Consider the following 57,671-nt stretch of genomic DNA (forward strand, 5'->3'; position numbering starts at 1 on the left):
GTGTGGTTCAAAATAATCGGTATGTGCCTTAAACTCCTGTCCCACCTGATAACGCTGCGCTTGAATGCCTTCTGAAAACGAAGGATTGATGCCGATAGCCTTGGCAAGTTTTTCGTCGATTTCTTTAATAAAGGGGTCATCAAGAAAAGATAAGTCGCACGTTGAACTGGTTCGAAAAGCATCATCGCCATTAAATTGGGTGACTGTCGACGGCCGCAGATTATCACCGATAATCGCTAGCATTTTTTCGCATTCTTGTGCTGATAAAAAATCGTCCCAGACGAACAATTGGATCAAGTCGTTTTTAAATGGCGTGATCTGCGGATGTTCTTGGACAACAATGGGTAAATTCGCTAGCGCATTATAGTCAGCGCCATCATAACGGTCGGCGAGCTCTTGCTTGGGAATATCTTTTTTCTTGTAAGGATTTAAAAAGTGTTGCGGCGCTATGGCTTTATCCACTTGCTCTTGACTAAAGCCTTCTTTAAATAAAATGTCCCGTAATTCACTTTTATCACATCCACGCGCTAGGTTATCGGCCACCCACACATGCCATGCTGCATCAAATACTTTTGTCATTATTATCTCTTCCACAAACTATCGGAAAACAATAACAATTTTTATTTATAAATTGTATAAAAAATTCAATAGACTCAAAGAAAATGAAACGTTAATGACTAAATTTCAAAAGCTGCTTAAGCGTTAACGGCGGCGGACCGATAGAAGCGACTTGCGCCAATAACAACTGCGCTGTAGTTAGCGCATCGCCCAGCGCATTATGAGCATCACCGCTTGGAAAGCCATAACGCTCGGCGCTGTTATTTAAACGCAATAACTGCTTATCAAAGTGCTCCCCTTGGCGCGATAAACGCGCAGCTTCGATATGCAAGGTATCAATTACACTAAAAGGCAGTGTGTGCTGATAGATATGGGTGGCTGCTTGGCGCAGAAAGGCAACATCTAAACTGACGTGATGGCCAACCATGACCCGCCCTTTTAACGCATGTAACAATTCTTCTAACGCTTGCTTCAGCGTTAAGGCGTCAGTGAGATCGCGATCGTGAATGCCATGGATAGTCGCACTATCCCCGACGCTTTTACTTGGGGTAATTAGCAAATTTCTCGCTTGTGCGAGCTTAATTTCACCATTAATAATGGGCACCCACCCCATGCTAATAATTTCGTGTTGTTTGGCGTTAAGACCTGTCATTTCTAAATCTACCGCCAACAGCTCAGTTTGATCAAACGGCAAAGATAAGTCCGGTTTAGCGCGAATAAAATCAATCGCCGTTTGCTCACGTGCCTTGCGCGCTAATCTTTTGCGAGTAACGCTATCGACAATGTCTTTTAAGCTCAAAACATACCTCGAGTAAATTTAGACTGCAGGCCTTTTTGAGCTCCATGTACCACTTCAAAGGCTTCTTTGAGTTGATGCTGCAATAAACGCGACACCGCTTTAGGCTTTAGATAATTAGTCGTTGGTTTGTTGGCTTGATATTGTTGACCTTGATTTTTAAGGCGTAAATCGGCGATAAATTCCAATGCATCCTTGAGACTTTTTACGTCGCTCCTATTTAGGATTTTACGCCCTAATAATTGATTTAAGCGCTGCTGAGTATTAGCTTCAGACAACCCCTCATGCAACGCGTAAACCCGCACAACATCGTTGATTAACGCCACACCACGATGCTTTAAATCTAACACTTTGTTTTCTTCGCCATCGCGCTCTAACACAAACTTCCCGAAAAAGCCTAATGGCGGCGTACTCGACACAGCTAAACCAGCCATTGAAGCAATAAAGATTTGATTGCCCTTGGTCGCGCTATTTACAAAAGTTTGTAGTTCATCAAATAACGCTTTATCGCCTGCCAGTAATCGCATATCAAAGAAGATTGAAGCATTGAGCAACGCTTCAGGTGATGGCGTATTAACCCACTGATTAAAATAACTTTTCCACGCAGCCACATCGACACGCCATTTATCGGTTTGCGCCATAATTTCACCGGGACAATAGACATAACCACAAGCATCTAATGCACCACATACATATTCGGTCAGCGCTTTAAAATAGCTGGCTTCTTGCTCATTTGGCGTGCGCGCTAAGATCATGCCGTTATCTTGGTCACTTCCCGCCGTTTGGTCCATCCGCCCCTGAGAGCCAAAGACAATCCAACTGTACGCAATTGGCGCAGCGCCGAATTTTTCTTCGCCAAGCACTAGCAATCGACGCGTCAATGAATCAGACACCAAAGTCAGTACACGACCAATCTCTTCCGCGCGAGCGTCTGAAGCAATCATACTTTGCAATAATTCAGGAATTTTCTTACTAACCGCCACCAAACCATCAACGTCTTTCACGCGATTAATTTCTCCGATTAAGAAGATCGGCTGATTATTTTGGCTACGAATTATGTCGGTCGTGGTTATCATCCCAGCAACCTTGCCATTCTCCAGTACGGGTAAATGGTGAATGTTGTGGGTAGACATCAGTAATGACGCTTCAAATGCCATCGCATTAATATCAATGCAAAATGGCGAGCGCGTCATAACATCATTAATCAGCGCACTACCATCGAGGCCCTGCGCCAAAACGCGCGAACGTAAATCCCTGTCGGTTAATACCCCTGTTAACTCATCATTATCTATGATCAGCAACGACGAAATGCGGTGGTCGCTCATCAAGACGGCCGCTTGGGCTACCGTGTTATCTGAGGTCATAGAAATAACATTGTGATGCACCAAGTGTTTAATAGTAAGGTTTACTGGCGATTGCTCACCTGTTGACGTCGGCGCATTAGTTAAGCGTTTAGCATGGGCGCGATTGAAAAATCGTTCAAACTCGACACTATCATTACACAAGTCACTAAAGAGTTGCTGCTCAATTTGATAGACCAAACCGTCTTGCAAAATAGGCACTTGATTATCGACACTTTGTCCTGTCAATAATGACTGGAACCCAAAATAGTCTCCCTCTCCTAAGCGGTCAACCAGCTCCTGGCGACTATTGCGGATCTCAAATGCGCCAGTACGCACAATATAAAGTTTTGGATTGGTGTAATCGATTTCAACATGTTTCGACTGACTGCTGAAATATTTGATAGTTAACCCGGTTGCAGCTTTACTCAACGCCGCTGGCGATAAGCTGTCAAACGGGATATGTGCTTGCAAAAAGCGCTTTATTTCTTTGATTTCGATATCTTCAGTCATAGTGTTTCCATGCCACGTTAGTCGTAGTTCATCCACGATCAAATTACGATATAGTCGGAAATATCTCCGTAATCAATGAAGACACGTGTTTCCAATGACGACGGCTATAGGACGAGTTAGTTCTCGATAATTATTTTTATAAACCTATTTTAAAACCTTGAGAGTTCTATTTTATGATGACATTTTTCGGCTACTTAGAGCCTGCCGCATTCACCACAGGACTAGTATTAGTACTTATCGCATTATTCAAATACACCCAACGCACCAAAGACTATGGCAGTGTATGGCGGGTGATGATCAACAAGTTGAAAGACGGCTTTACCCTTGATGAATTCAAATTTTACCGACTAGGTATTGTCATCTTAGTTTTCGGATTGATCATTCGACTAGTCAACCAAATTTTCTTTCCATCTTACTGGTAAACCATCAACTTAATAGTCCGACATTAGTCTACCCCTAAGCGCTACATACTGGCTGTTGCAAATATCGCTCATTGCGATAAGTTAAGGATTAGGAAAGGTGTACGAGAGGTTAAGAAATGAATCGGACTATTGTTACTTTAGTTTGCAGTTTATTGTGCGCTTCGCCGCTTTTCGCTAAACAACTTCCGAAAGTGTTGGTGATGACAGAAATGAACCCTGTCACCCAAAGTCAACATCCGATGTTTAAAAATGGTTTAGACATCATCAAGCAGACTGGATTAGATTATCAAGTAAGTTCGATGCCGTGGAATCGCGCCTATATCACAGCAAAAGCCACTCCTAATGCCGTTCTTTTCCCAATTTATAAAATGCCAAATCGCTTTAAGTCATTTTATTGGGTATGCCCTATTGCAGCGGCGCGTAATATGTATTTGTTTCGCTTAACTAAACGCAAAGATCTTCATTTAAAAAAACTTGAAGAAACCAAAGGCAAAGTCATTGGTGTCGTTAAAGACAGCATGCTTCATCAATACATTGTCAAAAATTATCAAGGCAATAACTTCAGCTTAGATTCAACGGTGTACGACTCTACCAACATTGACAAACTGCTCAATGGCCGTCTCGATTACGTAGCGCAATCGGAAGAGCAACTAACTGAGCACTTTGCTCGCAATAATTTACCCTTTGATTTAGTGACTAAGGAGCTACTCATCTACGACCATACCCAGTATCCAATGTGTTTAGCCATTGCCAAGGGGACAGACAAACGACTACTCTCAAAAATAAAACACGCCTATCAGCAGTTATTTTCAACAACGGATTTTTCACCTGTTCCCTTAGAACAAGGTGTTAAAGATTGTCATTGATGTATTCAAGCGCTTGAAGGCGAGTTACAAAAACATGCTCGTTTGAAATCTTATCCATCAATTTAAGCTTGTTAAAATCCTTTCTAACACGCTCACAAACACCACTAATCAATACTTTTTGCCCGAGTTGCGCCGAGTCAGTGATGATTTCTTCAATGGCAATGGTACTGGTGATGCCAACAAAACGCGCTGAACTCAGGTTGATTAGTAGTACTTGATGCTCGCTATCTGAAACACATTGCTTTAAGCCACGGGCGACACCAAAGCCAATTGGGCCTGAGATGTCTAACACTGTCGCCTTATCAGCAATATTGGTCATTAACGTTTGTTCTGGCGCAGATAAGCTATCATCGTTAGTGCTGAGCAAATTTAAGTTGTCTAACTGAATTTCAGACAGACGGCGAATGGTAACTAGATTAGCGACGAACACACCAATAAGCACAGCGGTTACCAAGTCAAACACCACCGACATCACCATGGTTGAAACCATTAAACCCGCGCTAAATAATGGCACTTGATGCAAGCGTTTCAAAAAGCGCCAATCGATAATATTAAGGCCGACATTCATCAAAATTGCTGCCAACACCGCCGATGGAATAAACGCTGTATATTCGCCGCCCCAGTTTACGATAAGTAAAATAAAAATCGCATGCAGCATCCCAGATAACGGCGTAGTACCGCCAGCGCGAAGGTTACTGACCGTTCTCATGGTGGCTCCACCACCTGGCAGCGCGCCGAAAAGACCTGCGATAGTATTGCCGATCCCTTGGCCGACTAGCTCTTGATCAGAGTCGTGAAAATCTTTAGTAATGCTGTCTACGGTTAGCGATGTCATTAATGAATCAAGGGTTGATAATGTGGCGATAAGCAGCGCTGATTTAATCATCTCACTGGCTAATTCATTGTCCCACACTGGCATCGAAAAACTCGGTAGCCCGGTTGAAATAGCGCCAACAACCGGAATATCGGCATTGCTCGCCACAAAATAGACTGTGGCAACAATTAACGCGGCAATGCTGCCGGGCACATATTTACTGAGTGATGCTGGCCAAAAATAGACTAGCGCTAAACAGAGCAGTCCTAAGACGATATTAGTTTGATTAAGCTGCGCCGCCTGTGACCAGATATCGCTTAGCGGAACGCCAAACAGCGGCTCGATTTGTGACAACAAAATCAAGATGCCAATACCGGAGGTAAAACCAGAAATCACCGGATAAGACACTAGGGTAAAATATTTGCCTAATTTAAGCAGACCAAAGGCCATTTGAAATAGGCCTGCTAGACTGACTACGGTAAAGGCCGCCATCAATCCATTATCAGGTGACTGGGCCACAAAACTCGTTAGAATTGCCGCCATGGCGACTGTAAGTCCAGTGTTTGGTCCCGATACTTGAACATTAGTACCGCCAAATAGTGACGCAAAAAAGCCAGTAATAATGGCACAATAAATGCCTGCACTAGCACCAGCGCCAGAAGTGATACCAAAAGCTAGCGCAAACGGCAGTGCAACAACCGTAGAAGTGAGCGCGCCAAAGATATCGCCTTTAATGGTTTGCTTATTAAAATGAGATAAACGAAGCATTGTTGCCTTACAAAAAATAGACAGGGAAAATTTCTTGGCACTTATGATAATAAATTATCAGTGACATTGCCTTAGCAATCGTTAAAACTAGGAATTGCCTCGCATAAAATTTAGGATCATTTAACAAAAATGAATCGCGTTTTAGACAATAATTCAAAACTAGTGCTTACCCTATTAGCTATCATCGCCTTACCGAAGCATGTCGCAGCCAGTGATGAAGTCTATAAATATCGCCGCGCCGATGGCAGCGTGGTATTTAGCGATATCAAACCTAAAGTCAATAATTTTCAAACCCTAAAGTTCGATTGTTATGCCTGTAATACTAGCTCGTTAGTCAACTGGCAAAAAATACCGCTATCGCAAAAATACCAGATGCAAGTCAAAAACGCCGCGAAGAAATACGGCGTAGATTCGGCGTTAATTCGCGCAGTAATCCATGCCGAATCAGCCTTTAAACCCAATGCTATTTCCAAAGTTGGCGCGCAAGGATTGATGCAGCTGATGCCGGAAACGGCAAGTTACTTAGGGGTTAAAAATCCATTCGATGTGACCCAAAACATCAATGGCGGTGCTCACTATCTACAGAAGATGCTCAAACAATTTAAAGGAGATATTAGCCTTGCCACAGCCGCCTATAATGCAGGGCCGACTGCGGTAAAAAAATATAAAGGCATTCCACCCTACAAAGAAACCAAGGCCTATGTTGAGCGAGTGGCGATTTTGTATAAGCGTTATCAGACAGGAATATAAAATTAAGCCTCCCGGCTCTATTTCAGTCAGTTAAGCGAAAACTTCTATATTGAGGCATGATTTGGTGTGCTGGTGAAAGTAGGATTGATTAATTGAATTAATCGCTAGCACACCAGTTACTTTTCTTTGCGTCGCCAAAGAAAAGTAACCAAAAGAAAGGCGACCCGTGATTTAGCGTCTATTCTTAAATGATAAATTGCCTTTTCAATACCGTATTTGATCCGCATCCCTGCGGCAAATACTCAAAAATCATCCCTGATTTTTGCATTGGTCAATTTCTAATTTAAGACGCTAAATGGCGGGAGCAGACCGCGCAATAAGCCTATAAAAATCCTCAACTAATCAGTATTAGTCCTGCGGCTCCCTTTAGTAAATTACGATTTAGAAAGTACCCCAAATCGATAATTTGTACTCAGGCTCGCGGCGGCGGTTTGATACTTCATAGCCGGTGTATTCACCGCTGCGGTCACCGTCATAAAACTCGCGAGTTCGGGTGTACTTAGCCACGTTCACGCTGTTAACTTCTAACTGGATTTTGTAGTTATCAAAATAAGTCGTTTCAACGAATACCAATCCGCGGTTATTACCTTCAAAACGGGCGATTTCATTAACGCGGAACGCCGTATCTTCAAACTCACTCCAGTATCTAAAGCCCCACGCAAATTTGTGCTCGACTAAATCCTGACGGAACTTCACATTTACCTCATGTGGCACATCACCACTGGTGTTGCGATAGCGTTTGATGATTTTATCGTGAAACTCTGAGTCTTCGTGCTCGTAAGAAATTTCTAGTAAACCGTTGTCTAAGAAGCCATCCGTTGGAATGTTTAGCGAGACATCAACACCCCATACTTTTGATTCACCAGCGTTTCCTAAACCAGAACCACCATCTGCTAAAATAATTTCTTCTAGCTCATCGTCGCGCCATGTATGAGAAGCTTTAACCTTAAAGCTGCCCTTTTCACTGAAATTCCAGTCATATGAGAAAGATAGCGCCGTATTTTGTTCTGGCTTAAGCTTCGAATTACCCGATGTATTGCGATCATCTTCCGCTGAATTACTCGCTGCAAAGTCATTAAAGTTAAGTTGACCAACCGAATGTTCAGCGGTAACCACTAGATTCATATCGTCATTAAGCTTGTAGTTAGCCGACAAACGCGGTTTCATGAAATCAAAATCTTGTTTGTTTTCATTACCACCGGTAACTTCGATTTGCGAGAACTCTGCGGTTAAGCCACCGTCGATAGTTAGCTTATCGCTGTAAGAGTAAACAAAACTAGCAAAAATTTCGGCACGATTTTCCGTCACTTGAATAGTGGCATTTGATAATTCCACCGCTTCGCCATTTTCAGTATAGGTTTGATCGGTATCTAAATAGTTACGCGCCACTTCAATACCAAATTCTGGCTTAAACTTATTGCTACCGCTATAACCATAGGTGTTGCGAATAATGTATTCGCTTTCATAGCGATCACTTTCATAAACGCTCGAATAGGTCTCACTACCATCTTCTTTTTCACTAGCAGCACTGTGATTGTCTCGTTGCTCAACTTTACCTATCGCTAAGCTATGCCACTTCCAATCATCAAATTTCTGTACCCAATCAACACCAAACTCAGCAGTCTGGAACCGATTGAGTTGATCTAAAAACCATTGTTTATCAGGTGCGCTACCGTCATAGGCTCGACCATCGTAAATATCGCGAAACTGATCGTTGGTCCATTTGTCGCTACCAAGACGTCCATTAAGGGTTAATTTACCCGCATCGAATGCTCGAGAAAGTTGACCATTGGTAAATGAAAAACGACCTAAATTTTCACGCTCTTCATACGCTGAGTCCACCAGCTTATCATCAGCGTCATATTCGTTGATCACAGCCTTTCGAAAACCAGGGCCAAAACCAATGTCAATATCGGCTACTGCTTCCCACTCACCTAAATTAGTATTAACAGCCGCTTCAATATTTGGCTTAGGATCGCCATAAGGCGCACGGCGGAATTTTAACGCCCAAGTGCCAGAGGTAATATCCTTGCGTTTGATAACATTGGCCACTATTGATTGGCCTGCAGCATCACCTGCGCCAACACCGCCACGAATGATTTCGATGCGTTCTACCTGTTCAGCAGGAATACGTTTAAGTGCCCCAACAAGACCGCCAGATTTAGACGTTGGGCGCACGCCATCGATTAATACATTTCCCGCATTACCACCAAAACCACGTGCATTATCACCGCGATCGAAGCTAAACCCTGGCAAGCGTTCAATCATGTTAAACGCATTTTGTGGCTGATATTGTTTAAAGAATGATGCAGGGTAATTAGAATGGTCTTGAGATACTTGAGTCGTTACCTTGGCAACTTCAGAGGCTAGCGTGGTCATTGGAAAGGCTAGCGGAAGAACACTCAAACACCCTACAACAAGTAACTTGTTGCTTGAGAATACGGAAGAATTTGTCATTGTTATAATATTGCGAATTCATGGGAAAATGTGAACTCATTGTAACGTAAAGCACAGTAAATGCAGGGAAGAAACTGTGACTAAATATTTCTACTCCGCAAAGATTTAACTTAATTTTTACTCATCTGACCAGGGACGCCAATCGACTTACAAGGCAACACTTGATAGTGATAGCCATATTGCGCATCTTGGCTCGGAGTTACAGTCAGCATTTCATAGTCATTGAGTTCGACCACTCTAGTTGGATCATTAAAGTGACAGCGAGAAAAATTATCAGCTTCGAGTGCGTATATAAATTTATTTAATCCAAGCAACACTATATTGCGATAAGAGTAATAAATAGAACGCTGTTTCTCTTTATCATCTGTATTAAAACGAATGCCAAATGCTTGAGTTTCAAAATCATCTTCATCATTTTTATTATTATTGTTAACGACAGGCTCTTCTTGCTGCACTTTAAGCGCAGCCAATTCATCTGGTTTAAGCTCCGCCTCACGCTCTTTAACCACATTTTCAATCGCTTGATTCAATTCGTCACTCATCTCTATAACATTCTTTTCATTAAGCGCCATTAATTGCACTAAGAGAACAAGGGACAAAATCATTCGCACTATAGTGGTTAATACGGGAAAACGAGACTGACTTAGTATTTTTACGGCGCGAATTCCAAACGGTCGCAGAAGTATGATGGCCAAAATATAGATTGGCGAGAGGACTTGTAAGATTAACAAGCCAAGCAATGTAAAGCCGATTATCCACACCGGAAGATACATTAAAATGACAAAATTATGCGTATAAGGCAGATGATCCGCTGCTACACCTGACACTTCATTAACAATCGAAGCAGCACTCGCTAGCGCAAAGTTGGCAATGATGGCGTAAAAAAATAGTAAAAAGGATTTGCCGAGTAATGAATGCCATATTTTGGTAAAACGCGGCCAAAACTCAAGCCCCAACGCTGTGGACGTGAACAGACATACCAACACCCAATTAGTATCAGGAATAGTCAAAAGCGCCAGCGCAATGATGTAGAGTTTTTGCGCGGTATTTAGCGTATTAATATGACGCCAAAACCCTCGGTGAATGGCTTTCACCACATCAATGACAGAACGTGCGTGTGACCTTGGTTGTTTTAAAAGATTAGTTAGGCGTTGCACGTACTGATTTCCCTATCAATTGAATAAGTTATTTGTGGCAATGTTCGTCAAAGGTTTTCCCGTGACGACGATAGATTTGGCGAATGGTACTGTTTTTAGTCAGCTTTTCCAGCGATAGATTCAGTTTATCAGTTAACTGAGCCTCTTGAGCCAATACACTATTTTTTGAGACAAGAATATACATTGCCAAGCTATTGGCAGACGGCAGCGGTAATCCAACGATTTGGTGTTGTAAGTCAAGTTTTCTTGCAGCTGATTTAAAGGCATCACTGCTAGCGACAACGCCATCGAATCGACCTTTATCCAGCATTTTGACCAACATGTCGTAATTAGCAACGTCAGTGCGGCTAACTTGATGTTCGGAAAATACATTTGCAAGTTCCTCCCCCCAATTAGCACCGCGTAGCATGCCAATGCGCTTTTGAGCTAGAGAGTTAGGATCGGCAGTAACACTTGTATTGTCTTGTGCTACAAACATATTGGCACAGACCCAGCCAATTGGAATCGACAAAAAGTCGGCATAAACCTCTCTATCGTCGCGTTTAAATAGTCCAATTACTACATCGACTTGACCAGTTTCAAGCGATTTTAACAACCGTTTTATCGGCATGGCTTGTAGTTTTATGCCGTGGTTAATATCGCTGACAGTAGCGCGAATTACATCGGGTAAAGGTCCTACATACTCTCCTTCGTGCACGCGCTTTATAGAGCTCATAAAGCCCACTTTAATTGGCGCCTTTAACGAAGCTGCTGATTGTGATGACACACTATTTGATAATAGCAGTGACACAATCACCACACATCCGACGATAACACGACCTACATTTACCATACGACTCCTTTGCTACCAAACCCTAAACGTTTTATCAGAGCTAATAATAACGGCTTACTACTAATAGCTAGAGGTTATCAATAGTGTGCTTAAGAGGCAACTTTAGATTGTAACTAAACTGATTTAAAACAACTCGGTAGCATCATTTTTACGGCTAATCCTCGAATTCCAGCATCGCTTTCCATATTACTGATCGTTAAATTACCGGAATGAGCTACGACGATGTCATTACACAACGCAAGCCCTAATCCACTGCCGTTATTCTTTGTAGTATAAAAAGGTAAAAGCGCTTGTTGTAATTGTTGCTGAGTCATTCCTTTACCGCCATCACTGACGCAAATCTGAACATGCATCGGCGTCATAGTCAGGGTTATTTTTATATCCGCTAACGCAGAGCCTGATTCTTTAGCGTTCTTCACAAGATTAAGCAGCGCCTGCTCGATCTGCGCTTTATCGGCCTCCACTTCAATGGGTTGATGCGGTAAATCAACGACAACATTGGTCATTGCGCCAATTTTTTCCAACAACTCGTTGAGATTAATCATCGCTAATGATGGTGCAGGAAGCCTCGCATAAGTTGCATATTGCGTTAAAAAAATATGAAGGTTTTCAATTCTCTCACTAATGGTATCGAAAATATCTGGCAACATGTGTAAGTGCTCGGGCGCATCAATAATCTTCTTTGCCGAGCTAGTGAGTGATTTAAGTGGGGCCAATGAGTTATTGAGCTCATGACTAATCAAACGAATCGCCTTTTTCCAAATATCACTCTCTTTGCGCGAAATATCACGGGTTAAATTTTTATATAAAAACAAGTGATGTTGCTGACTATTTAATTCAATGTGGTGGCAGGTCAGGCTATAACTTATCTTTTGGTGCTCCAACATTTCACTAAACAAGCCACTTTGCTTTTGCAATGTGGCTTGTTGCAACGCACTTGGCATACCTTGAATTAGCGGTGGTAGTAATTCGCCATCGAGGCGCTGGTGATAATCCAGCAGGTTTTTAGCGGCGAGATTACTCAGCATAATACGATTGTTACTATCAGTCAGTATTAAGGCAACGGGGGTTTCTTGTATGACTCGATTGAGTAATTGCTCACGCTGAAACAACGATACTCGTTGCTGCCTTAGTACCGTTGCTAATTCGTTAAAGGTATCTAACAGTCGCCCAAGCTCTTCGTACTCTTTGTTGTGAATAGTGATACTAAAATCATTATTTTTAAAACTGCGCACGCCAACATCAAGCGCATCAATAGTCTCGACTAAAGGTGTCAGACAATATTTGATTAGCAAGGCTGCTATACCAATCGTTATCACGGTGACAGCAATGATAAAGACCGTTGTCGCGTTTAACGCCAATAGCCCATAAATCGCGCCGCCATAGGCGACAATTAACAAACTAAAATAGCCGAGTAAGCGACGAAACAAACTGCGCGATGAACTCATTAATGATTGCTCTCTATGCCAAATTTCTTCATCCGACGATACAGCGCTGAGCGGCTTAAGCCAAGTTGTTTTGCTGCGGCAGAAACCACACCATTGTGTGCTTGCAGCGTTTCATTGATGGTTTGTAAATCTGGCTCGACAATGGATTTTGACTGCATTTTGTCAACAACTTTTACGTCGATATCTTTAGCATCGATTACCGAGCCATCGCTAATAAGCATTGCTCGCTTAATGATATTTTGTAGTTCGCGAACATTACCCGGCCAGTGATATTGATTGAGTTTTTCTACTGCTGCGACTGTTAAAGTATGTGATTGTTGCAAGAAAAAATTAGCCAACGGCACAATATCGTCTTGGCGCTGATTAAGCGGCATTAGCTCTAACTCGATAACGTTAAGGCGATAAAATAAATCCTCACGAAAATCACCATCGATAATCGCTTGCGGTAAATCTGCATTGGTGGCGCTAACAACTCGTACATTTACATTAATGGTTTCACAACCACCGATACGCTCTAATTCGCCTGTTTCCAGCACCCGTAATAGTTTGGCTTGACCATCTAGCGATAAATTACCAATTTCATCGAGAAATAAGGTGCCGCCGTTTGCCCGCTCAAATCGGCCGATGCGGGTTTTAGTCGCGCCAGTAAACGCCCCTGCTTCCGCACCAAACAGCTCAGCTTCCATCAAATCTTTCGGCAATGCGCCGACATTCACTTTAACAAATGGTCCCTCGGCAACCGACGAGTTACGCTGAATAATCTGCGCAATTTTCTCCTTACCAGCGCCATTTGGCCCGGTAATTAGCACAGGTACGTCGGCATGAGCTACTTTAGTCGTTAGCTCTAACAGGGATAGCATTTCATCACTCTGAAACTGCATATCGCAAAGATCAAACTTCTCATTAAGGGCGTTAATGCGCGTTTGGCGCTTGGAAGCCGATTTGCGTTGTGCGTTGCTAAGCTCCCCTAACTCCAACAGGTTATTGATGGAATTAAGCATCTTGTCGTCGTCCCAAGGTTTCGCTAAATAATCGGCAAAACCACAGCGCACTAAATCAACAGCTGTTTCTAAATTGGTCCAAGCGGTTATCACAATAATAGGTATGTCACTAACAATTTCGCGGATCTGATGAAACAGCGCGATGCCTTCATCGCCAGAGGTCATGTCGCTGCTAAAGTTCATATCTTGAATGACTAAATCAAAAGATTGCTGTTTGAGCTTTTCCAATCCCTCTGCGGGAGACAACACACTAGTACATTGTATGTTAGCTAGAGTACACAGCACCGATAATGCCGTGCCAATATCCGGATTATCGTCGATAACCAAAATTGATTTACTGTTCAATTAATTCTCCTAGCGTTATGTATAAAAGATGACATAACGAAAACAACACCTGACAAGTAAAAGCTTGGCAGGTGCTCCATAATATACGCATATTAAGATTATGCGCCGCGAGTTACAATCGCAGGCGACACTTTTGCTGCGCGGCGTGCAGGCAACCATACAGCAATAATATTGACCAACCAGACGAACAACAGACAGCCAAATACCACATCGAACTGCAAGAAAGAGTCGCCGATATTTTGCGCCATCATATAGGCCAACGTTAGGGTCAAGATGCCACCAGCCAACAAACCAAATAGCGTGATAATCGAATTTTCCACTAAGAAGTAACGTACCACCGACCATTTCGTACCACCAAGGGCGCGGCGAATACCAATTTGTTTTTGACGTTGCGTAATTAAGAAAGATACCAAACCCGCGATACCAAAACTGGCGATAAACACTAATACTAGACTGACCACCAGCAGAATAGCCCCCTGACTACCACGACCATCATACATCCGTTTTTGAGTACGTTTTAGACGTTCGATGCCGAAGATATAGCGACCAGGAATTTGATACAGCGCCTCTTGGATTGGATCGAATAATCTAGGTCCTTGGCCCTGCTCAACGCTAATCAAATAGTTTGGATTGGCGCTGTGCGCCCAAGTAACCGTTGGACGCAATACAGTGTGATAAGATTTGCCGCGACCATTTAAACGCTCGCCATTCATAAAGTTAGAATATACGCCAATAATTTGCGCTGGCTGACCGCCTTTCGTCAGGAATAGCGTTTTCCCTAATGGGCTTTCATCACCAAACAGCTCCTTTGACATATCTTCACTGATCATAATCACTGACGGTGAACCAGCTTCGTCGCTATGACCACGAACCACTTCATCGGCACGATAAAAACGACCAGCAATCAGTTTAAGGCCTAACACTTTAGGGCCGTTTTCATCCATATCAAAGAAGTTAGTGTTGTGCCCTTGAGCCTCTTCACCGCTTTCTAAATAGACGCGAGACGGACGACCAGCATCAAACGGAATTTCCTTATTCGGCGTTACTTCAATCACACCGGGAATTTGTTTAATGCGATTAACATCGTTAATTATCGCCTGCTCCAAGTTCACCGTTGGATCGAAAAACTGGGTACGCACTGAAACTATGTTGTCGTGATCTAAGCCAGACGGCATATTCCACTGCGATAGCGTTTGTGTGGTAATCGACACTGCTAAACTCAATACAGTCACTGTAAACATCACCTGTAGTGCGATAACCATCGATAGAAACTTATTGCGTTTCATGCTCAATAATATTGGTCTAATTTCCATAACAGATCCCGCCCTACTGTGATTTTAATTGACTGGCTGGGGCAACATTAACGATGCGCCAGATTGGATAAAGGCCGACGATAATGGTGCTAACAACGGCAATTGCAAAGGCTTTGCCCACCATCCACAAATCGAGCGCAAAGGCGTGGCGCAGATTTTCGATAGTCACCGAATAATCCGATTGATACACATTGACGCGCATCATGCCTTGCAGTCCTAGATAAGCAAAGATACAACCAACAATGCCTCCCATTACGCCGATCAAGATAACTTCGAGTAAATATTGATTCATTAAGGTCAATTTATTTGCGCCCAAAGCGCGGCGCAGACTAACTTCACCGGTTTTGCGCATAAATTTAGCCAGTAAAATACCAATGGCATTTAACAAACATACTGCAAAGAATAACGGCGCAATGAACGATAGCGGGTCATTACCACTGCGTAGCTCATTTGCTAGCGTGACCATGGTAAACAGTGATGTCACATAGTTGTTCATCTCACGTGGGAAACGCCCTAATTCTTTCTGTGAATTGACATAGTCGGTAAGGTATTGCTCGTAATCACTCGCTTTTGACTCGTCATCAATTTGTGCCCACAGGCGAACAAAACTACACTCAGAGTTAATCAGGCCTTGAATATCATTGGTGCGCCAGAAACCACGTTTATTGCGATCTTGTGGCAAACAATAAATACGTTCGTTACGCATAATATTGTTCTTTACGGCAAATGAATCAGGAATAAAGGCCGTGTCTTTACGCGATGTTGAGTAACTTTCATCGTAAAAACGGCGTTTTAAGTCCCAGTTATCAAGGACACCGACAACAGTTACCGTATGCTCGTTTATGCGCAATTGTTTACCAACACTATTCTCACCACCAAACAGCAATTCATTACTTTCTTTGGTCAGTATAATTACTGGCGCCGCATTAGTATCACTGTCTTTGTCCCAAGGCGCGCCGTAAAGAAATGGCACATCAAACATGCTAAAGAATGAACTATTAGTCACTGTAGTCGCCGAGCGAAACGGGCGAACTTCTTGCGAAAACGAATTTAAAATAATATCACTCTTCCATACAGTGGTATGCGCGCTAGCCGGCGAGTTACCTTGTATTAAATTAGTGGCATCGCGATGGGTGAGATAAATCATATACGGCTGTCTAACAATAGGATCTGCACCAAGATCGCGATTATCCGCCTGAATGAAATAAATATCATTGGCTTTATGAGCGAGCGGCATTTTTTGATTGTGATACGCCATTGTTTGCACGGTAATAAGCAAACCAATACCAATGCCGATGGCTAATACCATCAAAATAGTTAAATAACTACGCTGTTTGATGCTGCGTAGGGCGAGTTGAAAATTATATCCAAGCATCATTAGCTCCTATGCACGTTTTACTAGCACGTCTGACGAATCAAGATTGATATCACTTACCTGACCATCGAAGATCTGAATATTGCGACTGGCGCGTTTAGCTAATTGATCATCATGGGTCACCATAATAATGGTGGTACCTTTTTGATTAATTTCTTCCAGTAGCTCCATCACCGAATGCGCCATCATCGAATCGAGGTTACCCGTTGGCTCATCGGCAAGTAAGAATGCTGGATCGCCAGCGATAGCTCGCGCAATGGCGACACGTTGCTGCTGACCACCTGAAAGCTGGGTTGGTAAGTGCTGCATACGCGCCGATAAACCAACAGTTTCCAAGGCGTGTTCAATTCGCTCTTTGCGCTCTTTACGGTTAAAGCCGCGATAGCGCAATGGCACGTCGACGTTATCGAATAAAGGAAGATCGGGAATCAAATTAAAACTTTGGAATACAAAACCAATTTTTTCGTTGCGTAGCGCCGAAATTTGATTGTCATTCATGCCCTTAACGTTAACGCCGTCGAGAAAGTAATCCCCTTGTTCGAAGGTTTCTAATAAACCCGCGAGGTTAAGAAAAGTGGTTTTACCCGAGCCTGATGGCCCGGTAATTGATACAAACTCACCTTTTTTGATGTGCAAGTTAACATCGCGTAGAGCGTGTGTTTCGATGAGTTCTGTTCTAAATATTTTGCTGACATTTTGCATTTTTAACATGAGATTCTTTCCTAATTAGCAATAAATACACTTTGGTTACCGTTGAAAGCATCGGTACTTGAAATCACCACCCGATCCCCTTCACGCAACCCTGAAACGATTTCCACTTCACTTAAACTACGGGCGCCCACCACAATATTGGTTTTATTGGCGCTGTTGTTGTTAACGACGTAAGCAATGCGACCACCACCAGTTTCAATAAACTGACCACGGCGCACTTTTAAAACATTGGTGCGAGTTTCAATCAGCACGCGAGCGTTGATGCGTTGGTTTTGACGTAAACCAGACGGAGAGCCATCAACAAAGCGCATGCGACCAACCACTTGACCGTTATTAACTTCAGGAGAAATAGCGGTTAGCTCGCCGCGATGCTCCTGACCATTAAGAGAAATTTCGGTAGGTAAACCAACGCCTAAATCATCAGCGTAGTTTTCTGGAATATTGACTTCGACTTCAAAGTCCGACAAATCCACCACGGTGATCAGCGGCGCATTAATGGCCACCAAATCCTTTTCACGAATGTTTACCAAACCGATAATGCCATCGAGTGGCGAGCGCAGTGTCAACTCATCGATTTGACGTTTGAGATCATCCACTACAAACTGCTGACGTTCGAGCTGTAACTCTTTGGTTTTTAGTTCAAATGCCAAGGATTCTTTTTGTAGTACCAATCCTTGCTTGGCGTGTGTGTAGGCAAGTTGGGTCTTCTTAAGCTCAGCTTGGTTTTGCTCAAACTCCTCGCGGCTAATGACCTGATGCTTCATGCTTTGCTTGGCGCGCGACATATTCTTTGATTGCAGCTCGAGATTTACCGCCGCCAGCTCGATGGATTGCTGAGCATTTAACAGGGTGGTTTTGTTGTGAATTTGCTGACGCTCAACTGCCAGCTTAAGCTCTTCAAGGCTCGCTTGCTCTTGATCAAGCCTATTTGTTAAAACCGGACTATCGATTTGTAGAAGCAGCTGATCTTTAGTCACGCGATCCCCCGCTTTAACGTGCAAGCTAACATTACCAGATGACGGTGAATACAGCGTTGGGCTATTTGCCGCAACGACCTGCCCTTGCACCGCAATGTCTCGCTGCAAGTCACCGCGAGTCACCACGCCATAGCGCAGTTGCTCTGAAGAAATGGACATGTCACTACTAAAAAGCTCATTAAACTGCGGCGCAGCAAAGCCAACGGCGGTTGCGCTCAGCAATACAGCTACACCGGCAACAGCCAAGGTGCGTCCGCGCTTACTTCTAGGTTTTAGTACAACATCTTGTCCGGATGTGTCACGCATAATAATTCCTTTGTGTTTGTGCTCAAATAACGAGTGTTAGCAAGCTATAAACACAAAGTGTGCCAAAATTAATATACGTTACTTTTCAATAGGTTGAATAAACAATTTCCTTCAATCCGTGTGTTCGCACAACTGGCGAACAGGTGCGAACACAAGGTTAGGCTGACAGTAAATAGGACTACTTTGGCTGTTTTATTGGTGAGCTTTGGCAATCATTGCGATATGTGGAATATCGTCTTCTAAATACATTGGAGAGGCTTTTTCAAAGCCAAATTGATTGTAGAACTTTTCAAGCGGCTCTTGCGCTGAAATCTTTACCGGCGATGTCGGCCATAATGACTCGACAACAGACATCGAGCGCGTCATTAAATCAAAACCCACCGTGGAACCACGACAACTCTTATCTACAATCACCCGCCCAATACTCGCATGTTCGGGATAGCTCACACCGGGGGCCAATACTCGGGTGTAAGCGACAATTTCTCCTTCCTTATAACCGAGTACATGACGAGTTTGCGGAGCGTGATCTTTACCGTCTATTTCTTGGTAATAACAGGTTTGCTCGACAACAAACACCGCTACCCGCAGTTGCAGTAGTTGATATAATTGATGCGTTGTTAGCTCATCAAAGGTCAAGACCTGCCAGTCAATTTCATGAGATGACACAGTCTGAGGTGACATAGTGTGGGATGACATAGTGCTCCTTATACAAAAGTCTAATAACCAATCTGTGTTGGCTTGCAATGTGTGATGCCTTTCAAGGAATCATTATTTAATCCCTAGTTTGTCACATTTGGACGGCATAAGAGGCTACTATAGCGAATATTAGATTTTAAACACACATTTTGTGGGTGAATGTTTGTTGGAATAATTGTTTAATCAGTTGCCAACACAACAACTTACATGCATTATCTCGCGTTAAATTTATAATAATTAAAAAATCATAGGAAATTTTAAATGAATGTACTTATGGGCATAGTTGGTATTATTACCCTAATCACTATCGCCGTTTTAATGTCGGAAAACCGCAAAGCGATTAACATTCGCACTGTGGTAGTGGCCTTTTTGATCCAAGCCAGTTTAGGTGCATTTGTACTATACATTCCCGCAGGCCAAAGCGTATTAGAAGGAATTTCAGGCGCGGTGCAAGCTGTTATCGACAGCGCGCAAGAAGGTCTAAATTTCTTATTTGGCGGTCTAGTTGGCCCTAAAATGTTTGAAGTATTTGGTGATGGCGGTTTTGTTTTTGCACTGCGCGTATTACCAATTATTATCTTCTTCTCTTCATTTATCGCCGTCCTTTACTACCTTGGCATTATGCAGAAAATTATCGCGGTGCTTGGTGGCTTACTGCAAAAAGCGATGGGAACCAGCCGCACTGAGTCGCTATCGGCGACAGCAAACGTCTTTGTTGGCCAAACGGAAGCACCTTTAGTGGTTCGTCCATACATCAAAGGCATGACCCGCTCAGAGCTATTTGCGGTGATGGTTGGTGGTTTAGCCTCAGTAGCAGGTTCAGTATTGGCAGGTTATGCAAGTCTTGGCATCGAGCTTAAATACTTGGTAGCGGCATCATTTATGGCTGCGCCAGGCGGTCTATTGATGGCAAAATTAATGGTGCCAGAAACCGAAAAGCCAAATAATGAACTAGATGACATTGAAGATGAAAGCGATGAAAAGCCTGCCAATGTGATTGAAGCTGCGGCAAGTGGCGCGAGCTCAGGTATGCAACTAGCATTAAACGTTGGCGCTATGCTGTTAGCATTCATCGGTTTAATCGCGGTAATGAATGGTTTAGTTGGCTACATCGGCTCACTGGCTGGTTACGATAACATCACTATCCAGCTTATCTTGGGTTACATTTTCTCACCATTAGCCTTCTTGATCGGTGTTCCGTGGCACGAAGCGATTCAAGCTGGTAGTTTCATCGGCCAAAAATTAGTCGTTAACGAGTTCGTGGCATACATTGATTTTGTCAATATGAAAGACTCACTATCACCTCATACGCAAGCTATTGTCACCTTTGCACTATGTGGTTTTGCAAACCTTTCATCGATTGCTATTTTGCTGGGCGGTATCGGTGCTATGGCGCCATCAAGACGTAACGAAATCGCTCGTCTTGGCTTAAAGGCAGTCGCTGCGGGTAGCCTATCAAATCTTATGAGTGCAACTATTGCAGGTTTATTCCTCTCGTTCACTTAACAAATTAAGTCATCTGGCTGCGTCTATCACTGGCGCAGCTACGCTTTATTCTCTGTTTATCTCTTCAAGTAATTCCCCATATTAATAAGGCATCAACGCCAAAAAAGATTGATTAATATCAGTTTATGTAAGATATTGTCCCAACACGAATTATGACTTACTCAGCGCCATTCAATTCGGTTGCAGAGCCTATTTAACTATCACTGTTTGGATATATGGTGAATTGGTTCACTGATCCGCAGTCACTAAACTAAGATATACGGATATATGAGCAAGAATTTAACGAAAGTTAAAATTGTCGGTGCCATCGTTTGTTTTTTGGTGTTATTTTTTGCCATTAATTTTTGGTCTGATATTTCTCAGAAAATTCTAAACCGTCAAAAGAACTCGTTAATTCAAGAGCTAACCATTGCCAACGCAATCCAAGTAGAGAATCTTCTCAATGGTGCGGTAAGCTCGTCTAAGATCATCGAAGCTGAACTCAAACTGCATCCAAATGATTTGCACGATCTATCGGTGTTAGCCAACGTTATTGTTAACAAATATCCAGAGCTCGATCAGATCCGTCTATCGCCAAACAACATTACCACTCACGTATTTCCCGCCAGTGCCAGTGCTAAGTATGTAGGCAAGGTTATTGTTTCACCTTTTTTGCAACCAAATGGTAGCGAGCAGTACAACGCATTTTTATCAATACCACAGATTATTAATGGTGATTACGTCGTCAAGAGCCATATTCCAGTCACCATCAATGATGAGCACTGGGGCTATGTTACTTATCACATTAACCTAACGACATTATTTACTAAAATTCAGCTCAATCAGCTCGATACCAGCCAATATAGCTATCAAGTTGTGCATCAAGGCACTTTTAATAAATCAACCGTTCTCGCGGAATCGGAGTCGCCGCTGAGCAAAGACTACTACTCTGCGGCTATTCGCGTGCCCAACAATGCGTGGTATCTCAAACTTAGCGCCAATGCCAATAGTGACAATCCACTGTCTATTATTAACCTCGTGTTTAGCATTATGCTGGCATCTGTTTTTACCTTGATTGGTTTTTTAGGAATTTCAGAGCCTTCACGCCTACGCAATAGTATGAAGCGCTTAATTCAGCGCTTTGAATATCAGCAACTGATCCTCAATCAAGTGCTCGATAATGTCACCGATGAAGTGTACATCTCAGATCGTAACGGCAAGGTTTATCTCAATAGTGGCAATGCTAAAGACAACCATCACATTCCGTCAAACATCTTATTGGAGAATATTCACAAGCGCTCAAATGATAACTGCGTTTTTGAGCCAGATAGCAAAACCCCCATTGATCCTAGTCAGCATCCGATTAATCGCGCCCTATTTAACAACGAAACCATCATCAAGAAAGTAAAACTCATGCCAACCAATGAGCCGAGTTACATGATGGAGTTGCGATCTCAGCCTATTTTCGATGCTCTATACAATAAGGTAGGCGCTTTGTGTATTGGCCAGCGGCTCGAATCTGAAAGCGAAGCGCCAACACCTAACACCAGCCGTAATGTTATTTTAGATATGTTAGCTCATGACAAACCGTTAAAGAGTGTGTTTGAACATATTATTAGTGATACTCAAAACAATCTCGACGATGTTGTCGCGGCAATTACCCTCATTAACACTAAAACCCAACAAATTAGTGATGTCATTAGTAAAGATCTCCCCACTTTCTATGTTGATTCGCTACTAGGTATGAAAGTGGAAGACCGGGTAATGTCCAATTGCAGCGCTATCTACCACGATAAATTAACCATAGTGGAAGATATCGAGGTGCATCCATTCTGGGTCGATTACAAAGAGCTAGCGCGCCAAGCAAAATTTCGCTCGTGTTGGTCACAACCTATCCACGATACCAATAATAACGTGTTAGGCACCTTAGATATCTACAGTGCTAAAGTGAATCAAACGGCACCTGCCGATATTATGATCCTCAAAGAAGCGGCAATCTTGTGCTCCTTAACCCTAGAGCGACATCGCGACAGTCATCGATTACAGAAGATGTCATTGGCAGTACAACATAGCTCTAATGCGGTAATTATCACCGATAGCGCAGGGATCATTGAATACATTAATCCTCATTACACCAAAGTCACTGGCTATGCCCCCGTTGAAAAATTAGGGACATTAATTCCAGTTTTTGACCACAACATTACCCCTAGCCATATCGTCAATGACATCAATCAGCATTTAGCTGTAAGCAACAAATGGCAAGGGGAATTAAAAGGCCAAACTAAAAAACGTGGCGATTATTGGGCAATGGTCAGTGTGACGCCAATCCTTGGCCCCGATCAGCGTATCAATCACCTTGTATTCGTTTTGGAAGACATTACCCAAATTAACCAAAGTGTTAGCCGTATTGACTATCACAACTCCCACGATCCGCTAACCAATTTATACAACCGTCAGGCGTTTGAACATCGATTACAATTTTTATTTACTCGCGCTCAAGAAGATGTTCGTACACACGCTTTATGCGCCATCAATATCGATCAATACAATTACTTAGATCAACAATATGGTTATCAGGCCAGTGATGAGTTACTACGCCAAGTGAGTCAAATCTTGAGTCAACAACTCAGACGCCGCGATACCCTCGCCCGTCTTGGCAGCGATCAATTTGTGGTACTGATGGAAGATTGTGATAGTACCAGCGCCATGGGCACCGCCAAAGAATTAACCGCACGCATGGAAGGCTTTAAATTTGATTGGGGCAATCAGTCATTTGATATTTCGCTAAGTGTCGGTATTAGCGAAGTAACTAGTCAAAGTGAGTCACCAGTTCAAGTGTGTCGCCAAGCAGATATGGCTTGTAATAAGGTCAAAACCTTGCCTAATCAAACTGTACTTATCTTCCAAGAAAGCGGTGAGGCAATGCCATTAAGTGGCGATATGTTCTGGGCTGAACAAATAAAACTTGCCCTCAAAGAACAGCAATTCCTGCTTTACGTGCAGCCCATTGTCGCGATTAATCAAAGCGTTTCGCAACGCTACGAAGTATTACTGCGCCTTCGTGATAGTAAGGGTAACCTAGTTAACCCCGACATATTTCTACCGGCAGCAGCGCGTTACAATCTCAGTTTGGCGATTGACAAATGGGTTATCGAACAAACGTTAATCTGGTGTCAAAACAACCCTGAATCGATGGCTAATATCGAAAAAATATCGATTAACCTTAGTAGCGATGCGCTAACAGACGAGTCCTTTACCTTTTATTTGATTGAGCTATCAGCGCTCTATCCTGAGTTATTTAATACATTAATGTTCGAGTTTAGTGAATATCACTTATTGAGTAATATTGCTCATAGCAAGCGATTCATCGAGGCCTTATCTCACACAGGTTGTGAATTTAGCATCGATAATTTCGGACGCGGTTTATCGTCTTTCAGCCATTTACGAGAACTTCCTGTCAGCAATATTAAAATCGACGGTGAATTAATAAAATCGCTCATCAGTGATCCGATAGCCGGAGCAACTTTACAATCTATCTTACATTTAAGTGAGGCCTTGGCTATTGATATCGTGGCAACAAACGTCGAGAATGACCGCATTGCCAATAAATTGCGCGATTACAATATTAATTACGCGCAAGGCTTTTTGCTAGGTGAACCCTTCTTACTGACAACAATGAGAAAACAATAATATGTCAAAATCTATTTTCGCCGCGAGTCTCGCACTCGCCCTAACCGCTTGCGCGACTACAGCTAATAACACAGCAACTAGCGCTAGTTCGAATACTGACTGCCAGCAACTCAAATCGAAGATAGCAGCTAAAGATACCCCTGCCACCACAAAATCGACATTAGAAGCCTATTACAATAAGCAATGTCAGTAGTTGCTACCTGAAGTTCAACGTGACTGCTTTTGCCAAACAATTGATCTTAAACGTGCTGTGGCTAATTACAGCGCTGCTATTAGTTATCGGTTTAACTCAACCGATGTTTACTTTCACCCATTTCTATTTTTTCGACGATACATTTTCACTCGTCGACGGTATTTTTCATCTTGCTGCGCAAGGCGAATTTATCTTGTTTGGTTTGCTATTTCTGTTCAGCCTTGTAATGCCTGTGGTTAAAATGCTGATGCTGCTTTACAACATTAATGCTGGACAATTGCTTTCATCTAAACAGCGACTCCATCTCGATAAAATCTCCAAACTAGGCAAGTGGTCAATGTTGGATGTTTACGTCATCGCGATTCTTGCAGTGACAGTGAAGCTGGGGATGATAGCGTCAGTAGCCATTCACTTTGGCCTTGTCGCTTTTGCTGTGTCTGTAACGCTGAGTATGCTGTTGCCACTGGCAATCTCTGCGCTCTATCATCGAAAGTCACCTTTGCAAATTGACCACGACACGGCCATTACTTGGCGCAGTGAAGCTGAGATTATGGCGGAAGATCATATAATCGATGCCCTCAAGTTATCACAGCCTCTCGCTTTAGAAGCTGGTGAATTTAAAGCGCAACTCATCGACGTATACGACAAACAGGGAGTATGGCAGGTAAAGGCTCACATAGCGCAAAATGAAAGCGACTGGCTACTGTTGCCAATAGCCAGCCGTTAAACGCTAATCCTACGTATCTAAGAAGCGTCAGCCTGCTTTTCAGGTACTGCATTTGCAAACGCATCAAGCGCGAGACAGCGCTTTTCTATCGCCGCAATTGTTGGGTAATCATCTAGCGACAATCCAAAGCGGTGGGCGTTGTAGAGCTGCGGAATTAAGCATACATCGACGAGACTAACCTCATTACCAACACAAAATTTACCCGCAGATTTTGCGAGTTTCTTTTCTAATGCGCTAAAGCCAGTTGTCATCCAATGGCGCATCCATGTTGCTTTATCTTCCGCTTCAAATGACGCCACATCACCTAAGTGCTGCACCACGCGTAAGTTATTTAACGGGTGGATATCACAGCAAATATCCTGCGCTAACGAACGAATTAAGGCGCGCTCTAGTGGCGACTTACCTACCAAAGAACTCTCACCAAACACTTCATCAAGATATTCAATAATCGCCATTGATTGTGTAATCACCACAGGCTCATAGCGTGTTTTATCTTCCAACGTTGGCACTAAATGACTTGGATTTAGTGCATCATAGTCATTTAAGTGCTGCTCTCCGCCGTTTTTAACTAAATGTACACTGCGATGCTCATGTGTTAAATCTAACAGGTTCAATACGATACGGACGCGATAAGCGGCACTCGAGCGCCAATACCCATGTAAAATCAACATATCTAAGACTCTCCGTTATTTGAATTGTTTAAGGTATTTTTATTAATACCGTAGTCTCGTAACTTGTTGGCTATCGCCGTATGGGATACGCCAAGCTTTTTCGCCAACAATCGCGTGCTTGGATAGGCGGGATATAAGCGTTTAAGTAAATTCGCTTCAAACTGCTTGGTTGCTTGATCTAGAGTCCCTTCAAACTCACAGTCGTAATAGCCGAAATCTTTACTATAAGATGGCAACTCTAGCTCGGCGACATCAACTTCAATTGCATCTAACGATTGGCTGACACCGCGATAAATTGCGTTCTTAAGCTGCCTAATGTTACCCGGCCAACTGTAATCTTGGATATGACGTTTCGCATCGATCGATAAACGTTGCGCGCTACTATTGAGCTTAAGGGCATAATAAGCCAGAAAGGTCTCCGCCAGTGGAATAATATCTTGCTTGCGTTGCAACAGCGGCAATAAATTAATCTGCAACACATTAATGCGATAATACAAATCCTCTCTGAATTTGCCCGTTTGAATCAGCTGACTTAAGTCTTGCTGTGACGCGCAAATAATTCGAATATCTACGGTGACTTCTTCATCACCACCAACACGTCTAAACTTATTTGATTCAATCAAACGCACCAATTTGACTTGCATCAGCGGGGTCATTTCAGCAATTTCATCAAAGAACAAGGTACCGCCTTGCGCTTTTTCAATAAGCCCTTGCTTACCTTCTAAACGCTTAGACACCGAATTCGGCGCATAGCCAAACAGCTCAGATTCAGCCACTTCATCGGGAATAGCGGCGCAGTTGATTGCAATAAACGGCTTATCGCGACGATCGCTATGCTCATGACAAGCACGTGCCAACACTTCTTTACCCGTTCCAGTATCACCAGAAATAAGAAGCGGCGCATCCAGTACCGCGTGTTGCTTGGCTGTGGCGACTACCTCTTTCATGGCCGGGGAAAATGCTAACACGTTAGCAAAGCTATTCTCAGGAGCGGATTTAAGGGCGTTATATTGCTTATCGATGCGCTGTGAAGACTTGAGTAAAATAACCGCACCAGTGACAATTTTTTTGTCATCAACGTCAGGCAGATAGACAGGTATAATCTCTGCCAAATACTCGATTTTCTCAACGCTCACCCGTGATGCCAATGGCGAGACATCTTTGCTAGCTAACCATTTGCTAAATGAAAAGCCTGACACCCAATTATTTAATGGTTCTTTATCGCTTGACGACTCATCTTCGCCAATTAACTTTAACGCCGCATCATTGGCACGGGTAATTTGCCCTTTTAAGTCAATCGAAAAAATTGGATCAGGCAGATTCTTGAGTAACGTAAGTAAACCGTAATGCTCTTGCTCTGAAGGCATATGCGATACGGCACGAACGTCATTAACCCCGACAATTTTCCGAATGGATTGCATAAGCTTTTGAAAGTCGGAAAATTCAATTTCGGGAAAATGAACGTAGACACGGCCAGTTTGGTCAGCGTCAATACCACGTAGATTAAGATTAAAACTCGCCAGTAATCCCAAAATTTCTTGGGCAATACCTAAACGATTTTCACAAAGAACTTCTAAACGCACGATATGCTCTTCTATCAAACAAATAAACGAAAGTGTAAACCTTTCTTTACTGTTGATGCAAGGGCAAAAATGAAATGTTACAAAGTGGAAATGAGTGAATAAACAATGGCTAACCAGAGCGGTTAGCCATTATAAACGAGACAGTTACAGGTGCATTTCTTCCTGATCTTCGCCTTCTTTCTCAACCTCAACCGGCATCAGATCTTCTTTGGTAATACCAAGAGATAATGCGATTGAAGAAGCAACGTAAATCGACGAGTAAGTACCGATAAAGACACCAAATAGCAATGCTGTCGCAAAACCGTGGATTAGCGCGCCGCCTTTAAAGAATAAGGCGAACAATACGATAATCGTCGTTAATGAGGTAATCAAGGTACGGCTCATGGTCTGCGTTAGTGAGATATCGATAACTTCACTTGGGCTACCAGTACGCAGCTTACGGAAATTCTCACGAATACGGTCTGATACAACGATGGTATCGTTAAGTGAGTAACCGATTACTGCGAGGATTGCCGCCAATACTGTTAGGTCAAACTCTAATTGTAACAGTGAGAATAAACCGACCGTTAAGAACACATCATGCGCCAGTGCGAACACTGAACCTAGTGCGAAACGCCATTCAAAACGCAGCGCAACGTAAATCATGATACAGATAAGTGCGGCAAGCATCGCGAGGCCACCTTTTTCTGCTAACTCATCACCTACTTTAGGCCCTACGAACTCGATACGGCGCATCTTAACTTCTTGGTCAGAATTGCTATTGAGTAATTCAAGCACCTGACTACCAATGGTCTCAGGTTTAACGTCTTGACGTGGTGCCAAACGAATTAGTACGTCACGCGGGCTGCCAAAACTTTGTACCACGGCATCGTCGAAACCGTTACCTTCAAGTGTTTGACGGATATTCTGAAGATTAGCTTCTTGACTGTAGCCAACTTCAATCACGGTACCGCCGGTGAAATCCAAACCAAGGTTAAGTCCCTTAGTCGATACCATAGCTACACTTGCAATCATTAATGCCGCTGAAAAAACCATGGCGAGCTTTCGCCATTTCATAAAGCTGATAGTGCTTACATTTTTAAGGATCTGAAACATGAGCTACCACCTAAATTGAAAGTTTATCAACGCGCTTGCCACCAAGCCACGCATTAACAACGGCACGCGTTACCACAACAGCGGTAAATACCGAGGTTACAATACCGATAGATAACGTAATCGCGAAGCCTTTAATTGGGCCCGCACCAAACGAGAACAAAATGATTGCGGCAATTAACGTGGTGATGTTGGCATCGAAAATGGTTGAGAATGCACTGTCGTAACCATGATGAATAGCTTGCTGAACACTACGTCCCGCTTTTATCTCTTCACGTATACGTTCGAAAATAAGTACATTCGCATCCACCGCCATACCAACGGTTAATACAATACCAGCCATCCCCGGTAATGTTAGCGCAACATCCGGGATCATCGACATAACACCAATAATTAATACCACGTTAGACGCTAGCGCTACATTTGATACCAGACCAAAGCCGCGGTAGTAAACCAACATAAACAGTAGTACGCCAGCTAGGCCAAAGATAATCGCCGTTTTACCAAGCTCAATATTTTCTTTACCAAGGCTTGGACCTACGGTGCGCTCTTCAACAATTTGAATTGGCGCGCGTAGTGCACCAGCACGTAATAACTGCGCTAAAGAGCGTGCTTCATGCGGGCTATCTAAACCAGTAATACGGAAGTTTTTACCAAGTTGAGTCGCAATGTTTGCAACACTGATCACTTCTTCCACTTTCTTAAGAATTTGCTTGCCGTCTTTATCAACTTTTCCTGTTGGCTTGTATTCAATAAACACAGTAGCCATCGGCTGATTGATGTGATTCTTAGAAAACTCTGACATTAGGTTACCGCCAGTGGCATCAAGTTTGATGCTTACCTGAGGCATGCCGTTTTCATCGAATCCAGATTGCGCGCCAGTGATACGCTCACCGCGCAAAATTACCTTCTTCTTCAATACAACACTGCCACCTTCGCGGCGTTGGTAAAGTTTAGAATCGGCAGGCACATTATTTGGCGATGCTTGATAGTCAGCTAAACGCAGCTCTAAGGTCGCAGTAGCACCTAACAGCTCTTTCGCTTTTGCCGTATCTTGAACACCTGGCAATTGCACAACGATACGATCTTCACCTTGACGTTGTACGTCTGGCTCCGCCACACCTAGCTCATTAACACGCGAGCGAATAATAGTGATATTCTGCTCAACTGCTTCGAGTTTGGTTTGGCGTAATAGCTCAGGACTCATTGCAGCGCGAACCGCTAATGGATCTGATCTAAGCTGGGTAAATACCGTTGTACGATAGTTGTTTTCTAATAGCGCTAAGCCTTTTTGTAACGACTCTTCGTTGCGGAATTTTAGGTCAACACCATCGTTATTCATGCGAATACTGCGATAGCGAATACGCTCTTTACGCAAATCAGTTTTAAAGTCTAAAACCATTTGCTCGTGAGTCGTCTTCATTAAATCGCGCATATCAACTTCCATTAAGAAGTAGATACCACCGCGTAAATCTAGACCAAGATTCAATGGCGATGCACCAATAGCAGCGAGCCATTCAGGTGTTGTCTGCGCCATGTTTAGAGCAACTGTGTATTGGTCGCCCAATAGTTCAGTGGCAATTTCACGCGCTTTAAGTTGTGCATCGAGATCGTTAAGACGAATCAGCACCTGACCTTTGTCAAGTGACGCCGACTTAACCTCTATTTGCGAGTCTAACTTGCTTTTAATGCGCTCAAAGGTGCTTAGCTGAACTTCGCGTCCTTTGATACCTGAAATCTGCAGTGCAGGATCAGGCTCATACAAGTTAGGCGCCGCATATAGAAAACCGATGATGACTGTCAGTGCAATCAGCAAAGTTTTCCATAATGGGTACCTGTTTAACATGGTATATCCTTAGTTTAAAAGCCGCCTCTTATAGAGACTTCATCGTGCCTTTTGGCAATACAGCTGAAACGTAATCTTTCTTTACTGTGATTTGTAAGCCTTCGCTGATTTCGATTTGGATGTAATCGTTGTCGTCGCTAATTTTAGCGATTTTGCCAATGATGCCACCGTTTGTTAGCACTTCATCGCCTTTGTTCATCGACGACATTAAGTTTTTATGCTCTTTAACGCGCTTTGCTTGCGGGCGGTAGATAATAAAATAAAATACCAAACCGAAAACGGCTAACATGATCAAGCTACCGTATTCACCACCTGGTGCCGCGCCTGCCGCTGCATGTGCATTAGAAATAAACATTACTTCCCCTTTGTTTTTATAATTAAACGATTAAAAAAATTGACCCTACCCTACCACATAAGTCATATGAAAGGGTCGTAAAATTATGATCCTGCTATTAAAAATCTAACTCAGGAACTTCTTTACCCTGACGGGTATAAAACTCAGTTACATACTCTTCAAGGCGGTTTGCCTCGATAGCATCGCGTAGCTCTTGCATCACACGCTGGTAAAAACGCAAATTGTGAATAGTATTTAAACGCGCACCTAAGATCTCGTTACACTTGTCTAAATGGTGCAAGTAACCACGGCTGTAATTTTTACAGGTGTAACAATCACATTCACTATCAAGTGGCGAGGTATCCATTTTGTGTTTGGCATTGCGAATCTTCACGATACCTGTCGTAGTAAATAGGTGACCATTACGCGCATTTCGCGTTGGCATCACACAATCAAACATATCGATACCACGGCGCACGCCTTCTACCAAATCTTCTGGCTTACCAACACCCATCAAATAACGCGGCTTGTCGGTTGGCAGCTTCGGCAACACATGGCGTAAAATGCGATGCATGTCCTCTTTAGGCTCACCTACGGCTAAACCACCAACAGCGTAGCCGTCAAAACCGATATCCGTTAATCCTTCTAGTGAGATGTCACGTAAATCTTCGTAAACACCGCCTTGAACAATGCCAAACAGTGCATTTGGGTTTTTCAATTCATCAAACTTGTCACGCGAGCGTTTCGCCCAACGCAACGACATTTCCATCGACTTCTTCGCATCTTCCCAGCTTGCTGGATATGGCGTACATTCGTCGAAAATCATCACGATGTCGGAATTTAAATCGTATTGAATTTCCATCGATACTTCGGCATCCATAAACACCTTGTCACCGTTGACTGGCGAATTAAAGGTTACCCCAGCTTCAGTGATCTTGCGCATTTTACCCAAGCTAAATACTTGGAAACCACCAGAATCCGTTAAAATTGGACCATTCCAATTCATAAACTGGTGTAATCCACCGTGCTCTCGCATCACTTCCATGCCAGGGCGTAGCCACAAATGGAAAGTATTGCCCAATAAAATCTCAGCGCCGCTATCACCCACTTCTTCTGGGGTCATGCCCTTTACTGTGCCGTAGGTGCCAACTGGCATAAATGCCGGTGTTTCTACCGTGCCCTTGTCAAATTGCAATTGACCACGACGCGCGCGACCATCGGTGTTTTTTAATTCAAATTTCATAGTATTTCCTGCCAGATAAACAGTCTGACTAAAATGCGCACTAGCGCGTTGTTAAATAATGATGTGTGGACAGCCGCCGACAATTTCAAGTAATGGGGGCGACTGTTTTGTAATTTTTAAACGGTGTTAGTATTTACTGCGGCGCTTTCTCAATAAACATTGCATCGCCGTAACTAAAGAATCGATATTCTTGCGCTATTGCGTGTTGATAGGCCTTCATGACATTGTCAAAACCCGCAAAGGCGCTGATAAGCATAATGAGGGTAGATTCCGGCAAGTGAAAATTGGTTACCATGGCATCGACCACTTTAAATTCGTAACCAGGATAAATGAAGATGTCGCTATCCCCATAGAACGGCGCCATCGATTCGCCATTCTCTAACGCTTTGTTAGCGGCACTTTCAACTGAACGCATCGACGTTGTGCCCACAGTAATAACGCGCTTACCGGCAGCTTTCGTCGCTTTAATAAGTTCGCTCACTTCTTCTGATACTTCGATGTATTCTTTGTGCATGACATGGTCTGTCACCGAATCTACTTTCACTGGCTGGAAAGTGCCCGCGCCAACATGCAATGTGACAAAGGCTATTTTCACGCCTTTTTCTTTGATTTTTGCCAAAATGTTGTCGTCGAAGTGAAGGCCTGCAGTAGGTGCGGCAACCGCACCTGGATTCTTGTTATACACCGTTTGATAGCGTTCTTTATCGCTATCTTCATCTGGGCGGTCGATATAAGGTGGCAGCGGCATATGACCCACGTTTTCTAATACGTCGAGCACGTTACGACTGTCTTCAAAACGAAGTTCAAATAACGCGTCATGGCGCGCGACCATAGTGACGTTAACGCCGCCATCGAGAATGATTTTTGAGCCGGGCTTTGGCGATTTAGAACAACGTACATGCGCCAAGACCGTATGTTCATCTAACATACGTTCAACTAATACTTCGAGCTTACCGCCACTTTCTTTTTGACCAAACACTCGTGCAGGGATCACTCGAGTATCATTGAAGATCATCAAATCACCTTCATTCACTTTGTCGAGAACATCAACAAACTGGCCATCATTAATAGCACCTGTTGCACCATCAAGCCCTAAAAGGCGGCTTGCAGTGCGCTCAGCTTGCGGATAACGGGCAATTAAATGAGGTGGTAAATCAAAAGAAAAATCGGATACTTTCATGAAAAACTGTCAACGTAAAATTAGTGCGGCGCTAGTCTATTATTGCGCCGTGCAATAAGCAAGTCTGGCGGCGCTTTTATCGTGAAAGTGAGGGAGAATTGGCAGTATTCGAACTATGGATTACTTACCGTGCAGGGAGACTAACAGTTCGGCTTCACCACGAGGTAAATCGCATTCTTTCATAATGTCTTCTACGTTGGCGCCAAGCTCAACCATTTTCATGGCATGGCCGTAGAGTTTAGATTGTGGATCAGTATTGACCTGAGAGAGTTGCTCCTGACGTTCCATCGCCTGAGCGAGCTTGCCTTCAACGTCTTGAACACGACTACCAACACCTAAGGTGCCATTGCGCAATTCGTGAATTTCATCTTTGATAGTAGCGATTTGACGTTGCTGCTCGTGAAACAATAACTTTAGCGCGCTAATTTGACGCTGGCGCTTTTGGAGAGCTAGCCATAATCCAATAATGGCTAAAAATAAAACAACAGGAATAATCCATAAAAATAACGAGTTCATGTTTATTCCTGCTGCCCTATCTCTAATTACTAATAGTGAATATTAGAATGACGCGATGTCATCCCACTCTTCGTCACTTAATAGTTTGTCTAAATCAACCAAGATAAGTAGTTCGTTTTCTCGGTTACATACACCCTTGATAAATTTAGCGCTTTCGTCGGTACCAACGTTAGGTGCGAGCTCAATTTCAGATGCTTTCATGTAAACAACTTCAGCAACGCTATCAACTAAAATACCAATTACTTGCTTGTCTGATTCGATAATCACAACGCGAGTATTGTCAGTAATGTCTGACGGCGGCAAACCAAAACGCGAGCGCGTATCGATAACAGTTACAACGCTACCACGTAGATTGATAATACCTAGCACATAAGAAGGCGCACCTGGCACTGGTGCAATATCGCTATAACGTAATACTTCTTGAACTTGCATTACGTTCACGCCATATGTTTCATTCTCTAACTTGAATGTAACCCACTGCAGCATTTCGTCGTTATCGACTGAATTCACTGACATTTCTGTTTCTGCATTCATTTTAATTTCCTCTATTACAGCGAGCCGTTATTTCGTCTCATTGCTTTCAAATAATTCGATTAAGGCATCGACGGCTAATAAGCCACACATCCGTTGTTTAACTGTTCCAGCAAGCCAAGGACTCCGCGTCACGTCAGTTCGCCATTTAATTTCGTCAAATGATAATGTGGTGCTATCGATGAGTCTGTTGCACTCTAAGCCCCAATTACTATCACCAATAACAATAATATACTGATAATTTGGTGAATATTCTAGTGAGGCTCCGTATTTTTCAGGCATCAAATAACGCGCTGTATCAATCACGTTAAGCTTTTCGTCGCGCTCAATTTGCACGCCGCTAAACCAATTTGGTTTGCCGATTAACTTGGTTAACGATTTTTTGCGGTAAATTCCTTTGAGCTTTACTAGTGGCACTGAAAAAGTTTGCCCCATCACTTCAAAAAACAGTGCTGGAAAACCTTCTTCGACCTCATCCATTAACGTATTGCGATGTAAAGGCCCTGTTGATGTTGCAACTTGTTCTTCGGTCTCAGTCGCTGTTTCTGCTTCATTGACAGGCTCTTCAACAACCTCTTCTACGTTAATCTCAACGCGCTCTTTAACGACTTGCTCCACTACTGTCTCAGCTGCAGGTGTAGCTTCTACAACAATTTCTGGTTCTGCTTGAGTTTCACTCAGTAATGACGGATCAACAAGTTCAGGCGATAATTCCACTTGCGGCGCCACATCACCCACTTTCTCCAACAGCTTTTCCAGTGGCTGCGTTTCAACCGCACTCTGTTTTGGCTCATCGAGCAGCACATCAAAGAAGTCTTTCACCGTCTTTGACGAGCGGCTTTCCATTAATTTTTTTTCGTCCACAAATAACTTACCGAATTAATCTTCTGCTAATAGCGTATCTAATAACAATCCATAAGCCACGACGCCGCGACTACGCGGTGCAAACTGGGGCAATGGTAAATGACGCTCACTGGCGTCTCTAAATTTTGTATCGACGGGAATAACCTTATCCCACACGCGATGCTCAAATGTTTCTTTCATTGTTTCCAGCGACTGGAGACTCGCTTTGGTTCTGCGGTCAAACATAGTTGGTACGATTAAATAATTGTATGGCGTCTTATTTGACCGCTGCATAATCAGCAGTGTTTTAATCATGCGCTCTAAGCCTTTAAACGCCAAATATTCAGTTTGCACCGGCACTACAACCTTACTGCTACACGCGAGGGCATTAACCATTAGCACGCCCAGTACTGGTGAGCAGTCGACGATAACGTGATCGTATTGGCCTGATACTCCCGCCAAAATACGTTTTAAGATCAAGCCCATGCCTTCCTTATGGCCAAGCTCTCGATCAAGTGTTGCTAGTGCCATCGACGATGGAATCAAATCGATTTGTTCGACATTGGTTTTACAAATAACGCGCTGGGTTAAACGGTCGATAAATTTTTCAGGGCAAGTAAATAGATCGTACAGCGAATATTCCAATTCATCACAATCAACGCCTAGCGAAAAGCCCATTGAAGAATGCGGATCGATATCGACCAAGAGCACACGCTTGTTTCTACGCGCTAAAATCCCAGCTAACGTCAAAGCAGTGGTGGTTTTGCCCACACCGCCTTTTTGATTTGCAATACTCCAAACTTTCACACGTTACTCCTGTCTACGGGTGGTGATCCTAATTCCACCGTTGGGTAATTCGATAACTTGAATTTCTTTACTATCGGGTAAAGGCTGCGGTTGTTGCGGCGCTTTTTTTTGCTCGGTGGCAGTTGCGACAACAGGTGGCGGTTTAACCCAACCAAACTTACTAATAGCAATAACCACCCGTCTATTTTGCGCACGAGTAGCAGCATCTGTATTGTCGACTTTAGGCCTATATTGACCATAGGCTTCGATGGCTAAACGCTGAGGCGCAATATCAAGTTGTTGTAACTCTTGTACGATGGCACTGGCTCGCGCCGAAGACAGTTGCCAATTTGATTGAAACTGCTCGTTATTTATCGATTGATCATCGGTGTAGCCACGTACATGCACATAATTATTTGCCGGTGCGATAGTACCAATTACCTGACGCAAAACTGCTTTAGTTGCACTGCGTGTTACCGCACTGCCGCTGTCAAATAACAGTCCGCTTCGAAATTCAATGGTTAACCAATTATCGTCTTGTTCTATTTGCGCGTAACCTTTCTCCACCACTTCAAGAAGATCTTGCTGCAACTTTTCTTTCATCGACGAGAATGGCGTACCTAGGTGTTTAACCTCTGGTTTCACAATTTGACTATCACCAGGTACTGGCTCAGAGCCTACTTCATCGAGTAAGCCCTTATTAAAATCGTTAAGCTCAGCCACTTTATCGCCAGAAGTTAGCGGCGTATCACTGCTATTTTGCTCGACTTTACCTAATCCGCCCTGCTCTTTTTTTCCCGCAAGATGAAAAATTTCACCAAGACTATTGGATAAAATGGCGTGTTTCTCTTCTTTGATCAAGGCAAAGGCATATAAAACGACGAAAAGCGCGAACAATAAAGTCATATAATCGGCGTACGACACTAACCATCGCTCAAGATGGGTATCTTCTTGAACTAGGTTTTGTGCGCGGCGATTATTGAGCATAAGCCACCTTGTAAGCATCAAGACGGCGACTGATGGTTTGTGGATTTTCACCGCGGTGAATCATCAAAGTCCCCTCAAGTACCATCTCGTAGTAAAGAGTATTTTGAAAAATAATATGGCGTAACTTGTAGTGAATAGGCAGATAGATAAGGTTGGCAAAACCAACACCATAAATAGTTGCAACGAACGCTGTTGCAATACCACCGCCCAGCGCATCAGGCTGATCTAAATACTGCATCGATTGAATAAGACCAAGTACCGCTCCAAGAATTCCTAACGTCGGACTATAGCCCCCCATAGATTCATACACTTTGGCGCTGTGGCCAAATTCATCACGCTGAAAGTAGATTTGGGTTTCCATGGTTTCTTGCAGCACTTCTGGCGTTGAACCATCAATCAACATCATTAGACATTGGCGGACGATAGGATCGTCTTCTTTTTCAAGCTGATTCTCTAACGGTAAGAAACCATCGCTGCGGGAAATATTGCACCATTTAACTAAGGTATCGATACGCCCTTGAATATCAAAGCGCGGCGGAAAAAGTACCCATTTAAGTAAAATAAAACTACGAACAAACAAATGCCACGGCGTTTGGATCATGACCGCGGCAACAGTACCGACTACAACAATTAATAGCGCCGGGCCATTGTATAAGGCAGCCAAAGAGCCGCCTTCGAGCACTTGGCCACCAATAATAGCGACTAGCGCTAATATAAGACCAAATAAGCTCAACCTATCCATGGGCCATCTCTTTGACTATTGATTCGCCAATGACATCAATTGGCATTACTTTATCAGTTAAGCCCGCTTTTTTAACGGCTTGTGGCATACCATAAACAACTGAAGTCGCTTCGTCTTGCGCCCAAATAGTCGCGCCGCGAGTGGTTAACATTTTAGCGCCATCACAGCCGTCGGCGCCCATTCCCGTTAATACAACAGCAAGCGTATTGCCTTCGTTGTACTTTGAAATAGTGGCAAAGGTTACATCGGCACAAGGCTTGTAATTTAAGTCACTAGGACCTGGCACTACTTTTAAGCGATTGCCTCGTTCAAGCAGCATTTGCATGCCGCCTGGCGCTAAATAGGCTTGACCAGGGCGCAATACATCACCATTTTTTGCTTCTTGCACGCCAATCTTACACAGGCGATTTAAACGCTCGGCAAAAGCCCCTGTAAATGCAGCAGGCATATGCTGAACCATTAAAATCGGGTGCGGGAAATTAGCAGGCAATTTACTTAACACAGCTTGTAGCGCAACAGGGCCACCGGTTGATGAGGCTATAGCAAGTAACGAGTATTTTTTACCACTGGCACTGGCCACTCCGCTACTACGGGCAGGTGCTGCGCGCTCAGGAATCGATGTTGCTCGTTTGATAACCTGAGGTTGATTATTGTATGTTGTCCCACGGGAACGAGAGGCAGGGGGAACTGCGCGCTCATTAGTACGTGAAACCGATGGTGTCGGTGTTGAAATCGTACTTGGGCGTCTTGCAGCACTACGTGCACCTAGCGCTTTTATCGCGGTGGTAATACGCTCAGTAGCAACTTTGCCGGAACCGGCAATCTCTTCAAATTTCTTAGGTAGAAAATCAGCGGCACCGGCATCTAGTGCATCAAGGGTCGCTTTTGCGCCTTCGTGGGTTAATGACGAAAACATCAAAATCGGCATTGGATGCTTTGACATGATTTCGCGGGTGGCGTCGATGCCGTTTTTGATCGGCATCTCAATATCCATCATCACGACATCTGGTCTTAACGACAGTGCTTTATCAACGCCTTCTTGACCGTTTTTAGCGTAATCAACAACTTCCATTCCCTGTGTTTTAGTGATGATGTCACCAATACAACGTCTGAAAAAATGTGAATCATCAACAATTAATACCTTAATACTCATTTAAGGTAATTCCTCCTACCAAAGGCACTTGATCCTTACTAAGCGTAGTGCTTGAGTAAGTTACCAATATCGACAATCAATGCGATACTACCATCACTGGTAATAGTCGCGCCTGAAATGCCTGGTGTACCGTGTAACAATGCGCCTAATGGCTTAATAACAACTTCTTCTTGGCCAATCAATCCATCAACTACGAAGCCAACAGTTTGTGGTCCAATTTGCACAATGACGACGTGACCTTCTGTTCTATCCTTGCCATGACAATAATCTTTACTGAGCCACTCATCTAAATAAAACAGTGGAATAGCGCGATTTCGAACAGTAATGGTCTTGCGGCCATCAACAATATTTGTTTTGGTTAAATCAAGATTGAAGATTTCATTAACGGCCGCTAACGGTAATGCAAAGATCTGCTGATCAAGCTGTACCATTAGTGTTGGCATAATAGCCAGCGTTAACGGAACCGTGATACGTAAAACCGTACCAACACCTTTCTCAGATGAAATCTTAACCGTACCGTTTAGTTGGGTAATTTTTGTTTTAACAACATCCATCCCCACACCACGACCAGAAATATCTGAAATTTCAGTTTTAGTTGAGAAACCTGGTGCGAAAATTAGTTCGTATGCGTCTTCATCACTCATACGCGCCGCGCTTTCTTCATCTAACACGCCACGAGAAATCGCAATACTCTTAAGTTTTTCGGCATCCATACCAGCACCATCGTCTTTAATCGACAGTAGAATATGGTCACCTTCTTGTGACGCTGATAGCACAACAGTACCGGTGCGCGGTTTACCAGCGGCTTCACGGTCATCGGGCATTTCAATACCGTGGTCCACCGAGTTACGTACCAAGTGAACTAGCGGATCGGCTAGTGCTTCAACCAAGTTTTTATCTAAATCTGTGTCTTCCCCTTCCATTGTCAGGGAAATGTCTTTTTTAAGACTACGTGCCATATCACGTACTACGCGTGGGAAACGGCCAAATACTTTCTTGATTGGCTGCATTCGCGTTTTCATTACTGAACCTTGCAAATCGGCAGTAACATTATCTAGGTTTGCAACGGCTTTAGACATTTCTTCATCGCCGCTGGTTAGACCTAGACTAACAAGGCGGTTACGAACCAGTACTAGCTCACCCACCATGTTCATAATTTCATCAAGACGCGCGGTATCAACGCGCACTGTAGTTTCAGCCTGAGCAGCTGGCGTGGCTGCTTTCTTACTAGCAGCGGCTTTCGCTTCTGAAGCTTTAGCTGGTACTTGCGCGGCTTTTTTTGGAGCGGCTTTTGGCGCACTCGCAGGCTCTTTTACTGGCGCGGCTTTTTTATGCGCTGGCTTAGGTGTTTCTTTGGCAGCTGGCTTAGCTGGTGCTTCAGAATTTTTAGCGGCTTGTAACTCATCTAATAGCGCTTCGAATTCATCATCAGTGATATCGTCTGATTCAGGTTCAGCCTTAGCTGGTTCACTCGCTTTAGACACTGCAGATTCAACGTTTGACGGCGAGCCTTTTTTACCATGTAATTCATCTAAGAAGGCTTCAAACTCGTCGTCGGTGATTTCATCAGATGCTGCAGCGACAGAAGCAGCTGGCGTTGGCGAACCTTTAGCACCGTGTAATTCGTCTAATAACGCTTCAAATTCATCATCAGTAATATCATCACTGTCGCTACTTTCAGAAGACTCTGGTGCCGACGGTTGTGCACTAACACTGCCATTTTTACCGTGTAAATCATCAAGCAGCGCTTCAAACTCTTCGTCGGTTATTTCATCGTCAGCTACTTCAGCTGCGCTTTGAGTAGGTTCGGGCTCGGGCTCGGGTTCTGGCTCAGGTTCTGGTTCTGGCTCAGGCTCTGCCGCTGGCGCGGCACCTTCTGGCTGACTAAGGCGAGCAAGCTCTTCAAGTAGTCGAGGTTCTGCCGGTGTCAGCGCTTCGCGCGCTTGCACCAAATGAAACATGTCGTTGACGGTATCGAGACCCTCAAGGATTACATCCATTAACTCAGGTGTTACTGAACGCTGGTTGGTACGTAATAAATCAAATATATTTTCGGCACCGTGACAAACATCTACCAGCTCTTTTAAGCCCATAAATCCAGCACCACCTTTAATGGTGTGGAAACCACGGAAAATTGCATTTAATAAATCAGCATCATCAGGATTATTTTCTAGTTCAACTAATTGCTCTTGCAGCAGCTCGAGAATTTCGCCAGCTTCAATCAAAAAATCCTGGAGTATATCTTCATCAACATCAAACGACATAGCTTACAATCCTTTTAAAAACCTAAACTTGACAGTAGATCATCAACATCATCTTGGCCGGACATTACATCGTGCTGCTTGTTTTTTGGAACCATAGGTCCATCGGCTTCGATGCAGTTGTCAATCTTATCTACAGGCTCCTTTTTCTCATGCTGACCAAACAGTTTCAGAAGATTAATTAAATCTTCTTCGACGTTTTTCACCATTTCTGAAATTTTCTGCAGTACTTGACCCGTTAAATCTTGATAGCCTTGGGCTAATACAATGTCGTTAAGCTTGACGTTTAGCTCATCGGCATCTTTAACAGATTCGGCAAAATAGGCGTCTAATTTATCTCGTAATAACTTAAACTCGCCTACTTTGATCTTACAGTCTTTTAAACGTTCCCAAGATGGGAGAATATCGCGCACGGTTTCTTGATGCTTTTGCGCTAAAGGCAAACATTCATCAACGGCATCCATGGTTTTGTCAGCCGCTTCCGCTGTCATAGTAACAACGTATTCCAAGCGCTCTTTAGCATCGGGAATCGAAAGATTAACCATTGAAGAAAATCTCTCGTCCATACTCATTTCGGTGAATGAATCATGAAATTGTCGAGTCAGTTTACCAACACCATCAAACAATTCATGTTCAATCTTTTGACTCGCGGCTTCTACGATTTGATTAGCTTGAGCAATATCTCCTTGCTCTAATGCGCTAACCAATTCACGAGCTTCTTCTAACGAGATGTGAGCCGTCTCATTATTCGTCATATATCTTCCTAGCTCGGCGAATTAAGATTCAATACGTTGGAAAATTTTGTCTAATTTTTCTTTCAACGTACCTGCGGTAAACGGCTTAACAATGTAACCATTTACACCAGCTTGTGCCGCAGCGATAATTTGTTCACGCTTGGCTTCAGCCGTAACCATTAATACAGGAAGGTGCTTGAGTTTTTCGTCTGCACGAATATGCTTAAGCAAGTCAATACCTTGCATACCCGGCATATTCCAGTCAGTTACTACAAAATCAAAGTCGCCTTCTTTCAACATTGGTAGGGCGGTTTGACCGTCATCAGCTTCCTGCGTATTGGTTAATCCTAAATCTCTTAAAAGATTTTTGATGATTCGTCTCATTGTTGAGAAATCGTCAACAACAAGAATTTTCATATTTTTATCCAAAATATTCTCCAAATGTTACATTGCTAAGCTGCAATTACGTCCAACTATTTAATCGACTCTTAAGTCTTACCATCGCCTGTGAGTGGATTTGGCTCACTCGCGATTCACTAACACTTAAAACTAATCCTATTTCTTTTAAATTAAGCCCTTCGTCGTAATATAACGATAGTGCTAACGCTTCCTTTTCTGGTAACGTCTTGATCGCGTCACTTAATGCACCTTGAAATTTTTCCGATGCTGTGTGGTTAAAAGAATCATCGCTGTGTTCATCATCTGTATGAATAACATCTTCTGATACACCGAGATCTTCTATACCTATAATCTTACCTGTAGATATATCATTAAGCATTTGAGCATATTCGTCTAGGCTTATTGATAACTTTTCTGCAATTTCATAATCTTTGGGATCGCGACCATACTCTTTTTGCAACTCGTCAATGGCTTGCATAACCATTCGGCTATTGCGATGCACTGAGCGCGGTACCCAATCGCCACGCCTGATTTCATCTAACATGGCGCCGCGTATTCTAATACCAGCAAAGGTTTCAAAACTTGCGCCTTTGCTGCCATCAAAGTTTTTCGCCGCTTCCAATAGTCCGATCATGCCCGATTGAATCAAATCATCCAGTAGTACATTAGCCGGCAAACGCCCTTTGAGATGATGGGCTATTTTTTTGACTAAGCCAGCGTGAATGACAACTAACTGATCGTTAGTTGGCGCAGCACTGGCGTAAGCAGCGGCCTTACTCACTCGTGTTTTCCCGTTGTTGGAAGCGATTGTCAACCAACTGTTCAATAAAGAATTCTAGATGGCCACCCGGCTGATTTGGAATCGGCCATGTCATCACCTTATTTGCTAACGCTTTGTATCCTAACGATGCAGGAGATTGTGGGAATAGCTCTGAAATGAGTTTTTGTTTACGGACCGAACGGCGTACATTTTCATCAAACGGAATTGTTGCAACAAGCTCTAACGCAACGTCTAAGAAGCGATCTGTTACGCGAGTTAACTTAGCAAACAGCTCTTGCCCTTCGCGCATATTTCGCACCATGTTGGCAACAACTTTGATTCTAAATACGCCGTGCTCACGAGATAATAACTTAATCAGTGCATAAGCATCGGTAATTGAGGCAGGCTCATCACACACAACGGCAATGACGTCTTGTGCGGCGCGAGCAAAGCTCACTACCATGTCCGAAATACCAGCAGCGGTATCGACGATTAATACGTCAAAGTCATGGCGCATATCACTAAAGGCGCGAATTAGTCCGGCGTGCTGCGCTGGATCTAACTCAACCATTGATTGCGAGCCTGAAGTCGCAGGAATAATACTAACGCCCTGTGGTCCATGAACAATAATATCATCAAGTTCACACTCACCAGATAAGACGTGAGATAGATTCTTCTGAACGCGCAGGCCAAGCATCACATCGACATTTGCCAAACCAAGGTCGGCATCGAGTACCAAAGCGCGTTTTCCTTGCTGGGCTAGTGATGCTGCAAGGTTAAGAGAAACATTGGTTTTACCAACGCCGCCTTTACCACCTGTTACAGCAATTACTTTAATCATTTTATTCTGATTCATTTTTCTTAAACCACTCGCTTGATCCACTTTACTGCCTACCTGTTAAATCTTGCAATATCTTGAGAGTCATTATCGGCATTCTCGCCAATGTGCTCTACTACACTATCTATTAATTTTTTAATATCTGCGACCCCTATATCCTCTGGGACGCGCTGACCGTTGGTTAAATAACCAATGGGTAATGCATTGCCAATAGCAACGCTTAAAATTTCGCTCGCACTGATAGCTTCATCCATTTTGGTGACGATAGCGCCAGTTAGCGGAATTTTTCTAAACTGAGTAATAGCATCTTCTAGAACTTGACGCTGTGCCGTCGCCGGCAGTACTAAATAACTGCGAATAGCAACATGGCTCGAATTCATTAATGTTGTGAGCTGTTCGTTTAAACGAATATCACGCTGCCCCATGCCGGCGGTATCAATAAGCACTAATCGTTTAGTGCGATATTGATAAATGGCGTCCGCCAATTGCTGGGCGTCTTTAGCAACAGTCACCGGACAGCCCATGATCTTGCCATAAGTATTAAGCTGTTCATAGGCGCCAATACGGTAACTGTCAGTGGTTATCATTGCGACATTTTCTTGACCAAAGCGCATCGCATAGCGCGCCGCAAGTTTTGCGACAGTTGTTGTTTTTCCAACACCTGTTGGGCCAAGCAGTGCTACCACACCACCTTGCTCTAATACGTCATTACGCGTAGAGGCAACACGTTCAAACATTGTTGTCGCTAGAGTGGCTTTCGCTTGTTCAATATCGCTGTTAGCCGGGATGTTAACCAACAATTGTTGCGCGACATTGGCATCAAAGCCTAAACGAATTAGTTCATTACTAATAAGATGACGTACAGGATCTCGACGACTAGCATCTTGAGTCATTAGACTGCTTACTTGATGCTGTAGCAGTTGACGCATTGAAGCCATTTCTTGACGAAGCTCTTCAATCACAGGGCTCTCAGTCGATGCATTAAATTGCTCTAAGCCGTGAGCTTGATGATTCTGTACTGCTGCTTGTTGCACTGGCTCGTTTAACGACTGGGCCCATGCTGGCAGCTCATCAGGTATATTATTAGCATTAACTGGCACCGTAGGTTCCGCCATTTCTGGCTGGATAGGTGTTAATTCAGACACAGCATTCTGCGCTTGCTGTTTAATGAGTCGTTGTTGAAAACCAGAAAGAGATACTTGGTCATCGTTAAATTCACGTTCAAAACGATTTGTCGTATCCCAGCTATTGTCGCCAGATTGGCTGCTTTGCGCAGCATTTGCTGCAGCAACCGGTGATTGCGTCGCCTGTTCACTTACAGCAGGAGCACTCGGCTTTTTAACTACTGCATTGTTGTCTTCGTCAATTGCCGCAACAATTTCAACACCACCTTCGACGTTTTTATTAGACATAATAATAGCGTCAGGACCCAATGTGACTTTTATCTCATCGAGTGCTGCGCGTATGTCTTTTGCAAAAAAACGTTTAATTTTCAAAGGTTACCTCTACCTTACTGGCCAACTGAGCTGACAATTTTTATTTGTTTATCATCGGGCACTTCTTGATATGACAGGACTCTGAGTCCCGGAATAGTATTCTTCACAAAGCGCGATAATGTCGATCTTAATACACCTGACGTCAATAAGATAGCAGGCAAGCCCTCAAGCTCTAATTGCTCGGTCGCAGTTGCTAACGAACTTTGTAGACGCTCTGCCAATCCTGGTTCCATACCAGCGGCAGCATCGCCACCAGATGCTTGCATCGTCTGGTGCAACATCTGTTCCAAATCAGGCGCTAATGTTATCACAGATAATTCAGGCTCTATACCATTGATTTCTTGTACAATTAAACGCTTGAGCGCAATACGCGCAGCGGCGGTCAAGACGTCAGGATCTTGACTCTTCGCACCATACTCTACTAGCGTTTGTACGATAGTACGCAAGTCACGGACAGGTACACCTTCGCCGAGTAGGTTTTGCATCACTTTCACCACCACACCTAATGGCAACAAGTCAGGCACTAGGCCTTCTACCAATTTAGGATATTGACGCTCAAGAATGTCTAGTAGATTCTGTACTTCTTCGTGACCGAGTAATTGCGATGCATTGTTGGTGAGTAATTGGCTAATATGGGTTGCCACCACAGTCGCGGGGTCAACAACGGTATAACCAAGTGTTTGCGCATGCTCTCGTTGTTCCGGTGCAATCCACACGGCTTCTAAACCAAACGCAGGATCTGTGGTTGGCGTACCTTCAACCGCACCGAAAACTTGTCCTGGATTAATCGCTAATTCACAATCATGACGAATTTCAGCCTCACCAATAGTCACCCCCATTAGTGATATTCGATAGCTATTAGCATTTAAATCAAGGTTGTCGCGAATATGTACTGCTGGCACTAAAAAACCGTATTCTTGTGATAATTTTTTACGTACGCCTTTAATGCGGGACAATAACTCGCCGCTTTGGCCAACGTCTACTAATGGAATTAGGCGATATCCTACTTCAAGTCCGATAACATCAACTTGATTTACATCACTCCAACCGAGTTCTTTCACAGGCTCTGGTGTAGAAGTTGGCGCAGGTGCGCCTCCTGCGGTCGCTAATTCGCCACTTTCTGTTTTCTGCTCACCTTGTCTATAAAGCTTATAACCAATACCGATAGAAATGAGTGCCATTGATAAGAAGGCAATTGTAGGCATGCCTGGAATGATACCCATCACAAATAATATACCGCCGGCTACCAGTAACGCCTTTGGGTTACTTAGCATTTGCGAGTAAACCATCTTACCCATATCTTCAGATTCATTCTGACGAGTTACCATCAACGCGGCCGCTATTGAAAGTAATAGTGATGGGATTTGCGCAACTAATCCATCACCAATGGTTAGCAAGGTGTAGATTTCAATCGCTTGGCTCATGGTTAAACCATGCTGGATCATGCCGATAACAAAACCGCCGATAATATTGATAACTAAGATCAAAATACCAGCAATGGCATCACCCTTTACAAATTTTGAGGCACCGTCCATTGAACCGTAGAAATCCGCTTCTTTGGTAACCTCGGCCCGGCGTTCACGGGCGGTATCTTGATCGATAATCCCTGCGTTAAGATCAGCATCAATCGCCATTTGCTTACCTGGCATAGCATCTAAGGTAAAGCGGGCGCTAACTTCTGAAATACGGCCGGCACCTTTAGTGACTACCGCAAAGTTGATGATGATGAGGATTAGAAAGACCACAAGACCAACGGCATAGTTGCCACCGATCACAACAGAACCGAAAGCCTCGATAACCTTACCTGCTGCGTCTCCCCCCTCGTGACCTTCAAGGAGAACAACACGGGTTGAAGCGACGTTTACCGCAAGACGCAATAACGTTGCAATAAGCAATACGCTGGGAAAGGCAGCAAAATCTAACGGTCGCATCGAATAGACGGCAACTAGTAGAACAACCATTGATAGAAGGATGTTAAAAACGAATATAGAGTCGAGTAAGAACGGTGGAATTGGCAATACAACCATGCCAAGCGCAGCTAAAACTAACAATGGGGTCGCTATTCCTTTAATGACCGCTTTATTGTCTGCCAGAACCTGCGAAAATCTCGCTTTGATATCCATTAAATGATAAGCCTTGATAACTCACTAAATTTGGCCGTCAATTAGTCTTTGACGGCATCGTTAACGTCCATACTGCAATGAGTAGGCCATAACATTCAGTTTTATTTTTTAGTTTAATTACATAGAAATAACAAGCAATTAGCCAATAGTCAACCTTACATCACGGCAGTCATTTTCTTGACGTTGTCAAATTTATTCGTAAATCGCAGATTTTGTTGTGAGCCAACAAGGAGATAGCAAAAGTGAATTTAAACTAACGATAGATTTAGCTCAAAATAGACAAGTGACAACAGCTCAAAAATCGCACTAGTGTTTTAGCTCGTCGGGAATATCAAACTCTTTCGGTAACTTGGTTGGACGGCGTCCTTTACGCTTTTTAAACTGCTCCAATTGATAAACGTAAGCGAGAACTTGTGCCACCGCCGCAAATAGCCCATCGGGAATTTGCTCGCTTATCTCAGTGGTGTGATAAATCGCCCTTGCAAGGGCTGGACTAGAAATTATCGACACATCGTTATCTCGTGCTACCTCTCTGATCCTAAAGGCCATGTGATCACTACCCTTGGCCACAACAGTCGGCGCGCTCGAGCCGTTAACATCATATTTTAACGCGACAGAAAAGTGAGTCGGGTTAGTCACCACCACATCTGCTTCCGGCACATCTTGCATCATGCGTCGTTGCGATACTTCGCGTTGCAACTGACGCTGACGTCCTTTGACTTCAGGTTTACCCTCAATATTCTTATGCTCATCTTTAACCTCTTGCATGGTCATTTTAAGCTCTTTCTTGTGCTTAAAGATCTGATAAGGCGCATCGGCAGCTGCTATCAACAGCAATGAGCAACACAGTAGAATGAAAATCCACAGCAAAATATCTAGAGCTTCGATGACATTGAGGGGAAAAGAGGTTTGGCTGAGGCCAAGAATTTGCGCGAAATAATAAGTGAGCAGCGTCCACGCTAAAATGGCAATTACCGCAAACTTGCCTATAGATTTGAGTAATTCCACCAATGCCTGCATACCAAACATTCGCTTGAAACCAGCAATGGGACTCATTTTAGACGCTTTAGGCATCATAGCTTCGCTACTGAATGTGAGGCCTCCCAATACGATACTGCCAACAAATGCCGCAATAAACAAACTCACCACAAAGCCAATAATCGGCCATGCAATAGTCGACATGACTTCTGCCCACATTAAGCCAAATTGGTTAGTATCAAAAGCCTCATTGCGCTTTAACGTAAACATTCGCTTCATCACGTTATAGAGCGACATAGCGATAGCACTGCCAAAAATATACATGCCAACTGCTGAGGCAATAAGAACTGCTGCAGTACCAAGATCTTTTGAGCGGGGAACCTGCCCTTTTTCTCTCGCTTGCTGCAGCTTCTTGGGGGTTGCTTCTTCGGTTTTTTCTTGACCGTCACTCTCTGCCATTATTGAGCGCCTCCCCTAGAATTCACACTTGGTATTAATGACATTACACATCATTTCCATACCGCGTTGCCATTGCGAATCAAAATGCGCCATCACAGTATCAAGCGTTAACCAAAGTACTAATAAACCGGCTAGCATGGTTACAGGGAAACCAATTGCGAAAATATTAAGCTGCGGTGCTGCGCGCGTTAAAATACCGAACGAGAAGTTAATCACCAGCAGTGCTACCATCGCGGCAATTGACATGGCTAGGGCCGAGGTAAACATCCATGCGCCCCACTTGGCAATTTTCTCCATAGTTACGCTTGAGAGCCCTTGTTCGCCAACAGGTAAAGTCTCAAAGCTCACTACCAGCATCTTGACCATAATAAGATGGCCGTCGATAGCCAAAAACATCAAGGTTGCTAACAGTAAGAAAAACTGACCAACAACAGGCACGGTTTGACCAGATCCTGGATCGACCATAGATGCAAATCCCAAACTGGTTTGCATGCCGATAACCTGACCGGCGATAACAAATGATTGCATAACCAATACCGAGATAAAGCCAATGGCTACGCCAATTAGCGTTTGTTGGATTACAATCAAATAACTGGAAAAAGAAAACAGTTCAGCTTCCGGTAACGGCCCAACAATAGGAACAATTAAATAGGTCATTACCAACGCGTAAAACAAACGAATACGTGTCGATAGATTATTACTACCAACCACGGTCATGACCATAAACATCCCTGAAACGCGCGCAAATACCCAAATGTGGGCAGCAAGCCATTCCATGATGATGTTTTCGTAAAGAGTCACGATTTATCCTATGACGCGAGGAATAGCTTCGATCATGCCGATGGTAAAGTCCATCAACTGTTGCGTAAGCCAGTGAGCGCCGAAAATTAGCGCTAAAAGAGTAACCATTAAACGAGGTAGAAAACTTAGGGTTTGCTCATTGATAGAGGTAGCCGCTTGAAACACCGCGACAATCAAACCAATGATCAAACTTGGCACAACAATAGCCGCAACCAGAATCATGACTACGTATAATGCATCGCGAAATATATCGACAAAAACTTCAGGTGACATTGCGCTCTCCTATCTCAGTTTCGTCACAAGCCAAAACTCTTGGCTAACGTGCCCATCACTAACGCCCAACCATCAACTAACACAAACAACATTAGTTTAAATGGCAAAGAAACGATCATCGGCGATAACATCATCATACCCATGGCCATTAATACACTGGCTACAACTAAATCGATAACCAAAAATGGAATGAACAGCATAAAGCCTATTTGGAATGCCGTTTTCAATTCGCTGGTAATAAAGGCGGGAATAAGCACTGTCATTGGCGCATCTTCTGGCGCTTTAACATCGGTGCGATTAGCAATATCGAGGAAAGTGGCAATATCTTTTTCGCGGGTTTGCGACAGCATAAATTCGCGAATTGGCCCTTGAGCGAGCTCTAGTGCCGCTATGGCGTCAACCTGCTCGTTAACATAAGGCTGGACAGCAACTGTGTTAATTTTGTCGAGTACCGGTGACATAATAAACAAACTTAAAAAGAGTGCTAAACCGATAATAACTTGATTAGATGGCGCCTGCTGTAACCCCATTGCTTGTCGCAAGATAGACAACACGATAACAATACGGGTAAACGACGTCATCATAATAAGCACCGCTGGGATAAAGCTCAGCGCCGTCATTAACGCTAAAACTTGCAGCGTAATACTATAACTTTGTGTACCGTCCGGGTTTGGTACTACGGTAACAGCTGGTAAGCCGGTATCGGCCATTACCACTGGCGATACTAGAAATACGGCTAGCGCAATCAAATACTTGATCATGACTTCCCTTTCTTAAGTAGTGATTGAATTGTTAGCGGCATATTATCATTACTCATACCGCTACTAGTGTCAGTTTTTTCGATAGGTTTCTCAAGCTTGTGTAGCAGATTAACACTTTGGCTTGTTACTCCTAATAGCAATTGCTCGCCATTAACCTCAACCACCACTACACGCTCTTTGGGGCCAATTGACAGGTGGGCAATACTACGCAGATTCTTTTGACTATGTGGGGTAATTTTGAGCTTTTTAACAACAAAAGCAAGAACAAAGATAACAGCCAATACAATGACTAAGGATATTATCATCCGAAGAAAATCAGGGGGTTGTGCGCTTACGGACGCCGCTGCGGGTAAACTAACGGCGACAGCAAATGTCGCCATTAATACTCTAACGCAATTTTTTAATACGTTCTGTTTGACTAATAACATCAGTTAATCGAATACCAAATTTATCGTTTACTACAACAACTTCACCGTGTGCAATCAAGGTGCCATTAACCAATACATCAAGTGACTCACCAGCAACGCGATCTAGCTCGATAACTGAGCCCTGATTTAACTGTAATAGGTTACGGATAGTGATGTTAGAGCGTCCAACTTCCATCGAAATTGTTACTGGAATATCTAAAATAGCATCGAGTTTTTCATTACCCGATGATTCGCCGTCGCCACCAATGGCAGACTCGTCAAGTTGCTCTAGCTCTGCTTTTTCAGCTTCAGCAGCCTCTGCGTCAGCCTGCTCGGCCATGGCGTCAGCCCAATCATCCATATCACTCATGTTCTATCTCTCATCTATGATTTTTCTTCAGACATCTTGCGCTGAAGTAATTGAAATTCTGTCTTTTGCGATTCTGGTCGCGGAATAATAGAGGTTATTTCCAAGCCGTAGTTATCATTTACTTGGCCAAGTTTGCCTCTAAACGACGGTAACTCTTCAGCTTTTATTACTAATTCGTCAGGCATCTCGAATGGGATAATGTCTCCCGCCTGCATTTCCATGATTTTACGTAGCGAAAGTTCAACTTCACCAAGACCAACTTCGAGCTCAACTTCCACATCCATGATTTCGTCTTTTAATGCCGCACTCCAACGTTGGTCGGTATCTTCTTTATCGGATTGAACACCAGCGTCAAGCAGTTCACGGATCGGCTCTAACATTGAATACGGCAATGCAATATGGAAATCACCACCACCGCCATCGAGTTCAATGTGGAAAGAACACACAACAATGACTTCGGTTGGGCTAACAATGTTCGCCATGGATGGGTTTACTTCAGAATCTAGGTATTCAAACTCGACATCCATCACTGGTGCCCAGGCTTCCATGTAATCTTCGAAAACAATTTTCAGAAGCAGCTGAATGATTCGACGTTCGGTTGGCGTAAATTCGCGGCCTTCAATTTTCGCTGGGTAACGGCCATCACCACCAAAAAAGTTGTCCACTAGTATAAACACTAAACGTGCTTCAAGGGTGATTAATCCGGTACCTTTTAACGGTCTAAAGCGCACCATGTTCAAACTGGTTGGAACAAACAAAGTGTGAATGTATTCGCCAAATTTGAGCATTTGCACACCATTAATTGATACCTCAGTGGTGCGGCGCATCAAGTTAAATAAGCTAATACGCAAATGACGAGCAAAACGTTCGTTAACCATTTCGAGGGTGGGCATGCGACCACGGACAATACGATCTTGTGAAGAAAAGTCATATTCCGCGGCGCCATCATCACCGCCGGCCGAGACTTCTTCTTCTTCAACGTCATCAACGCCGTGTAACAGCGCATCAATTTCGTCTTGACTCAGTAGATCATTCAAGCTTTAGCCCACCTTAGTTAATTAACAACTGCGATAAACACCAATGGTGCTTACTGCATTACAAACCCAATAAATAACACTTTTTCTACCACTGGCTTACCTACCAATGGCTCTAATGCCTGCTGGACAGCGGCAAGCGATTCGCGGCGAAGCTCTTGCTTTCCTTCATTGGTGGAAAGTTTTTCCGCATTCGACGTACTAAAGGTTGTTAGTAACGTATCTTCAATCAATGGAATATGCTTGCGAGCGATAGTGTCGTGTTCGCCGCCGCGCACCATTAGTTGTACCTTAATTTGTACTAAACGATCACGACCGTAGCCAGGTACGTTGAATACAAATGGTCGTGGCATACCAACATAAAATGCATCGCCAACTTCAGCTTCACCCTCTTCACCACTGGCCTCTTCAGTATCTTCAGCGGTTAAATCAGCACCTTCTTCTAAGGACATTTCTTGGTCAACAGGCTCATCAGAACCTGATAAAAAGAAAAATGCCCCAGCGCCACCAGCAATCAATACAACAACAGCAATGATAATAATGAGAAGTTTCTTACTACCACCTTGGGATTCTTCAACTGCTTCTTCAGCCATTCTAACTTTCCTTCACAAAAACTATGTTTCTAAACCACAGATCCTAACACTCTAATTAAAGCAATTGAACCCGTGATAAATCATCGATTTAAAGCTACCACAATACGATGCATTATCCTATTAGCGATCGCCATTAGGCATAATAATCAATGCCGTTGGTCGATTGTTTGTTCAACACTAAAGTGATTGGCGCTTGTTCGCCTTCATCCAAGTCAGTTTGTTCACCAAAGCCAGCATATTCTTCGGCTCCTTGCGAATCTTTCTGCTGCTGGTTTTGCTCTTTAACATCACTTTGATTTAAGGCAATACCTTGCTCTTGTAACGACTCTTTCAACTTAGCCATTGCCTGCTCTAACATGTCCTTCGCTTGTGGATTACTCACCTGAAATTGCACATTCATTTGGTCTTGTTGCATCACAATGCGCACAGACATTGCACCTAACTCTTCAGGATCTAAGTTAAGCACCGCATGCCCCACGCCGCCACGCATCATCATGGTCATGTGCTCTTTAATTTGCTGTGACGCTAGGCTGTTGTCATTTAACGTAATGCGCTGCGCCATATTTTCTGGCGCCTTTTGTGCCGTTAGTTGACTTGCATTAACTTCTTTAGCTACTTGCTGTTCAACGCGCGTTACCGAAGCCACCTGTGTATCTGCAGGCGTGTTACTCGTACTATTATTTCTAAAACTTGCTTCTAACTGCGAGACTAACGCATCGACTTTATTGCTAGCCCCCTTAGGTGCGTTTGCTTCGCCCTCTAACTTAACTGGCTCTTCGATATTAATTGCGTCACTTGTCTTGACGTTAACGCCTTTTTCATTTTCGGCGCTCGCTTTAGCTAACTTAGGATCAATAGGGGCGTTAGTAATCGGTGAATTAGCCGTTTTTTGCTCACCATTAGATTGTGCCTGCTTTTCTTCGGCAATTCCTGATTGGTTAGCAGGCTGCAGACTCGCTCTATTTTGCTCTACTTGCGCTTGCTTTTCATCAGAACTCTCTGATTGGGAAACAGGCTGTAAACTCGCTCTACTTTGCTCGATTTGTGCTAGTATTTGCTTGGCCGTTTGCACATCTGCGACTATATTTGAGTCTTCTTTTGCCTTTAACGGCTGATTTTCTTGCGAGATAATTTGATTAAAATAACGACGCTCTTCGCTACTAAGTTGGCTGATGATGGCAGCTAACTTATCGATCGCAGCTTTTTCTTTGTCAGAAAGTTGCGCGATTGCAACCTGCGGAGAAGCTATCGACTCACTATCAATATCAGCTATTTGTTGCTCAGAGAATTTAGCGATCGTTGCATCAATCTTTTCATGAAGCGGATTAACAGCCTGTGCTAACTCACGATTGTTGTCAGCAAATTGTTCAAGTTGCTTCATCAATTGCGTCATTTGTTGTGACAAATCGGCAGCATCGTCACCATTAGATAATTCTATATCAGCAAGTTGTTTGTTGACTGCCTGCAGCGAGTCAATCAATTGTGTTAAATCGCTATTTTGTTGATTAGTTTGCTTGATAACATTAAGCGCTTCTAATTGCTGGCCAATAACAGCTTTCAGCTCTGACAGCATTTGTATTGATGCTTGTTCATCACCTTTAGTAAACAACGATTGTTCAAGCTCACTGAGCTGGGGGGTATCAATATTAATTTCGTCAGCTAACAAGGATTTTATTTCACTAACAACGGATTCAAATTGACTGCGCTGCTGAGCAGGCAACTCACTTATAAACTTATCTATTGTCGCCAAGAGCTCGAAAGATGCATCACCATTTTCTGTGTCAGTTTGCTCGTCTAACAACGCTGTATCTGCGCCTGCTATTTGACTTTCACTATCAGTTGCATCACTTTGCCCTTTTTCAGATAGCGCTTTATCAGAATGTGCCTTTTGTTCCAAAAGTAACTTAACGATTTGCATGGCAAGCTCTGAGGCTTCATTGTCAGATGATGTTGATTGTTGTTGCTGCGATTCATTAATTGAATTAGCAAGGAGCTCATTGAAGCTCAATGTGGTTGCCTGGTGAAATAATGCCGATTGCTCAGCATTAGTGCCATTTAATGCAGCACTGGAAGACGAAGCGGCAAAAGTTGCCGAATTATCGACACTTGAGCCTAAGTTCATTAAATTGAATGATTCCAACATCGTGATTCCTTGTTTAAACCCATCATAAAATACAATTAAAACCAATACTTATCAGTTACTTAAATTTACTGCTGTTTAACACCTAGCAATGTGTCAAATATTGGATGTACGGCGCTGGCTATATCAAAGCAAACGTCATACCAAGATGTGAAATTAATAAAGAAGGAATTTAGCGGTGCTGTTTGCGGTGATGAGACATCATGGCGAATTCATCCGCCATTTTTTGCTGCTGCTTGTCTTCTTTAAACTGCGCTTCTTTGTGCTGTTTATCGATGAGAAATTCAATAGAGTCGGCGTATTGTTTGGCTTTAGCCCAAGTTTCGCGGCGCGCATCTACGGCAAGTGAAGCCTTTGCAATAACATCGCGCTGCTGAAAAATAGATTGATCGATTTGCGCTAGAAAACCTTGCAAACGAATAAGTTTATCGGCGCTTACTTGTTGGATATTTTCCGGTTTCATTTGCGCTAAATAGTCTTGCTTATATTGGGCCAATGATTCCATCTGCTCTTTAAGCTGATTGAGCTGTTGCTGCGCTTGACTAAACACCTTGAGCGCATCTTGCTCTTTTTGCTGTGCCATTTCTAAAACAATGGTGAGCTGTTTTACGTTAGCCATTATTGCAGTGCTTGTCCAAGTTGAGTCAGCGCGACTAACGACTCGTCATAAGGATGGGACTCTTTCATCATTTGCTGACAGAACGCTTCAATCACTGGATAAAACTGAATTGCTTTATCAACTTTGGGATCAGCACCTGCGACATAAGCACCAATGGCAATGAGATCTTTGTTCTGTTGATAAAGTGAATAATTTTGTTTGACGAGTCTTGCGTATTGCATGTGCTCATCACTTACCACCATCGGCATGACACGAGAGATTGACGCTTCTACATCAATCGCCGGATAGTGACCAGCTTCTGCAAGGCGACGAGAAAGTACAATGTGACCATCTAGAATCGCTCGCGATGAATCCGCGATAGGATCTTGTAAATCATCCCCTTCCGTTAATACGGTATAAAAAGCAGTGATAGATCCTTGCCCTTCGCCACCATTACCAGCGCGCTCTACCAACTGCGGTAATTTAGCAAATACTGAGGGCGGATAGCCTTTTGTGGCTGGCGGCTCACCAATAGCTAATGCAATCTCACGTTGGGCCTGAGCAAAACGGGTGAGTGAATCCATCAGCAATAACACTTCCATGCCCTGATCGCGAAAGTACTCTGCAATAGTTACCGAAGTTTCACAGGCTTTTAGACGCATTAAAGGTGAAGTATCAGCAGGCGCAGCAACCACCACTGAGCGCTTACGTCCTTCTTCACCGAGGATTTCTTCAATAAATTCTTTAACCTCGCGACCACGCTCACCAACTAGACCAACGACGATAACATCAGCACTAGTACCGCGTGTCATCATACCAAGTAGCACACTCTTACCAACACCAGAGCCGGCGAAAAGTCCCATACGCTGGCCTTTACCCACGGTAATAAGCGTATTAATCGCGCGAATACCAACGTCAAGTGCATGAGTAATTGGCCGACGAGCGAGTGGATTAATAGGTGTTGCCTTACCTGAGACATTACTGGCGGTTTTTATTGGGCCAAGACCATCAAGAGGATTGCCGATACCGTCGATAACACGGCCAAGTAGTTCAAGCCCTACAGGTAAGCCTTGCTGAGTCGATAATGGCTGAACGGTTGCGCCAGGAAGCACGCCATGGATTTCTTCACTTGGCATTAAGTAGAGAACTTCATCACTAAAACCCACCACTTCAGCATTGATTTTTCCAGTGAGCGTTTCAACGCTACACTGACTACCGACAGGCGCTCGACAACCAATGGCTTCCATCGTTAGGCCAACAACGCGCTTAAGCTTACCCGCCATTACAGGTTGAAATTGATTAACGTTTTCTTGATGTTTACTGAGTTGCTTAACCCAGTCGACTTGTGGAATGGGATCAGTCATGTTCGTCGTCAATTAGCGTTGAATCACCGTCATTCTGTAATGAATCGTCGGTTGCTGCTAATGAATCTTGGTTGTTTTGCTCGGCAGTCACGTCTTCTTGGAGAGTGACATCAGCTTCAGTTGACGCAGTGCTTTCATGAGAAGATTCGACAGCTTCATAACCCGGCGCTGGTTTAGCATAGAAATCATCAAATACTTGATTAATACGATCTTCCAGATTCATGCTTACTGAGCT

At 43.5% G+C, this 57,671-nt stretch carries 54 protein-coding genes (2 of these 54 cut by a window edge); 7 read left to right on the plus strand and 47 right to left on the minus strand.

Annotated features, from left to right (window positions below; all coding sequences use genetic code 11):
• The 3 genes from MHM98_RS01495 to MHM98_RS01505 all read right to left on the minus strand — a co-directional run.
• Positions 1 to 579, minus strand: the 5' portion of a protein-coding gene (locus MHM98_RS01495) for a 2OG-Fe(II) oxygenase (protein ID WP_239437357.1). Its footprint begins 279 nt before the window's first position; only the first 579 of its 858 coding nucleotides appear in the window; it begins with the start codon at positions 577 to 579; its stop codon lies beyond the left edge, outside the window.
• A gap of 91 nt (positions 580 to 670) precedes the next feature.
• Positions 671 to 1,357, minus strand: a complete 687-nt coding sequence (locus MHM98_RS01500) for an exonuclease domain-containing protein (RefSeq protein WP_239437359.1) — start codon at positions 1,355 to 1,357, stop codon at positions 671 to 673.
• Positions 1,354 to 3,207: a DUF294 nucleotidyltransferase-like domain-containing protein gene (locus MHM98_RS01505; protein WP_239437360.1), complete on the minus strand. Its 1,854-nt coding sequence runs from the start codon at positions 3,205 to 3,207 to the stop codon at positions 1,354 to 1,356. Before MHM98_RS01505 ends, MHM98_RS01500 begins: the two co-directional genes overlap by 4 nt.
• A gap of 173 nt (positions 3,208 to 3,380) precedes the next feature.
• Between MHM98_RS01505 and MHM98_RS01510 the strand changes: the two genes are divergently transcribed.
• A complete protein-coding gene (locus tag MHM98_RS01510; protein ID WP_239437361.1) occupies positions 3,381 to 3,629 on the plus strand; it encodes a hypothetical protein in 249 nt (82 codons plus the stop codon).
• 116 nt (positions 3,630 to 3,745) lie between these two features.
• A complete protein-coding gene (locus tag MHM98_RS01515; RefSeq protein WP_239437362.1) occupies positions 3,746 to 4,495 on the plus strand; it encodes an ABC transporter substrate-binding protein in 750 nt (249 codons plus the stop codon).
• Here MHM98_RS01515 and MHM98_RS01520 read toward each other — a convergent pair.
• Positions 4,479 to 6,077 carry a SulP family inorganic anion transporter gene (locus MHM98_RS01520; RefSeq protein ID WP_239437363.1) on the minus strand — a complete coding sequence of 533 codons (1,599 nt, stop codon included), beginning with the start codon at positions 6,075 to 6,077 and terminating at the stop codon, positions 4,479 to 4,481. The genes MHM98_RS01515 and MHM98_RS01520 overlap by 17 nt on opposite strands.
• Before the next feature lie 129 nt (positions 6,078 to 6,206).
• Between MHM98_RS01520 and MHM98_RS01525 the strand changes: the two genes are divergently transcribed.
• The gene (locus tag MHM98_RS01525; protein WP_239437364.1) at positions 6,207 to 6,827 is read left to right on the plus strand and encodes a lytic transglycosylase domain-containing protein; all 621 of its coding nucleotides are present in this window, start codon (positions 6,207 to 6,209) and stop codon (positions 6,825 to 6,827) included.
• A 381-nt stretch (positions 6,828 to 7,208) separates the two neighbouring features.
• Here the strand turns inward: MHM98_RS01525 and MHM98_RS01530 are convergent, their stop codons facing one another.
• The 10 genes from MHM98_RS01530 to MHM98_RS01575 form a co-directional block, all read right to left on the minus strand.
• Positions 7,209 to 9,284: a TonB-dependent receptor gene (locus MHM98_RS01530; protein WP_239437366.1), complete on the minus strand. Its 2,076-nt coding sequence runs from the start codon at positions 9,282 to 9,284 to the stop codon at positions 7,209 to 7,211.
• A gap of 110 nt (positions 9,285 to 9,394) precedes the next feature.
• A complete protein-coding gene (locus MHM98_RS01535; protein ID WP_239437368.1) occupies positions 9,395 to 10,441 on the minus strand; it encodes a hypothetical protein in 1,047 nt (348 codons plus the stop codon).
• Positions 10,442 to 10,469: 28 nt separating this feature from the next.
• On the minus strand, positions 10,470 to 11,273 hold the full coding sequence (locus MHM98_RS01540; RefSeq protein WP_239437369.1) for a transporter substrate-binding domain-containing protein: 804 nt from the start codon (positions 11,271 to 11,273) through the stop codon (positions 10,470 to 10,472).
• A 113-nt stretch (positions 11,274 to 11,386) separates the two neighbouring features.
• The gene (locus MHM98_RS01545) at positions 11,387 to 12,721 is read right to left on the minus strand and encodes an ATP-binding protein (protein ID WP_239437372.1); all 1,335 of its coding nucleotides are present in this window, start codon (positions 12,719 to 12,721) and stop codon (positions 11,387 to 11,389) included.
• A complete protein-coding gene (locus MHM98_RS01550; protein WP_239437374.1) occupies positions 12,721 to 14,067 on the minus strand; it encodes a sigma-54 dependent transcriptional regulator in 1,347 nt (448 codons plus the stop codon). The genes MHM98_RS01545 and MHM98_RS01550 overlap by 1 nt, the downstream gene beginning before the upstream one ends.
• A 98-nt stretch (positions 14,068 to 14,165) precedes the next feature.
• Entirely contained in the window at positions 14,166 to 15,380 is a 1,215-nt protein-coding gene (locus MHM98_RS01555) for an FtsX-like permease family protein (protein WP_239437375.1), read from the minus strand.
• Positions 15,381 to 15,393: 13 nt separating this feature from the next.
• A complete protein-coding gene (locus MHM98_RS01560) occupies positions 15,394 to 16,755 on the minus strand; it encodes an ABC transporter permease (RefSeq protein ID WP_239437377.1) in 1,362 nt (453 codons plus the stop codon).
• 9 nt (positions 16,756 to 16,764) lie between these two features.
• A complete protein-coding gene (locus MHM98_RS01565; RefSeq protein WP_239437378.1) occupies positions 16,765 to 17,466 on the minus strand; it encodes an ABC transporter ATP-binding protein in 702 nt (233 codons plus the stop codon).
• An 11-nt stretch (positions 17,467 to 17,477) separates the two neighbouring features.
• The gene (locus MHM98_RS01570; RefSeq protein WP_239437379.1) at positions 17,478 to 18,749 is read right to left on the minus strand and encodes an HlyD family efflux transporter periplasmic adaptor subunit; all 1,272 of its coding nucleotides are present in this window, start codon (positions 18,747 to 18,749) and stop codon (positions 17,478 to 17,480) included.
• 192 nt (positions 18,750 to 18,941) lie between these two features.
• Complete coding sequence (locus MHM98_RS01575) at positions 18,942 to 19,445, minus strand: GNAT family N-acetyltransferase (protein WP_239437380.1); 504 nt, start codon at positions 19,443 to 19,445, stop codon at positions 18,942 to 18,944.
• 261 nt (positions 19,446 to 19,706) lie between these two features.
• Between MHM98_RS01575 and MHM98_RS01580 the strand changes: the two genes are divergently transcribed.
• From MHM98_RS01580 to MHM98_RS01595, 4 genes are all read left to right on the plus strand, one after another.
• Positions 19,707 to 20,951 (plus strand): NupC/NupG family nucleoside CNT transporter, encoded by a 1,245-nt coding sequence (locus tag MHM98_RS01580; RefSeq protein WP_239437381.1) that lies wholly within the window; start codon positions 19,707 to 19,709, stop codon positions 20,949 to 20,951.
• Positions 20,952 to 21,218: 267 nt separating this feature from the next.
• Positions 21,219 to 24,620: an EAL domain-containing protein gene (locus MHM98_RS01585; RefSeq protein ID WP_239437382.1), complete on the plus strand. Its 3,402-nt coding sequence runs from the start codon at positions 21,219 to 21,221 to the stop codon at positions 24,618 to 24,620.
• 1 nt (position 24,621) lies between these two features.
• Positions 24,622 to 24,813 carry a hypothetical protein gene (locus MHM98_RS01590; RefSeq protein WP_239437383.1) on the plus strand — a complete coding sequence of 64 codons (192 nt, stop codon included), beginning with the start codon at positions 24,622 to 24,624 and terminating at the stop codon, positions 24,811 to 24,813.
• 19 nt (positions 24,814 to 24,832) lie between these two features.
• The gene (locus MHM98_RS01595; RefSeq protein ID WP_239437384.1) at positions 24,833 to 25,540 is read left to right on the plus strand and encodes a paraquat-inducible protein A; all 708 of its coding nucleotides are present in this window, start codon (positions 24,833 to 24,835) and stop codon (positions 25,538 to 25,540) included.
• Between the two features lie 17 nt (positions 25,541 to 25,557).
• On the opposite strand, the gene maiA is transcribed toward MHM98_RS01595, so the two are convergent.
• The 33 genes from maiA to MHM98_RS01760 form a co-directional block, all read right to left on the minus strand.
• Positions 25,558 to 26,211: a maleylacetoacetate isomerase gene (gene maiA, locus MHM98_RS01600; RefSeq protein ID WP_343229200.1), complete on the minus strand. Its 654-nt coding sequence runs from the start codon at positions 26,209 to 26,211 to the stop codon at positions 25,558 to 25,560.
• Positions 26,212 to 26,213: 2 nt separating this feature from the next.
• Positions 26,214 to 27,794 (minus strand): transcriptional regulator TyrR, encoded by a 1,581-nt coding sequence (tyrR, locus tag MHM98_RS01605; protein ID WP_239437385.1) that lies wholly within the window; start codon positions 27,792 to 27,794, stop codon positions 26,214 to 26,216.
• A 144-nt stretch (positions 27,795 to 27,938) separates the two neighbouring features.
• Entirely contained in the window at positions 27,939 to 28,889 is a 951-nt protein-coding gene (gene secF, locus MHM98_RS01610; RefSeq protein WP_239437387.1) for a protein translocase subunit SecF, read from the minus strand.
• A 10-nt stretch (positions 28,890 to 28,899) separates the two neighbouring features.
• The gene (gene secD, locus MHM98_RS01615) at positions 28,900 to 30,732 is read right to left on the minus strand and encodes a protein translocase subunit SecD (protein ID WP_239437390.1); all 1,833 of its coding nucleotides are present in this window, start codon (positions 30,730 to 30,732) and stop codon (positions 28,900 to 28,902) included.
• A 28-nt stretch (positions 30,733 to 30,760) separates the two neighbouring features.
• Positions 30,761 to 31,087: a preprotein translocase subunit YajC gene (gene yajC / locus MHM98_RS01620; protein WP_239437392.1), complete on the minus strand. Its 327-nt coding sequence runs from the start codon at positions 31,085 to 31,087 to the stop codon at positions 30,761 to 30,763.
• 97 nt (positions 31,088 to 31,184) lie between these two features.
• Positions 31,185 to 32,309, minus strand: a complete 1,125-nt coding sequence (gene tgt / locus MHM98_RS01625; RefSeq protein ID WP_239437394.1) for a tRNA guanosine(34) transglycosylase Tgt — start codon at positions 32,307 to 32,309, stop codon at positions 31,185 to 31,187.
• Between the two features lie 133 nt (positions 32,310 to 32,442).
• The gene (gene queA / locus MHM98_RS01630) at positions 32,443 to 33,489 is read right to left on the minus strand and encodes a tRNA preQ1(34) S-adenosylmethionine ribosyltransferase-isomerase QueA (RefSeq protein WP_239437395.1); all 1,047 of its coding nucleotides are present in this window, start codon (positions 33,487 to 33,489) and stop codon (positions 32,443 to 32,445) included.
• A gap of 120 nt (positions 33,490 to 33,609) precedes the next feature.
• Entirely contained in the window at positions 33,610 to 34,005 is a 396-nt protein-coding gene (locus tag MHM98_RS01635; RefSeq protein WP_239437397.1) for a DUF2802 domain-containing protein, read from the minus strand.
• 42 nt (positions 34,006 to 34,047) lie between these two features.
• Positions 34,048 to 34,539 (minus strand): chemotaxis protein CheW, encoded by a 492-nt coding sequence (locus tag MHM98_RS01640; RefSeq protein WP_239437399.1) that lies wholly within the window; start codon positions 34,537 to 34,539, stop codon positions 34,048 to 34,050.
• A 27-nt stretch (positions 34,540 to 34,566) separates the two neighbouring features.
• Positions 34,567 to 35,400, minus strand: coding sequence for a chemotaxis protein CheW (locus MHM98_RS18900; RefSeq protein ID WP_239437401.1), 834 nt, complete (start codon positions 35,398 to 35,400; stop codon positions 34,567 to 34,569).
• A 15-nt stretch (positions 35,401 to 35,415) separates the two neighbouring features.
• On the minus strand, positions 35,416 to 36,186 hold the full coding sequence (locus MHM98_RS01650) for a ParA family protein (RefSeq protein ID WP_239437404.1): 771 nt from the start codon (positions 36,184 to 36,186) through the stop codon (positions 35,416 to 35,418).
• A 3-nt stretch (positions 36,187 to 36,189) separates the two neighbouring features.
• Positions 36,190 to 37,152, minus strand: a complete 963-nt coding sequence (locus MHM98_RS01655) for a flagellar motor protein MotB (protein WP_239437405.1) — start codon at positions 37,150 to 37,152, stop codon at positions 36,190 to 36,192.
• Positions 37,142 to 37,894, minus strand: a complete 753-nt coding sequence (locus MHM98_RS01660; protein WP_239437409.1) for a flagellar motor protein — start codon at positions 37,892 to 37,894, stop codon at positions 37,142 to 37,144. Before MHM98_RS01660 ends, MHM98_RS01655 begins: the two co-directional genes overlap by 11 nt.
• Positions 37,887 to 39,047 carry a chemotaxis response regulator protein-glutamate methylesterase gene (locus MHM98_RS01665; protein ID WP_239437412.1) on the minus strand — a complete coding sequence of 387 codons (1,161 nt, stop codon included), beginning with the start codon at positions 39,045 to 39,047 and terminating at the stop codon, positions 37,887 to 37,889. The genes MHM98_RS01660 and MHM98_RS01665 overlap by 8 nt, the downstream gene beginning before the upstream one ends.
• Positions 39,048 to 39,085: 38 nt before the next feature.
• On the minus strand, positions 39,086 to 41,311 hold the full coding sequence (locus MHM98_RS01670; RefSeq protein ID WP_239437413.1) for a chemotaxis protein CheA: 2,226 nt from the start codon (positions 41,309 to 41,311) through the stop codon (positions 39,086 to 39,088).
• Between the two features lie 14 nt (positions 41,312 to 41,325).
• Positions 41,326 to 42,063, minus strand: coding sequence for a protein phosphatase CheZ (locus MHM98_RS01675; RefSeq protein ID WP_239437414.1), 738 nt, complete (start codon positions 42,061 to 42,063; stop codon positions 41,326 to 41,328).
• Between the two features lie 21 nt (positions 42,064 to 42,084).
• Entirely contained in the window at positions 42,085 to 42,471 is a 387-nt protein-coding gene (cheY, locus tag MHM98_RS01680) for a chemotaxis response regulator CheY (protein WP_239437416.1), read from the minus strand.
• Positions 42,472 to 42,505: 34 nt separating this feature from the next.
• A complete protein-coding gene (locus tag MHM98_RS01685) occupies positions 42,506 to 43,222 on the minus strand; it encodes an RNA polymerase sigma factor FliA (RefSeq protein ID WP_239437418.1) in 717 nt (238 codons plus the stop codon).
• Positions 43,215 to 44,057, minus strand: coding sequence for a MinD/ParA family protein (locus MHM98_RS01690; protein WP_239437419.1), 843 nt, complete (start codon positions 44,055 to 44,057; stop codon positions 43,215 to 43,217). The genes MHM98_RS01685 and MHM98_RS01690 overlap by 8 nt, the downstream gene beginning before the upstream one ends.
• A 35-nt stretch (positions 44,058 to 44,092) precedes the next feature.
• Complete coding sequence (gene flhF, locus MHM98_RS01695) at positions 44,093 to 45,535, minus strand: flagellar biosynthesis protein FlhF (protein ID WP_239437423.1); 1,443 nt, start codon at positions 45,533 to 45,535, stop codon at positions 44,093 to 44,095.
• A gap of 14 nt (positions 45,536 to 45,549) precedes the next feature.
• Positions 45,550 to 47,658, minus strand: coding sequence for a flagellar biosynthesis protein FlhA (flhA, locus tag MHM98_RS01700; protein ID WP_239437426.1), 2,109 nt, complete (start codon positions 47,656 to 47,658; stop codon positions 45,550 to 45,552).
• A 306-nt stretch (positions 47,659 to 47,964) separates the two neighbouring features.
• A complete protein-coding gene (gene flhB / locus MHM98_RS01705) occupies positions 47,965 to 49,095 on the minus strand; it encodes a flagellar biosynthesis protein FlhB (RefSeq protein WP_239437427.1) in 1,131 nt (376 codons plus the stop codon).
• A 15-nt stretch (positions 49,096 to 49,110) separates the two neighbouring features.
• On the minus strand, positions 49,111 to 49,896 hold the full coding sequence (gene fliR / locus MHM98_RS01710; protein ID WP_239437428.1) for a flagellar biosynthetic protein FliR: 786 nt from the start codon (positions 49,894 to 49,896) through the stop codon (positions 49,111 to 49,113).
• 3 nt (positions 49,897 to 49,899) lie between these two features.
• The gene (gene fliQ / locus MHM98_RS01715) at positions 49,900 to 50,169 is read right to left on the minus strand and encodes a flagellar biosynthesis protein FliQ (protein WP_239437430.1); all 270 of its coding nucleotides are present in this window, start codon (positions 50,167 to 50,169) and stop codon (positions 49,900 to 49,902) included.
• Between the two features lie 23 nt (positions 50,170 to 50,192).
• The gene (fliP, locus tag MHM98_RS01720; RefSeq protein ID WP_239437432.1) at positions 50,193 to 50,930 is read right to left on the minus strand and encodes a flagellar type III secretion system pore protein FliP; all 738 of its coding nucleotides are present in this window, start codon (positions 50,928 to 50,930) and stop codon (positions 50,193 to 50,195) included.
• Positions 50,927 to 51,310 (minus strand): flagellar biosynthetic protein FliO, encoded by a 384-nt coding sequence (gene fliO / locus MHM98_RS01725; protein ID WP_239437433.1) that lies wholly within the window; start codon positions 51,308 to 51,310, stop codon positions 50,927 to 50,929. The genes fliP and fliO overlap by 4 nt, the downstream gene beginning before the upstream one ends.
• A gap of 7 nt (positions 51,311 to 51,317) precedes the next feature.
• Positions 51,318 to 51,707, minus strand: coding sequence for a flagellar motor switch protein FliN (gene fliN, locus MHM98_RS01730; protein WP_239437435.1), 390 nt, complete (start codon positions 51,705 to 51,707; stop codon positions 51,318 to 51,320).
• Between the two features lie 14 nt (positions 51,708 to 51,721).
• Positions 51,722 to 52,744 carry a flagellar motor switch protein FliM gene (gene fliM, locus MHM98_RS01735; RefSeq protein ID WP_239437436.1) on the minus strand — a complete coding sequence of 341 codons (1,023 nt, stop codon included), beginning with the start codon at positions 52,742 to 52,744 and terminating at the stop codon, positions 51,722 to 51,724.
• A 50-nt stretch (positions 52,745 to 52,794) separates the two neighbouring features.
• Positions 52,795 to 53,334: a flagellar basal body-associated protein FliL gene (gene fliL, locus MHM98_RS01740; RefSeq protein ID WP_239437438.1), complete on the minus strand. Its 540-nt coding sequence runs from the start codon at positions 53,332 to 53,334 to the stop codon at positions 52,795 to 52,797.
• Between the two features lie 133 nt (positions 53,335 to 53,467).
• Positions 53,468 to 55,477 carry a flagellar hook-length control protein FliK gene (locus MHM98_RS01745; protein WP_239437440.1) on the minus strand — a complete coding sequence of 670 codons (2,010 nt, stop codon included), beginning with the start codon at positions 55,475 to 55,477 and terminating at the stop codon, positions 53,468 to 53,470.
• 169 nt (positions 55,478 to 55,646) lie between these two features.
• The gene (fliJ, locus tag MHM98_RS01750; RefSeq protein WP_239437442.1) at positions 55,647 to 56,093 is read right to left on the minus strand and encodes a flagellar export protein FliJ; all 447 of its coding nucleotides are present in this window, start codon (positions 56,091 to 56,093) and stop codon (positions 55,647 to 55,649) included.
• Positions 56,093 to 57,436, minus strand: coding sequence for a flagellar protein export ATPase FliI (fliI, locus tag MHM98_RS01755; RefSeq protein WP_239437443.1), 1,344 nt, complete (start codon positions 57,434 to 57,436; stop codon positions 56,093 to 56,095). The genes fliJ and fliI overlap by 1 nt, the downstream gene beginning before the upstream one ends.
• Positions 57,429 to 57,671, minus strand: the end of a protein-coding gene (locus tag MHM98_RS01760; RefSeq protein WP_239437444.1) for a flagellar assembly protein FliH. 705 nt of this gene lie beyond the right edge of the window; only the last 243 of its 948 coding nucleotides appear in the window; the start codon falls outside the window, past its right edge; it ends in the stop codon at positions 57,429 to 57,431. The genes fliI and MHM98_RS01760 overlap by 8 nt, the downstream gene beginning before the upstream one ends.

This window comes from Psychrobium sp. MM17-31, assembly GCF_022347785.1.
In the GTDB taxonomy this organism is placed as follows: Bacteria; Pseudomonadota; Gammaproteobacteria; order Enterobacterales; family Psychrobiaceae; genus Psychrobium.

Bases quoted from the DNA above. Each gene is read 5' to 3' on its own strand.
- MHM98_RS01540 (WP_239437369.1), bottom strand. From the start codon at position 11,273: ATGGTAAATGTAGGTCGTGTTATCGTCGGATGTGTGGTGATTGTGTCA.
- secD (WP_239437390.1), bottom strand. From the start codon at position 30,732: ATGTTAAACAGGTACCCATTATGGAAAACTTTGCTGATTGCACTGACA.
- MHM98_RS01745 (WP_239437440.1), bottom strand. From the start codon at position 55,477: ATGTTGGAATCATTCAATTTAATGAACTTAGGCTCAAGTGTCGATAAT.
- MHM98_RS01670 (WP_239437413.1), bottom strand. From the start codon at position 41,311: ATGTCGTTTGATGTTGATGAAGATATACTCCAGGATTTTTTGATTGAA.
- flhA (WP_239437426.1), bottom strand. From the start codon at position 47,658: ATGGATATCAAAGCGAGATTTTCGCAGGTTCTGGCAGACAATAAAGCG.
- fliO (WP_239437433.1), bottom strand. From the start codon at position 51,310: ATGGCGACATTTGCTGTCGCCGTTAGTTTACCCGCAGCGGCGTCCGTA.
- MHM98_RS01570 (WP_239437379.1), bottom strand. From the start codon at position 18,749: ATGCGTGACACATCCGGACAAGATGTTGTACTAAAACCTAGAAGTAAG.
- MHM98_RS01520 (WP_239437363.1), bottom strand. From the start codon at position 6,077: ATGCTTCGTTTATCTCATTTTAATAAGCAAACCATTAAAGGCGATATC.
- MHM98_RS01635 (WP_239437397.1), bottom strand. From the start codon at position 34,005: ATGAACTCGTTATTTTTATGGATTATTCCTGTTGTTTTATTTTTAGCC.
- MHM98_RS01565 (WP_239437378.1), bottom strand. From the start codon at position 17,466: ATGTTAAAAATGCAAAATGTCAGCAAAATATTTAGAACAGAACTCATC.
- fliJ (WP_239437442.1), bottom strand. From the start codon at position 56,093: ATGGCTAACGTAAAACAGCTCACCATTGTTTTAGAAATGGCACAGCAA.
- flhB (WP_239437427.1), bottom strand. From the start codon at position 49,095: ATGGCAGAGAGTGACGGTCAAGAAAAAACCGAAGAAGCAACCCCCAAG.
- MHM98_RS01545 (WP_239437372.1), bottom strand. From the start codon at position 12,721: ATGAGTTCATCGCGCAGTTTGTTTCGTCGCTTACTCGGCTATTTTAGT.
- fliP (WP_239437432.1), bottom strand. From the start codon at position 50,930: ATGATCAAGTATTTGATTGCGCTAGCCGTATTTCTAGTATCGCCAGTG.
- MHM98_RS01530 (WP_239437366.1), bottom strand. From the start codon at position 9,284: ATGACAAATTCTTCCGTATTCTCAAGCAACAAGTTACTTGTTGTAGGG.
- MHM98_RS01675 (WP_239437414.1), bottom strand. From the start codon at position 42,063: ATGACGAATAATGAGACGGCTCACATCTCGTTAGAAGAAGCTCGTGAA.
- fliL (WP_239437438.1), bottom strand. From the start codon at position 53,334: ATGGCTGAAGAAGCAGTTGAAGAATCCCAAGGTGGTAGTAAGAAACTT.
- fliN (WP_239437435.1), bottom strand. From the start codon at position 51,707: ATGAGTGATATGGATGATTGGGCTGACGCCATGGCCGAGCAGGCTGAC.
- MHM98_RS01665 (WP_239437412.1), bottom strand. From the start codon at position 39,047: ATGAGTATTAAGGTATTAATTGTTGATGATTCACATTTTTTCAGACGT.
- MHM98_RS01505 (WP_239437360.1), bottom strand. From the start codon at position 3,207: ATGACTGAAGATATCGAAATCAAAGAAATAAAGCGCTTTTTGCAAGCA.
- MHM98_RS01640 (WP_239437399.1), bottom strand. From the start codon at position 34,539: ATGAATGCAGAAACAGAAATGTCAGTGAATTCAGTCGATAACGACGAA.
- tgt (WP_239437394.1), bottom strand. From the start codon at position 32,309: ATGAAATTTGAATTAAAAAACACCGATGGTCGCGCGCGTCGTGGTCAA.
- yajC (WP_239437392.1), bottom strand. From the start codon at position 31,087: ATGTTTATTTCTAATGCACATGCAGCGGCAGGCGCGGCACCAGGTGGT.
- MHM98_RS01510 (WP_239437361.1), top strand. From the start codon at position 3,381: ATGATGACATTTTTCGGCTACTTAGAGCCTGCCGCATTCACCACAGGA.
- queA (WP_239437395.1), bottom strand. From the start codon at position 33,489: ATGAAAGTATCCGATTTTTCTTTTGATTTACCACCTCATTTAATTGCC.
- MHM98_RS01655 (WP_239437405.1), bottom strand. From the start codon at position 37,152: ATGCTCAATAATCGCCGCGCACAAAACCTAGTTCAAGAAGATACCCAT.
- MHM98_RS01580 (WP_239437381.1), top strand. From the start codon at position 19,707: ATGAATGTACTTATGGGCATAGTTGGTATTATTACCCTAATCACTATC.
- MHM98_RS01555 (WP_239437375.1), bottom strand. From the start codon at position 15,380: ATGGAAATTAGACCAATATTATTGAGCATGAAACGCAATAAGTTTCTA.
- fliQ (WP_239437430.1), bottom strand. From the start codon at position 50,169: ATGTCACCTGAAGTTTTTGTCGATATATTTCGCGATGCATTATACGTA.
- MHM98_RS01515 (WP_239437362.1), top strand. From the start codon at position 3,746: ATGAATCGGACTATTGTTACTTTAGTTTGCAGTTTATTGTGCGCTTCG.
- maiA (WP_343229200.1), bottom strand. From the start codon at position 26,211: ATGTTGATTTTACATGGGTATTGGCGCTCGAGTGCCGCTTATCGCGTC.
- MHM98_RS01560 (WP_239437377.1), bottom strand. From the start codon at position 16,755: ATGCTTGGATATAATTTTCAACTCGCCCTACGCAGCATCAAACAGCGT.
- MHM98_RS01690 (WP_239437419.1), bottom strand. From the start codon at position 44,057: ATGAATCAGAATAAAATGATTAAAGTAATTGCTGTAACAGGTGGTAAA.
- MHM98_RS01575 (WP_239437380.1), bottom strand. From the start codon at position 19,445: ATGTCATCCCACACTATGTCACCTCAGACTGTGTCATCTCATGAAATT.
- MHM98_RS01525 (WP_239437364.1), top strand. From the start codon at position 6,207: ATGAATCGCGTTTTAGACAATAATTCAAAACTAGTGCTTACCCTATTA.
- MHM98_RS01590 (WP_239437383.1), top strand. From the start codon at position 24,622: ATGTCAAAATCTATTTTCGCCGCGAGTCTCGCACTCGCCCTAACCGCT.
- fliI (WP_239437443.1), bottom strand. From the start codon at position 57,436: ATGACTGATCCCATTCCACAAGTCGACTGGGTTAAGCAACTCAGTAAA.
- secF (WP_239437387.1), bottom strand. From the start codon at position 28,889: ATGTTTCAGATCCTTAAAAATGTAAGCACTATCAGCTTTATGAAATGG.
- MHM98_RS01585 (WP_239437382.1), top strand. From the start codon at position 21,219: ATGAGCAAGAATTTAACGAAAGTTAAAATTGTCGGTGCCATCGTTTGT.
- MHM98_RS01660 (WP_239437409.1), bottom strand. From the start codon at position 37,894: ATGGATAGGTTGAGCTTATTTGGTCTTATATTAGCGCTAGTCGCTATT.